Source organism: Halomicrobium urmianum (assembly GCF_020217425.1).
GTDB lineage: Archaea > Halobacteriota > Halobacteria > Halobacteriales > Haloarculaceae > Halomicrobium > Halomicrobium urmianum.
The window spans coordinates 2,667,147-2,722,981 of sequence record NZ_CP084090.1; the positions used below are offsets into that span (position 1 = coordinate 2,667,147).

Below are 55,835 nucleotides of genomic sequence, written 5' to 3' on the forward strand. Positions count from 1 at the left end.
TTTCGTCCTCGTCGACGGCGTCGCGGGCCAGTCGAGTCAGTCGCTCTACCTCGTCGATCACGTCCTCCGGGAGATCAGTCATGGTCCAGCGCCTCGTTCGCGAGTTCGTCGGCGCGGTCGTTTATCTCGCGCGGAACGTGCTCGATGGACCACTCGTCGAACTCGGTCAGCAGCTCCCGGACCCGGACGCGGCGCTCGCGCAGGTCGGGGTCGTTGGCGTTCCACTCGCCACGGACCTGCTTGACGATCAGCTCCGAGTCGCCGCGGAGTCGGACCTCGTCGAACCCGTAGTCGCTGGCCACCTCCAGGACCGTCACCAGCGCCTCGTACTCGGCGCGGTTGTTCGTCGCTCGCCCGATGCGTTCCCCGCCCTCGGCGACGATGCCCTCGTCCGTGACGAGGACGTATCCGACGGCGGCCGGCCCGGGATTTCCGCGGGACGCGCCGTCGAAGTAGGCGTGGACGCGACCGCCCCCCTCCCGCAGCAGCGCCTCCATGCGGCCGGTGTCGCCGCCCTGTACGACCACCTTGTCCTCGTAGGCCACGGCCGTGGCGCCGTCGTAGGACGCGCGCCACTGCTCGTGGTCGGTGTTGCCCGGCTCCACGTCGACGCCGGCGGCCGCCAGTCGCTCGCGGGCCCGCTCGGGGTCGCACTCGATGACCGGCATGAGTGCCTCTCGCCGACCTGATACCAAAGGCGTTCCGGTCGAGCCGGCGACCGCGAACCGGCGATAGAGACGCCACACCGGGCAGTTTTTCCGTCTGACGTGGATAGCTCCAAGCCACAAGGCTTTTCACCGAGGATTTAAGTGTCATCGAGCTACTACTATAAAAGTGCGATGACACGGTCCACCCGCCAGCAGGAGCGCGAGCGAGCAGCTGCGAACGAGCAATCCGAGTCGGAGGGGGTGCAGAACTGTCCCGAGTGCGAGTCCGAGAACCTGGTCAAGGACGCCGACCGCGGCGAACTGGTCTGTGAGGACTGCGGCCTCGTCGTCGAGGAGGACAACATCGATCCCGGTCCGGAGTGGCGCGCGTTCAATCACCAGGAACGCCAGGAGAAATCGCGGGTGGGGGCCCCGACGACGCAGACGATGCACGACAAGGGGCTGACGACGACGATCGACTGGAAGGACAAGGACGCGTACGGCCGCTCTATCTCCTCGAAGAAGCGCTCCCAGATGCACCGCCTGCGCAAGTGGCAGGAGCGCATCCGCACCAAGGACGCCGGCGAGCGCAACCTCCAGTTCGCCCTCTCCGAGATCGACCGCATGGCCTCCGCGATGGGCGTCCCTCGGTCGGTACGCGAGGTCGCCTCGGTCATCTACCGCCGCGCGCTCGACGAGGACCTCATCCGCGGCCGCTCCATCGAGGGCGTCTCCACGTCCGCGCTGTACGCCGCCTGCCGCAAGGAGGGCATCCCGCGCAGCCTCGAGGAGATTTCGGAGGTCTCCCGCGTCGACCGCAAGGAGATCGGTCGCACGTATCGCTACATCTCCCAGGAACTCGGCCTGGAGATGGAGCCCGTCGATCCCAAGAAGTACGTCCCCCGCTTCTGTTCCGAACTCGACCTCTCCGAGGAGGTCCAGTCCAAGGCCAACGAGATCATCGAGACCACCGCCGACGAGGGCCTGCTCTCCGGGAAGTCGCCGACGGGCTACGCCGCCGCCGCCATCTACGCCGCCTCGCTGCTGTGCAACGAGAAGAAGACCCAGCGCGAGGTCGCCGACGTCGCCCAGGTGACCGAAGTCACCATCCGGAACCGCTACCAGGAACAGATCGAAGCCATGGGCATCCACAGCTAGCCCCTTCCAGCCGTTTCGCCCGTCTCGATCGCTCTCCGGCGTTGTCCGGCCGTTTCTCCCCGACGGTCGCACGCGAACGTGGTCGACCTCGGCGGCGAGCGCCGACGGTCAGGCGTCCACGCGAGCGGAGCGAGTGTGGGTTCGGAGGACGAACGGAGTGAGTCCTCAGGCGGGCTCGGGCGATTCGGCGGCTTCCTCGCGCTCAGTCGACAGTCCACCCAGGTTCCGACCCTCGTCCCAGGTGACGGTCGCGACGGCCGCGAGCACTCCGGCCACGGCGACGAGCGCGCCGCCGACCATTGTGATCGTCGTGAAGACCGCGACGAGACCGAAGAGCACCGGAGAGACGGCGAGGATGGCGCCGCAGACGACGCTCGCGACGGCCGACCGGAGCGCTGGGCGCTTCCCGTACGCGACGCGATAAGCGCAGTGACCGATAGCCATCGCTGCGAACTGGCCGACGAGCACGTTCGTGAGCGCCTGCGGGTGGCTCACCGGATACAGCGCAGGGACGAACACCAGCACGGTGGCGACCAGCGTGGCCGCGACCGTCACCGCCTTCGTGACGCGAGCCATAGGTATAACACCTGTAGTTACCACCTACTCCCACGTAACTGTTTGGCATCCTCGCCCGCGAGTCCGCGCGGGACTCGATCCGTCTATCTGTCGGCTGGCTGTCGGTTCCGGTCGGCACCGGTGGGTCACAGTTATACCCTCCAGTCCCCTACGGCCCGTGAATGCGCCTCGACGAGTTCGTGGAGGGGTTCGAGCGGGACGAGGCCGCCGAGCGGCGGCGCCTGGCCGAGGAGAAGTCCTACGAGATCACGAACTACCTGGACGACGTCGAGCGGCAGTTTCAGGAGACCGTCCAGGGCGACTCCCTGTTCGGATCCACCGCGCCGGAGATCTTCGTCGGCCGGTCTGGCTACCCCGACGTCTCGACGGGCGTCCTCTCGCCGATGGCCGAGGACGCCGACGCCGAGGCCTACGCCACCAGCGGCGACTGGTACCACCAGGGGCTGGGCGTCGGCGACGTCCTCCAGCGCCGGACGGGCCTGCTCAACTCCACCCGCTCCGCGAAGGTCGACGTCAACGACGTCTGGGACGGCTTCGTCGGCACCCAGCGCGAGGTCGCCATCGCCGACCACCCCGTCGACGTCGAGGTCGGCCTGGACGACGCCCCCGAGATCGACCTGACGCTGGACGACATCGGGACGCCGACCGGGCCGCGTGCCCGTGCCACCGAAGCGGACCTCGCCGAGAACCCCCACGTCCCCCGCTCCGTCGAGAAGACGCTGGAGGACGACGACTGGCGCGCGGAGGGCGCGATGACCTACCTCTACCGCCGCGGGTTCGACGTCTACGAGGTCAACACCATCCTCTCGGCGGGCGCGCTCGGGCAGAACCGCGAGCGCAAGCTCGTCCCGACGCGCTGGTCGATCACCGCCGTCGACGACACCGTCGGCCAGTACCTCCGCGGCGGCCTCCTGAACCGCAACACCATCGACCAGACCGAGGTCTGGTACAACGAGTACATGGGCAACCGGTACTGGGTCATCCTCTCGCCCGGCCAGTGGGAGTTCGAGCTGGTCGAGATGAAAGCGCCCGAGAGCGTCTGGAACCCCGAGGGCAGCGACTACTACCTCGCCAGCGCCAGCGAGGGCTACGAGGGCCGCACCGGCTACGTCGAGGAGACTGCCGGCGCCTACTACGCCTCGCGGCTGGGCGTCCTCGAGCACCTCCGCGAGCGTGACCGGCAGGCCAAGTGCCTCGTGCTGCGGGAGGTCACCGACGAGTACTGGGCCCCCGTCGGCGTCTGGCAGGTCCGCGAGGGCGTCCGCAACGCCTTCGACGACGACGTGCGCACGGACACGCCGACCGTCCCGGACGGCCAGCCAGCCGTGGCGGAGACGTTCCGGGACGCCGTCAACGGCGTCGTCGGGCAGCTACCCGTCCCGATGAACCTGCTCCGCCGGAAGTCCGACATGGTCGCCGGGATCCAGTCTCAGATCACGGACTTCTGACCGAGACGCGCTCGTTGTGATTCCTGTCAGTCACCCGCCGTCGGAATCTATTCTTGCTTCCGCAACTTACGATCCCGTATGCAAATCGGACTCCCCGGTACGCCGGAGCTGATCATCGTACTGTTCGTCCTCTTTATCTGGGTAGTGATCATCGCTGCGGGCGTCCTCGTCGCCCTCCGTATCAAGCGGTGGTTCTCCGACTCCGACGACCAGTCGGAGCGAATCGAGCAACTCGAAGGCGAGGTCGAAGAACTCCGCGAGGAACTGGACGCCCGCGGGTCCGGCGACGACCGCTAGAGGTTCGCGAACGCCTCGTCGACCATCTCGCCGGTCTCGGCGACGATGTCCGCCCACTCGTCGTCGTCCGGCGCGAGGTTGACCAGGCGGGCGATGCGCATGATCGAGACATGGTAGACGGTCTGGACGCCCGGTTCCTCCTCCCAGACGATGACGTTACACGGGAACAGCGCGCCGATGCGTTTCTCGCTGGCGTCCAGCGCCCGGTCGGCCATCCGCGGGTTGCACGCGCCCAGGACGTAGTAAGGGTCGCGGTCCGCGTCGACCTTCTCGTTGAGCAGTTCCGAGGGCGAGAACTCGACGGGGACGCCGAAGCCAGCGTCGGTGAACACCTCGCGGACGTGCTCGACCGCCTCCTCGTGGTCCATCTCCAGGGTCGCGCGCTTCTCGCCGACGTCGCTGCCGCCGATCTGCGTGGGGTCGATTGGGAGCGCCATGGCTGACGGTAGCACCCTGCGGAACAAAAGGTACCCGAGTGGGCCTGTAGTAGAAATCGAACGCGATCACACACTCGAAGGCACGTGGGGTGCCCTTCGATGCGTGAAGAGTTTCAATTTCTACTAGCTCTCGGTCGGGACCGGACCGTCGCCGATGACGTCGCGGACGGCGCCCGTGAACTCCTGGCGCGACTGGAAGTAGGTCAGGTCGACGTCCGCGAGGACGTCCGCCAGTTCGCGGGGGCCGTCGGGGGTGCGGATCTCGACGTCGCCCTCGCGGTCGACGACGGTGTTCTTCTCGATGCCCCAGGTGAGCCGCGAGGCCACGCGGGCGACGGGGGCGCCCGCGACGGGGTCGCCCTCGCCGAGTTCGACGGCGGGTTCCTCCTCTTCCTCGCTGTCCTCGTCGTCGCTCATGCCCGAGCGTTCCCCGCGGCGGTGATTAGTGCTTTCGGAACGCCGCGGTCGTCGCGCCCGCACGGAGCCGTCTTGCGCGCGTCTGACGGGTAGTTTTGAGCGGTGCCGCGCTACGTGCGACCATGACGAGCCTCACGGACGTCTACGAGGGTCGCGTCGGTCGCGTCGCCAGCCGGCGCCAGCAGCTCCTCGGCGGCGGGCTCTTTCTGGTCGGCACGGGGGCGCTCGTCGCCGCCATCGCCGTGGCGACGACGGGGTTCGGCGTCGAGACCATGGGCAGGTACGGGGGGCGCGAGATCGCGGGCATCCTCGCGGGCCTGGGGTTGCCCGCGGTGTTGCTGGGCGTGTTCGCGGTCCTGCCTGCCGGACGGACCGTCAGCGCCGGCGCCGTCATCGGGGCCGGCGTCGCCGTCCTCGGGGTGGCCCTGTTCCAGCACGCGTATCCCTACCAGTGGGTCCAGGCCGAGCCGCTGTTCGCGCTGGCGACGGCGGTCGTCTACTTCCTCGGCGTCGTCGCCATCTTCTGGAGCCTGTTCGTCGCGCTGGCCACGTTCAAGACGCGCAACGATCCCGGCGGGACGGCCCGGATGGAGATCACCCGCGAGGGCCGGATCCGGCTGGTCGAAGAGGCCCGCTCGCTGGGCCGCTTCGGCGGCGTCGGTCTCTTCGGCTCCGAGCCCGACGGCACCGTCGAGACCCAGACCAACCGCGAGGTGGGCGCCGACGCGGCCGGTCGCCGAGAGCCGAACGCCGACGGCGCAACGGCGGCCGGGGCGGAGTCGGCGGGGGGCGCGCCCGCGGCGACCGACGGCGCGACGGCCGGCACCGGTACCGGATCGACGGGACGTACCGGGCGGGACGACGCTGCGGAGCCGGCCGACGACAGCTGGTCCACGTCGGGCCAGTTCGACGGGGACGACCAGTCCGGTTCCGGTTGGTCCGCGTCGGACCGGGCCGGATCGGCCGGCCGGGAACGACGGGGGCGCGCGGCGACGGCCGACGGCGGCTCAGCTGCCACGAACGGCATCGTCGAGCCGAACGCCGGGCCTTCGACCGGGGACGGGACGGCCGACGCCTCCGCTGAGAGCGGGACGCCGGACGTCTACTGCGGGAACTGCCGGCACTTCGAGTACGTGATGGCCGACGGCGAGCCCGCGCCCTACTGCAGGCTTCACGAGCGCCGGATGGACGACATGGAGGCCTGCTCGGGCTGGGTGAAGCAGTCGCCCGGCGACGCCGTCGACGTGGACTGACAGCGGGCGAAGCGGGCGTCCGACGCCCGCCGCGAGCGCCCGGCGGAATCCAGTGATTTAAATTGCGGGGACGGCTTACGGGGAACAACGATGGAGTTCTGCGACGAATGCGGCTCGATGATGAAAACGGAAGATGGGACCTGGGTCTGCGGGAGCTGCGGCTACGAGAAGGCCCGCGACGACGAGGCGGAGGCCGCGATGGTCACGACCCAGGGCCAGCAGGAGAGCGAGATCGTGGACACCTCCGAGGTCGACGCCGAGGACATGGGCCCGACGACGGAGGCCATCTGTCCCGAGTGCGGCAACGACCGCGCCTTCTGGGAGATGAAGCAGATCCGCTCCGCCGACGAGTCCGAGACGCGCTTCTACACCTGCACCGAGTGCGAGCACAAGTGGCGCGAAGACGACCACTAGCGGCGACCCGGGAGCCTCGCTTCGCAACCGCCAGCTGACGGCGATTCTCCAGCTCACTCGGTATCGCCGAGACGCCCGTACGGCGGTTTGTGTGGCCCGATTTCGGGATGCCATACCTATTTGGCGCGACACTTACCCCCGTGACGCTCGTAACGGCTCCGTGGGCCTTCTGCACACACTCCGGAAATGGTACGCGCTCCGCCTGGGCAGCGGCAGGGAGATGCGCGAGAACGGTGCGACGCTACACCCGTGTCCCCACTGCGAGCGGGAGACGCCGGTCTTCGAGACCGAGTACGATCGCGACGGTCGACCGGTCTCCTTCACCGTCTGCCTCTGGTGTCGGGGACTGATCGAGTACGGCGAACTCTCGGCGGAGCCACACGAGCCGTTTCTCTCGGCGGGCGAGGCACAGACGCACTGACTGCGGCGGGCCGGACGTCCGTCGTCGGACGGACCGGCACACCTCGACGTGGCGGACGTGAACGGGTTTAACACGTCAGGAACCCAACGTTTCTGGCATGGACGCCCGGCCCAACGTGGTCCTCTTGCACTGTCACGACCTCGGCCAGTACCTGGGCTGCTACGGGGTCGACGTCGAGACGCCGAACGTCGACCGTCTGGCGGCGGAGGGCGCCCGGTTCGCGAACCACTTCACTGCCGCGCCGCAGTGCTCGCCGAGCCGCGGGAGCCTCCACACCGGGCTCTACCCCCACCAGCACGGGCTCGTGGGGCTCGCACACACGGACTGGGAACTGGACGTCCGGCGGACGCTCCCGTATCGCCTGTCGAAACTGGGCTACGAGACCCACCAGTTCGGCCTCCAGCACGTCTCAGAGGAACCGGAGCGGCTCGGGTACGACGAGATCCACACCGCTGGGACGCTCTCCCCGGGGGTCTCGCCCGCCGTCCACTCCGCGAACCGGGCCCGCGACGTCGCGGAGACGGTGGCGACCTACCTCACGAACGGGCTCGGGTCGCCCTTCTTTGCCTCCATCGGGTTCTTCGAGGCCCACCGCGTCCTCGAGGACGACGGCGGGGACGACCCGCTGTACGGCTTCGGCGACCGCTACGACTTGCCGGACCCGGAAGCCGTCGAGGTGCCGGGGTACCTGCCCGACGATCCGGGGGTTCGCGAGGATCTGGCGGCGCTGCAGGGCATGGTCCGCGCCCTCGACGATGGCGTGGGGACGGTCCTCGACGCGCTCGCTGCCGCCGGCATCGACGACGAGACGCTCGTCGTCTTCACGACCGAGCACGGCGTCGCGTTCCCGCGGGCGAAGGGCACCTGCTACGATCCCGGCATCGAGGGCGTCCTCCTTGCGCGGTACCCGCCGCTGATCGATCCCGGGACGGTCTACGAGGGCCTGGTGAGCAACGTCGACATCCTGCCGACGATAATCGACGCCGTCGCCGACGAGATCCCGGACTACGTCGAGGGGCGGAGCCTCGTCCCCCTGTTCGACGATCGGCCGTTCGCCGAGCGCGACGCGGCGTTCGCGGAGCTGACCTGGCACGGCACGTACAGCCCGGTCCGGGCGATCAGGACGGACCGGTACAAGTACGTGCGCCACTTCTGGCACGGCTCCCGCGTGTTCATGCCCGACGACGTGTTCGCGAGCCGGGCCGGGAGAGCGGTTCGGGGCCGCTACGGCCTGACATCGGACGTGTCCGAGGAGCTGTACGACCTCGAAGCGGATCCCTGGGAGCAGGAGAACGTCGCCGCGGACGAGGCGTACGACCAGGTCCGCGAGGAACTCGCCAAGCGGCTCGGGGGCTGGCTCCGCGAGACGAGCGACCCGATCCTCGACGGACCGATCCCGCCCGCGGACTACGACGAGCTGTTCGCGGGTCTGGAGTAATCGAGGACGGGCGTTCGCCGCGGCTGCGGCCGTCGCAACCGATCTACGGCCGGCGCGCGAAGGTGAGGTAGCCGGTGTGGCCGACGCCCCGTGTCGAGGGGCGGGTGCCGCGGTCGCCGACGTCGAGTTCGCGCTGGATGGTCTCCAGGGACTCGACGTCTTCGAGGCCGACCTCGCGGGCCGCCTCGACGGCCTCGCGGGACTGCTCGACGAACGGCGAGTAGACGGCGACGAAGCCGCCGGGCACCAGCAGGTCCGGTGCCCGCTCGACGACGGCGGCCGCGTCGCCCGTGTCGAGCGTGATAGCGTCGAACTGCTGGCCCAAGTCGTCGAGTTCGTCGGTCACGTCACCGGTCCGGACCTCGACGGCGTCCGCGACGCCGGCGTCGGCCATGTTCTGGCGGGCGACCTCGGCGAACTCGGGGTCGCGCTCGTAGGTGACCACGGAGGCGCCGATGCGGCCGAGGTAGGCCGCCAGCACGCCCGTTCCGGTGCCCGCGTCGAGGACCCGGTCGCCGGACTGGAGGCCGGTCCGGCCAACCACGAGTCCGACGTCCCGGGGCATCATCGGCGCTCCGGTCCGCTCGAGGTGCTCGAACAGGTCCGGGCCGCGCAGGCCGCGGACCGTGAAGGCCTCGCCGAGGTGCGTCTCGACGACGTCGCCGGGTTCGACATCGTCGGGGACCTCCATGATGCCGAGGTCCGACTCGAGGGTGTCGCCGGGCGACAGCAGGTGCTCGCGGTCCCGTTCTCGATGAACGAAAAGATAGCTCATGGTGACAGTCGAATCGTAGACGGGACGACCGTCACACTCACTCCAGTCGCTCGACGGCCGCCGCGAGGTCGCCGTCGGTCTCGGCCAGCGCCTCCCGGGCGGTGTCCTCGTCGACGTCGGCGCGCATCGCGACGAGTTCGACGTCGTCGTCCGGGATGCCCTCGTCGCCGCTCTCCTCGCCCTCGGCTCCGGCGTCGGCTCCGCCGGAGTCGCCGGCGCCGCGCTCGCGGGATTCGGGATTCCCGACGACCTGGTAGGTCTTCTGGCCCTGGGCCTCCATGAGCTGGACCTCGGCGTCGTCGAAGTACAGCTCCTCGTCGGAGGTCCGGATGATCACTTCCTCGGCATCGATGTCCTCCATGTCGATGCCCATCTGTTCCATCATCTGCTTCATCTTCCGCGGATTCAGACCGCCGCCGCCTCCTCCGAACATACCCGGGACTGCGAGGCCCTGGGCAAAAAGAACACCGACCCGCGGCGCTCGCGGCAGTCGGACCGACTGCCCCCTCTCGTCGCGCTACTCGGCTTCGATCCCGTGGCGGACCTTCACCGCCATCCCCGTCTCGAAGTCGAGCATGGCCTCGCCGGGTAGCTCGGCGCGGCCCACGCCCAGCAGATCGCCGTCCTCGTGGACGACCAGCGCCTCGTCGCCCGGCCGGATGCCGGGGTCGGCCGCCCGCACGAACTTTGCGAATGTATTGCGCCCCTCGCGGACGTAGGGCTCGCTCTCCGATCCCACGACGACGCGGTGGCGCGGCGGCTCGTGGGCCGCCTGCAGGCGTCGCCCGCCAGCGGCGCCGAGCACGAAGCGGCCGTCCGTCGCGTAGGTCGCCAGCCGCCCCTCAGGGGCCGTCACCTGTCGCGGGCGACCCGAACTCGTGTGGCTCACGCTCAGGTCCTCGCCGTCGCCGAACAGCGCCGCCCCGGCGCCGGCGCCGAACTGGTAGTCGGCCGCGCGTCGGAGCAGGCCCAGATCGCGGTCGGTCATCGGCTCGTCGGAGGCGCCCCCCGGCCAAAAGGCCACGCATCCGCGACGCCCTCCGACACTGTTATGCTATGACGTGCCTCTCTCGGTCGATTCCGAGGAATTTTATATTCTCCGGAAATCTACGTTTGTTCGACAATGGCAACGGATTCGCGGAAAGTGATGGTCGGCTCCCTCCTGCTTCTGGTCAGTACGGCGCTCATCATGGGCACCGCACCGCTCGTCGACGCCCTGCCCGTGGTGGTGGCGTCGTTCGCGGCCCTCGGGCTCGCGGCCGGCGCGCTGCTGGTCGGGACCTCCGAGGACGCCCGGCCGGTCTAATACGGACGGCCGTCGCTGTATCCGGGCGGCCGCCCGCAGTCGGCCCGGTCGTGAGGGTAGTGAACGACGAGAGCTCGTACGGCCGCCTTCTCGTTTCGACGTGAACCGACGCGGAGCTACAGCAGGAATCGGTCCGACTCCTCGCTGAGGTCGCGGAAGTCGTCGGCGGCCTCGATCAGCTCCTCGGCGGTCGACTCTGCGAAGCCCATCGTCTCGACGCGGACGCCCTCGTGGCGCAGGTAGCGACACAGGCGGGCGAAGTCGCCGTCGCCGGTACAGAGGACGACGGTGTCGACGTGGGGCGCCAGCGAGACGGCGTCGAGGCTCATCCCGACGTCCCAGTCGGCCTTCTTCGAGCCGTCGCCGAACGTCTTGATGTCCTTGATGCGCGTCTCGAATCCGATGTCGACCAGCGCCTCGAAGAAGGTCTCCTCGTCGTCGGCGTCGGCCCGGATGACGTAGGCGATGGCGCGGGTCAGGTCGCGGTCGTCGACGGCCTCCTCCAGCAGCGCCGAGTAGTCGATGTTGCGCGTGTAGAGGCTCCGGGCGGAGTGATACAGGTTCTGCGCGTCGGCCAGGACGCCCACGCGCTGGCCCGGATGTGTCACGGTCATACGCGAGTCGTGCGCGCGATGCGGCAAAGTCCTTCGGGCTCAGCGGCGACGACCGGCCGACGAGGCTCCGGCCCGGTGGCTTTTTCGTGTCGTGGTGGCAATCACCACCGACATGGAGGAGATCACCACCGACGACGCGCCGGAGAGCATCGGACCGTACTCGCAGGGAATCCGCGACGGCGACCGGATCTACGTCTCCGGGCAGGGGCCGATCGACCCCGACAGCGGCGACGTGGTCAGCCAGGACGTCGGCGAGCAGACCGCGAAGACGCTGGAGAACGTCGCGGCCATCCTGGAGGCCGGCGGCGCCTCGCTGGACGACGTGCTCAAGACGACCGTCTTCGTCTCGGACATGCGGTACTACGACGACGTCAACGAGGTGTACGGCGAGCACATGAGCGACCCCTATCCCGCCCGCAGCGCCGTCGAGGTCGTCAAGCTCCCCGTCGACATCAAGGTCGAGATTGAGGCCATCGCGACGGTCTGATACGGGCCGTCGCAGCCGGCTCCGGTTCGGGCACGCCGTCCGTCGGGAACGCAACGCCTAAGTCCAACCGTCATGATTCCACACGTATGCGACGTGACGCACCGGCTCGCGCCAGCGAGGCCGCGAGCGGTGCGTCCGCGCCGGTGAAACCGAAACGCGCGTTCTGAGACTCGTGGCGGGCGTGGCGCCCCCGTCCCGGGTCGGACCACTTTTGCCGACGCGCACCGGACCGTCGACCAGTAACCGCGACACCCACACCAATGACGGACATCGACTTCACCGGCGTGTACCCCGCGATGTGCACGCCGTTCCACGACGACGCGGACCGCAGCATCGACTTCGAGACGCTCAGAGAGGACGCCCAGCGACTGGAGGCGGCCGGCGTCGACGGCCTCGTGCCCGTGGGCTCGACCGGCGAGTCCGCGACCATGACCCACGACGAGCACGTCGAGGTCGTCGAAGCAGTCGTCGACGCCGTCGACGACGTGCCAGTCGTCGCCGGCACGGGCTCGAACAACACCCGCGAGGCGCTCTCCCTCTCGCGGCGCGCGGTCGAGGCCGGCGCGGACGCGCTCCTGCTGATCTCCCCCTACTACAACAAGCCCGAGCAGCGCGGCCTCGTCGACCACTACGAGACCATCGCCGACGAGGTCGACTGCCCCCAGATCGTCTACAACGTCCCCTCCCGGACGGGCCAGAACATCGAGCCCGACACCGCGGTCGAACTGGCCGCACATCAGAACATCCTGGGGTACAAGGCCGCCAGCGGCGACATGAACCAGATCTCTGAAATCGTCGAGCGCACGCGCGAGGAGGAGTTCGCGGTGCTCTCCGGCGATGACGGAATGACGCTGCCGATGCTCTCGATCGGTGCGGACGGGTGCATCAGCGTCGCGGCCAACGTCGAACCCGAGCGCACCTGCGCGATGGTCGGCGCGGCGCTTTCCGGCGACTTCCAGCGCGCCCGCGAGATTCACCACGAACTTGGCCCACTCTTTCGCGCGCTGTTCGTCGAGACCAACCCCATTCCGGTCAAGGAGGCCATGCGGATCCGCGGCTACGGCCCGGCGCACCTCCGCCAGCCTCTCTCGAGACTCTCCGAGGAGCACGTCGACCACCTCGAGGACGTCCTCGCCGACCTGGCGGACGAGGACCTCGAGGACGAGTACGCGGAGGTGGAGCGATGACCCGCGTCGCGGTCAACGGCGCGACGGGCCGCACTGGCGGCGCCGCCGTCGACGGCGGTCTGGAGCGCGAAGACGTGGACGTGGTCGTCGGCTTCGCCAGCGAGGCCGGCGAACGGAGCGGCGTCCCGATCCGTCCCGCCGGCGAGGCCGGCGAGGCGCTCGCGGAGTTCGACGTCGGCGTCGTGGTCGACTTCGCCGCGCCAGCGGCCACGTTGGCCGTCGCCGAGGACGCCGCAGAGGCCGGCCTCCCCCTCGTCGTCGGCACGACCGGCTTCGACGACGGCGAACTCGACCGCCTGCGCGAGATCAGCCAGACGGTCCCCGTCCTCAAGGCGACCAACTTCTCCCGGGGCATCCAGGCCCTCCTCGGTGCGGTCGAGGCGGCCGTCGCCGCGCTCCCGGAGTACGACCTCGAACTGCTGGAGACCCACCACAACGGCAAGGTCGACGCACCGTCCGGGACCGCCGGAACCATCCTGGAGACGATCCAGCGCCAGCGCGACGTCGAGCCCGTCTACGGCCGCGAGGGCCACGCCCCGCGCGAGGACGACGAGATCGGCGTCTTCGCCCGCCGCGCCGGCGACGTCCGCGGCGAGCACGAGCTCGTCCTGGCCGGCAACGACGAGGTGCTGTCGCTGACCCACCGCGCCGAGGACCGCGGCGTGTTCGCCGCCGGCGCGCTCGACTCGGCGACCTGGATCGAGGGGCGCGACCCCGGCTGGTACGACTTCACCGGCGTCGTCGCCGGGGAGTGACCGGACTCGCGCCGACGGGACGGATCGACCGCCACGCCCGACTTCGGGGACGTTTTGACCTAGCGGGCGCTCGCCTTCCCCATGAGTCTGCAATCCGACGTGGAGGACCTCTGGCAGCGCAAGCAGGACGGGCTGACCGCCGAGGACGCCACCGGCGACCACCTGGCGACGCTCGACGAGTTCCTCGCCGCGCTCGAGGCGGGCGAGGTCCGCGCCGCCGAGAAGTCCGGGGGAGAGTGGGAGGCCAACGAGTGGGTCAAGCAGGGCATCCTGCTGAACTTCGGCCTGCGCGAGACGGAGGCCCGCACCCACGGCGGCGTCGACTACCACGACGTCCTGCCGCTGCGGGAGACGGGCGACCTCGCCGAGCGCGGCACGCGCAACACGCCCGACGGCACCGTGATCCGCCGCGGCGCCTACCTCGGCGAGGACTGCATCATGATGTCGCCGAGCTTCGTCAACGTCGGGGCCCACGTCGGCGACAGCACGCTCGTCGACTCCTGCGACACGGTCGGCTCCTGCGCCCAGATCGGCGAGAACGTCAAGCTGGGCGCCAACACGCTGATCGGCGGCGTGCTGGAACCGGTCGAGGACGCCCCGGTCATCGTCGAGGACGACGTCTCGCTGGGCGCGGGCTGTCGGGTCACCTCCGGCTTCGTCGTCGGCGAGGGCTCGATCGTCGGGGAGAACACGCTGCTGACGCCCCGGATTCCGATCTACGACCTCGTGGAGGAGGAAGTGATCTACGGCCACCTGCCGCCGGAGCGCCGCGCGTTCACCCGCTTCGTGGAGTCCAGCGTCAGCGACCACGACCTCTTCGAGGGCGGCGCGTACAAGCCCGCCGTGGTCGCCACGGACGTCGAAGCGGAGACCCTGGAAGCGACGGAGCGAGAGGACGCGCTTCGGGAGTAGGGAGGTCGCGACTGAAAGGAGCGACCTCGTTACGGGCGAACGGCGATCACATGGAGCCGCAAGCCAGCGAGGTTCCGGCCGCAGGGAGGAACCTCGGATAGCGACCGGGAGCCGAGCGGAGCGAGGCGATACGCGAGCGGCGTCGGTGTGTCGTCGTTTCGCTTACGGCGTCTTTTCTCGCCCCTTCGGGCCGGATAGAGCGCTGATGAGGGCCACTCGATGGACGGTCGATAGCCCATCGCTACCGCTTGGATTTCGATAGTGGCGGCGCTTTTCGTAGTCCGCTGCGTCCCCTGCTACTCGTTGCCACCATGCACGCACCGATCGATGACGAGGCGCGCGGCGCGGGCGGAGGGAGAACATGAATCGGGACGACAGTGGGGCCCTCTCTCGGCGCGACGTACTCCGGGCAGCGGGCGGGACTGTCACGCTCGCCGGTCTCGGTGCGGGGTCGGCGGCGGCCGACGAGGATCACACGCCGACGCCGCACGGGGACTGTCCGGAAGGCACCGTCGAGCCGTCGATGGTCCACTACGACGACTCCATCGAGACCGTCTGCGACGACGACCACCCGAAGACGCAGACGCTCCAGCAGTCCGTCACGGAGGCGTTGCACGAGCAGTACCCGACGGTGGGGTCGCTGATCGACGACGGGTTCGTCCCGTACTTCGACTTCCTCACCGCCGACTACGCGACGGGGTGGTCGCACTGGCTCAGCCCGGAGTACGTGGGGGACGACACCGTCCTCGACCCGGAACGGCCCGAGTCGGTCCTCGTCGACCACCAGTCGTGGCGACCGATCGGGGTGATGTACGTCGCCACCCGCGACGGCGAGCCGGTCGAGCCGCCGCCGACGGTCTACGAGGACGACGGCGCCTGCGTCCCCTGGCACGCCCACGTGGGATTCCCGGGACGGCTCTCGTGGTGGAAGTTCCGTCTCTTCGCCGCGGAGCAGACGGGCGAGGGGCCCGTGTCCGAGTTCCCCTGTCAGACGCCGTGGATGCTGCACGTGTGGGTCCACTCCCACCCGGAGAGCGTCTACGCGCACGACGCGCCGCCGCCGGAGAACCGCGACGTCGAGCCGGCCAACCCCGAGTTCGAGACGGACGCCGACCCCGGCGAGGACGAGTTCGGCCCGGAGCTGTTGCCCGGGGGCTTCCGGGCGGGATACGACCACCTGCCGTGAGAGGGTCCCGCACCGGGTGACCTCGGCGTCCCAGAGCGGAACCCTTGTTAGCCGCGCGCGCCCTCTACGAGGCAATGAGCCACGATTCGCCGCCGGTCCGGCGCGTCTCGGACTGGGACTACGATCGCCTGGCCGCGCTGGCCGAGGAGCACGGGACGCCGCTGTACGTGCTGGACCTCGACCGCGTGCGCGAGAACTACGAGCGGTTCGACGCCGCCGTCGACGCCGAGGTCATGTACGCGGCCAAGGCCCACACCGGCCACGCCGTTCTGGAGACGCTGCTCGACGCGGGCGCCAACATCGAGTGCGCCGCGAAGGGCGAACTGCAGCGAGCGGTCGACGCCGGCGCCGACCCGAGCACGCTCCAGTACACCGCCGTCAACCCGCCGGACAGGGACCTCGACTACGCCGTCGAACTCGCCCAGAACAACCCCGGACTCACCATCACTGCGGGCGCGCAGGACACCTTCGACCGCCTGGAGGAGCGGGGCTACGAGGGCCGCGTCGCCATCCGCATCAATCCCGGCATCGGCACGGGCCACCACGAGAAGGTGGCGACGGGCAAGGACGCGAAGTTCGGCATCCCTTACGAACAGGTGCCCGAGGTCGCCGCGGACGTCCGCGAGCGCTTCGACCTGGTCGGCCTGCACTCCCACGCCGGCAGCGGCGTCCTGCACGACGACCTCGACGACCACTGCCGCGCCATCGGGAAGGTCGCCGACATGGCCCGCGAGGTGGGCGACGAGGACCTGGAGTTCGTCGACTTCGGCGGCGGCTTCGGCGTTCCCTACCGCGAGGACGAGGAGCCGCTCGATATGGACGTCGTCGCCGAGAAGGTCGAGGCCGCCGTCGGCGACCTCGACGCGCGCCCGAAGTTCGAGCCCGGCCGCTACGTCGTCGCCGACGCCGAGGTCATCCTGACGGAGGTCAACACGATCAAGGAGGCGCCCGCGGCGACCGTCGTCGGCGTCGACGCCTCGCTGGCGACGCTGATCCGCCCGGCGATGTTCGGCTCCTACCACCCCATCGACAACGTCACCGCGCCGGAGCGCGACCCCGAGCCCGTCTCCGTCGGCGGACCCTGCTGCACCAGCGCGGACGTGTTCTGCACGAACCGGCCGATCGCCCGACCCGAGCGCGAGGACCTGCTGGCCATCGGCAACGCCGGCGCGTACGGCTACGAGCTGGCCAACCAGTTCCACTCCCAGCCCCGGCCGGCCGAGGTGGCCATCGAGGGCGGCGAGGCGAGCGTCGTCCGCCGGCGCGAGACGCTGGCCGACGTGGTCCGCGTGGAGCAGTGACATGACCGACTTCGACCTCGAGGCGTTCCACCGCGCGGCCGTCGAGACGCCGTCCCACGAGTCCGTCGACGGGATGCGCGAGCTGCTCGTCGAGACGCTGGCCGACCACGGCGTCGCGGCGGACGTCGACGAGCACGGCAACACCGTGGCGTCGCGCGGGGCCGAGGGCGGGGCCGACGAGAGCGGCGAGGACGCGGACGACCCGCACTACGTCCTGAACACGCACGTAGACACCGTCCCGCCCCACGTCGAGTACCGCCGCGAGGGCGACCGCGTCTACGGCCGCGGGAGCTGCGACGCGAAGGGGCCGCTGGCCGCGATGATCGACGCCTTCCTCCGGGCGGACGTGGCCGACGGCGGGCGCGTCACCCTCGCGGTCACGCCCAACGAGGAGACGGTCCAGACCGGCGCGGCGGCGCTGGCCGAGGACCTCTCCGCTGACGGCTATATCGTCGGCGAGCCCACCGGGCTGGACGTCTGTACCGCCGCCAGCGGACAGTGCGAGGGAACCGTGGTCATCGAGGGCGAGAGCGCCCATGCCGCCGACCCCGCGAGCGGGCAGAACGCGATCAGGGCGGCCGCGCCCGTGCTGCAGGCGCTGGAGACCTACGATGAAAAGCGAGGACCCGGCGAGCATGAGCAACTCGGACGGCCGACGCTGACCGCCACGATGATCGAGGGCGGCGAGGCCACGAATCAGGTGCCCGCGGAGTGCCGGCTCACCTTCGACCGCCGGAGCGTCCCCCCGGAGACGGTCGACGAGTTCCGCGCGGACCTGGAGGAGCACCTCTACCAGTGGATGCCCGCGGGGATGGACCTCTCCGTCGAGCTGATCCGGCCCGACACGCCGTTCCCCGAGGCGTTCGCGACCGACGAGGACGACACCCTGGTTCGGGCGCTTCAGGACGCCAGCGGGGGCGAGGTCCGCCCGTTCGGCGCCGCCACGGAGGCCTCCTACTTCGCAGCGGACGCGCCGACAGTCGTGTTCGGGCCGGGCGTCCTCACCGACGACGAGGGCGCCGTGGCCCACTCCGAGCGCGAGTACGTCCCCGTCGAACAGCTCCACGCGGCGGCCGACGCCGTCGCGGCGACCCTGGACGAGCTACTCTGACTCGTCGCCGTCGTCCGCCTCGTTGTCCTCGTCGCCGCCCTCTTCTCCGTCCCCGTCCAGATAGGTCTGCGCCTCCTCGTCGGTGACCTGCGGGAAGTCCTCGTAGTATGCGCCGACGGCGCGGAACGCGGGCGGCGTCTCCACGCTGGCCACGTCGTCGGCGATGTCGAGCAGCGTGTCCAGCGTGTCCGCCGGGCCGACCGGAACGGCGGCGATCAGGTACTCGGGGTCGTCGTCGCGCACGCGCTGGAGGCAGGCCCGCATCGTCGCGCCCGTGGCGACCCCGTCGTCGACGACCAGCACGCGCTCGTCGGTCACGTCCGGGAACTCGCCCTCGCGGTAGGTGGCGGCCTTCTCCTCGGCGACCGCTCGCTCCCGCTCGCGGACGCGGTCGAGGTAGTCGTCGGTGACGCCCAGCTCCGCGATCAGTTCGTCGTTCCGCCAGACCGACCCGTCCTCCGCGACGGCGCCGATGGCCAGTTCCTCGTTGTCGGGCGCGCCCATCTTGCTCGCGACGACGACGTCCAGCGGGACGGCGAAGCGGTCGGCGACCGCGCGCCCGACCGGCAGCCCGCCGCGCGGGATGGTGAGGACGATATCGGGGTCGACGCCGCGGTCGGCGAGGCTCTCGGCCAGCTGCTCCCCGGCGTCGGTGCGGTCAGTGAACATGGGTCACGTTCGGCGTCGAGCACCTTCACCTTGGTCCATCGACAGGTGTGGCGGGTGAGTCAACGCGGAATTCGGGGTGAATCCGCAGGTAGTCGGGAGAGAAGTCGGCATCGAGTGTTACGGAGTGGTGCCCAGTCGTCGACCACAAGACATTTGTCCGACCCCGGAAGTGATCAGTGTACGACAGTGGACGGCGGGTAGGGGTACCTGCACTTTCGTCCACTGATCACCACTGCCCGACGAGCGCCCGCTGTCGCGCTCGCTCGGTTCACGGACAGAACGGCCTCGGCCGCTCGGGAGTGCGCCAGCGGGAACGCGGCTCCGTTAGACCCCGTCGGCCTGCTCGCTCGCGACGCCCGTGTAGCCCGTCGGCGTGATCGCCAGCAGTTCCTCGCGGACGGACTCGTCGACGTCCAGGTCCTCGATCATCCCGTGGAAGTCGTCGATGGTCACCTCGCGGCCGCGGGTCGCCTTCTTGACCTGTTCGTAGGCGTCGTCGTGGCCCTCGCGGCGGAGGATCGTCTGGACGGCCTCGCCGACGATCTCCGGCGTCGACTCGAGGTCCTCGCGCATGACCTGCTCGTTGGGGACGACCTTGTCGAGGCCGTTGCCGCACTTCGCGTAGCCGATCAGGCAGTGGGCGAAGGCGGCCCCGACGTTCCGCTTGACGGTCGAGTCGGAGAGGTCGCGCTGGAGTCGGGACTTCGTGACGTAGTCGCCGAGGAAGGTCAGATCTGAGTTGGCCTTGGTGAGGTTGCCCTCGCTGTTCTCGAAGTCGATCGGGTTGACCTTGTGCGGCATCGTCGAGGAGCCCGTCTCGCCCTCGACGGCCTCCTGGCCGAGGTAGCGGTCGGAGACGTAGAGCCACACGTCCAGGTCGAGGTCCAGCAGGACGTTGTTCGCCCCGCGGAGCGCGTCGAACAGCGCCGCGAGGTCGTCGCAGGGGTTGACCTGCGTCGTGAGCGGTTCGTGCTCCAGCCCCAGGTCGTCGACGAACGACTCGGCGAAGGCCGGCCAGTCGACGTCCGGGTAGGCGGCGTGGTGGGCGGCGTAGGTACCCGAGGCACCGGCGAGCTTGCCGGAGAGGCTCTCGATGGTCCGCTCGACGCGCGCGATCGCCCGGCCCAGCCGCGAGGCGTAGACGGCCATCTCCTTGCCGAAGGTGGTCGGCGTCGCGGGCTGGCCGTGGGTGCGCGCGAGCATGGGAACGTCGCCGTACTCGTGGGCGAACTCGACGAGCACGTCCCGGAGGTCCCGGAGTTCGGGGAGCAGGACCTCCTCGACGGCGGGGCCGACGAGCAGGCGGTGGGCGAGGTTGTTGACGTCCTCGCTCGTGAGCCCGAAGTGGATCCAGTTGGCCGCGTCCAGGCCCGCCGGCAGGCCCATGCGGACGAAGTACTCGACGGCCTTCACGTCGTGGTTGGTCGCGGGGTAGTCACCGTACCCCTCCGTCTCCAGCTGCTTGATCACCTCGGCGTCCTCGCGGTCGAACTCCCCGTAGAGCGCGCGGAGCTGGTCTCGCTGGTCGTCGTCGATCGCCAGCGGCGTCGCGTCGAGGTCGGCCAGCGCGAGCAGGTACTCGACTTCGACCTGCACGCGGGCCCGCATCAGCGCCCGCTCGCTCGCGTAGGGGACGAGTGGTTCCGTGTAGCGCGCGTACCGCCCGTCCAGCGGCGAGACGGCGTCGAGGGCGTCCCTGTCGGTCATGGCCGGAGGTGTGCGAGGCCGGCGAAAAAGCGTGTCGATCAGCCCTCGGTCGTCGCCTCGGCGGCCTCGGTCCGCTCGGTAGCGTCCGTCCGGTCGTAGTAGTCCTGATAGCGCTTGACCTTCCGGTAGAGGGCGTAGCCGACGACGCCGTCGAAGACGAGCACGAAGCCGATCAGGTAGAGGAAGTTCCACGAGGGGAGCAGCTGGGGGAGGTAGCTGACCAGCGAGTTGTACGTCGCGTGAATGGCGGCGGCGATCAGCAGCCCCTTCACGACGATGGGGCCCCAGTCGTCCGGGTTGAACTTCGCTAGACCGAGGTAGTAGCCGGCCCACGCGGAGTAGAGGACGTGGCCCGGGCCGACGAAGGCCCGACCGGTCGCGGTCAGCGCTGCGCGCTGTATCTGCTGGACGCCTTCCATGCCGGCGGCGTTGGTGTATCCCTGAACGATGTAGATGGCGTTCTCGATGAAGGCGAACCCGAGGCCGGCGACGGCACCGTACACCGCGCCGTCGACGACCGTGTTGAACGCGTCGCCCTTGTAGGCGTAGACGCGGATCGCGAGCCACTTGACCGTCTCCTCGATCGGGCCGACGACCAGGAAGAAGAAGAGCACCGTCCCGACGACGGGGATCAGGTTGAACGCGAGCTGGGCGACGCTGTTGATCAGCGCGGCGAAGCTGGCGAACAGCACCGCGAGCACGAACGTGATCGCCAGCGCCGCGAGCGGTTCGCGCCGCGTCGGGTCGCCGTACCAGGCGTAGGCGACGAGCAGGAGCGCCGGGACCGCCGAGGCCAGCGCCAGCGCCCCCAGCCCCGGCCGGTCGGCCACGAGGAGGGCGGCAAACGACAACTGGACGGCGAACAACACGAGCGCCAGGGCGATCAGGAGGACGTGGAACGACGCCCGCAGCCCGCCGTAGATGCCGACGGAGAGGCGGTCGAGCGCCGACCGGGCGTCCCACTCTGCAACGTCGTACAGGTCCTCGTCGCCGCCGAAGGCGGCCTTGACCGGATCGCGCACCATGTCAGGAGAATGGAGTGCTAGACTGTTGTCAGTTTCCCCGCTCTACCGCGAGACGGACGGCGAGCGGGCCTCCGGCGGATTCACTCACCGGGGGACTCGCCGCGTTCGTCGCCCGGATCTGCCGACTCCCTGGTGATCGCGCTGGGTTCGAGGTGGGTCGTCGGCCGCTCCGGGTACCGCGCCAGGTAGGCGCCGGCGGCCAGCAGGGCCAGTCCGAACGGCAGCGCCAGCAGGCTCCGGAGCCCGGCGCCGTCGCCGAAGCCCAGGAACAGCACGGCGCTCAGCGCCAGCGCGACGCCGATCCAGGGCGGGGTGCGGCGGGCGCGCACCATGCCGAACGCGAGCATGCCCGTGCCGCCGACGAGTCCGAGGACGCCCGGCGCGACCAGCCAGTCGATCGGGTCGCCCCCGAGGATGGCGGCGAGCGACTGTCCGACCCCGAACACCAGCGCGCCGAGAGCGCCGATACCCGCGCCCTCGCCGCCCGGGAACTTGTACGTCCACGGGAGGCGGAACACCACGCCGACGAAGCCAAGGGCCGTGAGCAGGCCGGAGAGCCCGACCGCGAGCAGCATCCGCCCCTCGGTCCCCTCGACGACCGTCATCCAGACGGCCCACGCCGCCCACGCGACGCCGGCCGCGGCGAGCGCGCCCTGTGCCCACGGACGCGACGTCTCGGTCATGTCTCGCCGGTGTGCTCGGCTCCGAGGAAAGCGTTCCGGATGGACCGCCGGTCGCATCTCGGTTCGACGGGTCGGACTGTGTCGACTGTGTCATCCGTGACACCGGGACACCGCAATCCATTTGCGCTCGCCGGCCGGCGCTTCCGACATGAAACTCGCGGGCATGGCAAGCAACCGCGGCCGAAACCTGCTGAACATCGCCGACCGGGCGCCCGGCGACGCCGAGTTCTCGGTGATCCTGACCAACGACGCCGACGCACCGGTCCTGGCGGAGGCCGAGGAGCGGGGCATCCCGACGGAAGTCGTCGAGCGCGACGACGACGAGGAGCGCGAGGCCCACGAGCTGCGCGTCCTCGACGCGCTCGACGACTACGACTTCGACCTGGTCTGCCTCGACGGCTACATGCGCGTCCTCACGGAGACGTTCGTCGACGAGGTGCCGACGACGCTGAACGTCCACCCGTCGCTGCTCCCCTCCTTCGGCGGCATGGACGCCCACGAGCAGGTGCTCGACGCGGGCGTCAAGGTGACCGGCTGCACCGTCCACGTCGTCGACGAGACGGTCGACGGCGGCCCCGTCGTCACCCAGGAGCCCGTCCCCGTCCACGAGGGCGACGACGAGGACGACCTGAAGGAGCGCGTCCTCTACGAGGCGGAGTTCGCGGCGTATCCCCGCGCAGTCGAGTGGTTCGCCGAGGACCGCGTGACGGTCAACCCGGACCAGGGCACCGTCAGCGTCGAGGGCGACCAGGCCGGCCCGCTGCCGGCTCGCCGGCTGCTCTCGAACGACCGCGCGGCCGACCTGCGCTACGGCGAGAACCCCCACCAGGACGCCGCCGTCTACGCCGACCGCACGACCGAGGAGGCCAGCGTCGTCCACGCCGACCAGCTCAACGAGGGCGCGAAGGCGCTGTCCTACAACAACTACAACGACGCCGACGGCGCGCTGAACCTGATCAAGGAGTTCGACGAGCCTGCCGCCGCGGTCATCAAGCACACCAACCCCGCGGGCTGTGCCGTCGCCGACACGCTCGCCGACGCCTACGCGGACGCGCTCGCGACCGACCCCAAGAGCGCGTTCGGCGGCATCGTCGCGCTCAACCGCGAGTGCGACGTCGAGACGGCCGAGCAGATTATCGACTCGTTCAAGGAGGTCGTCGTCGCGCCCGGCTACACCGACGACGCGCTCGACGCGCTGTTCGAGAAGGACAATCTGCGGGTCCTCGACGTCTCGGATCAGTACGACGTCAGCGAGCAGTTCACCGAGAAGCCGCTGGTCGGCGGCCGCCTCGTCCAGGAGCGCGACCAGCAGGCGCCCACGGTCGACGACCTGGAGGTCGTCACCGAGCGCGAGCCCACCGAGGCGCAACTGGAGTCGATGCTGTTCGCGTGGCGGACCATCAAGCACGTCAAGTCCAACGCCATCCTGTTCGCGCAGGGCACCGAGACGGTCGGTGTCGGCGCCGGCCAGGTCTCCCGCGTCGACGCGGTCCGCATCGCCGAGATGAAGGCCAACGAGGACGCCCAGGGCAAGGGCCCCGAGGGCGCCGTGATGGCCTCGGACGCCTTCTTCCCGTTCCCGGACGGCATCGAGGTGGCCGCCGACGCCGGCATCGAGGCCGTCATCCAGCCCGGCGGGTCGAAGAACGACGACAAGGTCGTCGCGGCCGCCGACGAGCACGACGTGGCGATGGTGATGACCGGCCAGCGGGCTTTTAGACACGACTGAGCGTCAGCGAAGGAGTCTCGGAAGCTCGCCAGAGCACGCTCTGACGGTGTTTTAGACACGATTGAGCGTCAGCGATTAAGTGTCTAAAGCTCGGAAGACGAGCGGAGCGAGTCTTCCGGTGGTTCCGACACGACTGAGTGGAGCGCCGTCGTCGTTCGGCCTGCAACCAAACGCGACCGTCTGGTAGCCGTCCGGCACGAACGTATCGGCCACCGAACACTTTTTATCGACCGACGGGAGAACGGTAGACGTGTCCTGGGTCACGCGCAACCGTCACTGGCTGCTGTTCGCGGGCGTCGTCCTGACCACGATGGCGGCGGTGGGCGTCTTCACGCTCGCCGCCGCGACGGCGCTGGTCGGCGTCGTCGCGGGCGGGCTCCTGGCCGCCGCCGACGCCGTCGCGACCTACTTCCTGTTCGGGGTGTTGCTGCTCGGCCTGGACGTCGTGCTGGCCGTCGCGCTGGCGGTCACCCTCGCGAGCATGGTCTCGCTGCCGGAGAGCGACCGTCTCGCGGGCGCCGCCGCCGTGGCCGAGCGGGCCGCCGGCCGCGAGCCCCGCCTCGCACGGAAGTTCGAGCCGTCAGTCGAGACGCGGCACGAGCGGCTCCGGGAGCGGTACGTCGCCGGCGAGATCTCCGAACTGGAGCTAGAGCGCCGGCTGGACGATCTGCTGGCGGCCGATTTCGAGGGGTCTACCGGGACCGTCCGCGGGAAGGCGGTCGGACGCGACGAGCGGGACCGGACCGCTGAACTCGAATAGTGAACCCGCGCCGTCGCTGCGGGCACGGGCGCTTTTATTGGTCCTCGCGCCGTCGTTACGGACATGTCACGCGACCTGACCCTCGTCCGCCTCGACCTGCACTGGGTGCCGGCCGAGCGGATCGCCCGTGCCGTCCCGGGCGTCTCGCCCGACGACCTGCCGGCGGAGCTTCGCCGATCCGGACCGACCGACGCTGCGACGAGTCCCTTCCCGACGGAGACGTGGACCGGCGGGCCCGAGGGGCGGTCGCGCCGGCGTCCCGGCGAACGCGCGGCGCGGCTGGGCGAGCCGACCGGGTCCGATCCGACGACCGAGCGTCGCCCGGGAACGGCGGCTGCCACTCGAAACCGGCAGGACAGCACGCCCGACGAGCGACGGGGAAGCACGTCCGACGACCGGCGCCACCGCCGGCACAGTGGCGAGACGCCGCCGCCGGGCGTCCCCAGTCCCAGGGACGAGTCGGACTCGGGCGGGAAGAGCAAACTGCTGGTTCTGGGCGGCGCCGCCGTGGCGGTTCTGGGCGTGCTCGCGGCCGCGGCCGGCTTCCTCTGGAAGAAGAAGAGCGGCGGCGACAGTGACGGCGGCGACGGCGCGGACGCGTCCGGGTCAGGTATCACGGAGAAGATTCCCGTCGTCGGCGGGGACGGCGAGGGCGATGACGACCAGCGCGAGGAGCGGGAGCCGCGGACCGAGCGGGGGCACACGAGCGCCGCCCCCATCGTCGGGATGACCGCGCTGGCGGTGATGGCGGCGTTCGTCCGGCGCTTCCTGGTGTGGCCCCGGGGTCGCTATCGTAGAAACTAGTTACACATCGAAGGGCATCTCGGGTGCTCCTCGAGTGTGTCAGTGCGTTCAGTTCCTCCGATAGTGTGTCGACACTGCCGCGACTGTGACGTCCGTGAGCGGCGGGGACCGCCAGTCTAAAGCGCTCGGCAGGGCTGCCTACGGGCATGGAATTCCACGACGCGGCGAACTTTCTCCTCGACCTGCGGCGGTTCGCCCTGCGTCCCGGGACCGACGCCACCCGGGAGCTCCTCGCCGAGCTGGGCGACCCCCAGGAGGGGCTGGACTGCGTCCAGATCGCCGGCTCGAACGGGAAGGGCTCGACCGCCCGCATGGTCGAGCGGACGCTCCGCGAGGCCGGGCTGGACGTCGGTCTCTACACGTCGCCCCACCTCGACGACGTCCGCGAGCGGATTCAGGTCAACGGCCGGAAGATCCCCGAGGCCGACCTCGTCGAGTTCGTCGAGTCGATCGAGGCCTACGTCACCGACCGCGGGGCCGAGGGCTCGTCGCCGACCCTCTTCGAGACGCTGACGGCGATGGCCTTCTGGGAGTTCGACCGCCACGACGTCGACGTCGCGGTGATCGAGGTCGGCATCGGCGGCAAGCTCGACGCCACGAGCGTGATCGATCCCGTCGCGAGCGCGGTCACCGCGGTGACGCTGGAGCACACGGGCATCCTCGGCGACACGACCGAGGAGATCGCCCGGGACATGGCTCACGTCGCGCCGGCCGACCGGCCGCTGGTCACGGGTGCGGAGGGCGACGCGCTGGCAGCAGCCGAGGAAGTGGCCGGCGACGTGGTCAGGGTAACAGGCGCATACGCCGACGGCGGCGGGACAGACGACGCCGACGTGTCCGTCGAGTACCGCGGCCGCGAGGGGCTGGAGGGCGCGGTGACGCTCGCCGGACCGGACTGGCGCGTCGAGACGCGCCTGCCCCTGCTGGGCGCTCACCAGGCCGCCAACGCCGGCGTCGCCGCGGCGCTGTGCCGACAGGTGGCCGACGTCGACGAGGCGACGCTGGCTCGCGGCCTGCGCAACGCCCACTGGCCGGGCCGGTTCGAGGTGATGGGCCGCGACCCGCTGATCGTGCTCGACGGGGCGCACAACCCCGGCGGGATCGAGCGCGTCGCCGAGACGCTCGACGAGTTCGACTACGACGAGTTGCACGTCGTCGCCGGCGCCATGGTCGACAAGGATCTCCGCGAGATGGCCGGGCACCTCCCGGCGGACCACGTGGTCGCCTGTCAGCCAGACGTCGACCGCGCCGAGGCCGACGACGTCGTGGCGCGGGCGTTCGCGGACGCGACCGACGCCGAGGTCGAGACCCGGGCCGACGCCGCGGGCGCGTTCGACGTCGCCCGCGAGGCGGCCGACGAGAACGACTGCGTGCTGGTGACCGGATCGCTGTACGCCGTCGCCGAGGTGCGCCGCCGCTGGGTCCGCCCGCTGATCGAGAAGCGCCTCGACGACGTCGACGAGGCCCGGGAAGCGATAACGGACGCCCACGTCACCGACGCCGGTGCCTGGCGGATGGGCGGGAAGGCCGTCCACCGCGTCGTCCGGACCCGCGTCCAGCCTCGGCAGGCCAGCTACCTCAAGGAGGAACTGCTCTCGCTGGGCGGGGAGTGCGCCGTCTCCGGGCTGAACGAGCAGGACCGCGAGCCGGTCGACGTCCTCCTGATGGGGACCATGGCGCAGTACAAGCGCCTGGCCGAGAAGCTCGACGGCCAGCCCTACGGGCTCTCCGCGTTCGCCGACGAGTTACGGGCGGCGCTTTCCATCCAGCAGCCCGACGCCTCGCGGGGCTATCCCTGGGAAGACGGCACCGCCGTCATGGGCATCCTCAACGTGACGCCCGACTCGTTCCACGACGGCGGCCGGTACGACGCCCGCGAGGACGCCGTCGATCGCGCCGAGGAGATGGTCGCGGCCGGTGCGGCGATCATCGACGTGGGCGGGGAGTCGACCCGCCCCGGCGCGGACCCGGTCCCCGTCGAGGAGGAGATCGACCGCGTCGTCCCGGTGATCGAGGAGGTTTCCGACCTCGACGCGATGGTCTCGATCGACACGCGGAAGGCCGAGGTCGCCCGGGCGGCGCTTTCCGCCGGCGCAGACGTCCTCAACGACGTCTCCGGGCTCGAGGATCCCGAGATGCGGCTGGTCGCGGCCGAGTACGACGCGCCCGTGGTCGTGATGCACAGCATCGAGGCGCCGGTCGACCCGGACACGGACGTCCACTACGACGACGTGGTTGGGGACGTGATCGACCAGCTCCGGGAGCGGGTCCTCCTGGCCGAGAAGGCCGGCCTCGACCGCGATCAGATCATCGTCGATCCGGGGATCGGATTCGGCAAGTCCGCCGCCGAGAACTTCGAGCTACTGGGGCGGACCCACGAGTTCGCGTCGCTTGGCTGTCCGGTGTTGATCGGCCACTCCCACAAGTCCTTCCTCGAACCGGCCGGCGGCGAACCTGGCGACGCGCCCGACGCCACGGTGGCGGCGACGGCGCTGGCGGCCGAACGCGGCGCCGACATCGTTCGCGTCCACGACGTCGAGCGGAACGCGGCGGCCGTGAACGTCGTCGACGCGGCCGACGACCCGGGGTCGGTCGACGGCTGACGATCGCCCGACGACGACGGTCCGGGAGCCGTCAGCCAGACGAAGAATTATCGAAGGTTACTCAACCCAGCAACACGTCGACCGTCTCGATGGCAACCGAGTGCGCGGGGGGTCAGTGGCCGTTCGCGACTGCCGATCGATCGGCGTCTCACCGGTCCGTCGGCGCCGACGGCGCCATGGCAGTCCTGAACGCGGCCGCAGACGCGCTGGACACCGACGCCCTCGAGCTTCCGACGCTCAACGACCGAGTCGATCCGGACTACCTCGCCCGCATTCTCGACGCGACGACGGCCGACGCCGGCGTCCGCGTCGCGATCGAAGTCTCCTTTCACGACGTCCGGGTCCTGCTCACCGACGACGGGTGCGTCGCCGTCTATCCGGACGACGAGGCCGACGATCTCCGGCCGACGGCGACCGCCGACCACGACTGGACCGCCTCGGGGTCGCTCCTCGACACGGTGGCCGACGCCGTCGCGACCGCCGACGGGGCGGACGCCGTCTCGACGGAGGACCTGCTCCGACGAGTCGATCCCGAGGCGATCGACCGCGTCGTCCGACCGATGGCCGGCGGCACCGAGCGCGCCGACAGCCGCCTCCTGCTCTCGGTCGACGGCTACGAGGTGACCGTGACGCCCGACGGCCGGGTCGCCGTCGAGCCGTCGCTGTCGGCGCTCGAACGGGCCGGCGCGGCCCTGCTCGTCGTCGGCTCGGTCCCCGAGCGGGAGTTCGACCGGGCCGCCGCGGCGCTGCTCGGCGGGCCGGACGAGGAGCGGTGGCCTGTGTTCGTCCTGCACGGCCGCGGCGTCGAGACGGCGAACCGCCGGCTCTCGATGGCCGACGCGTCGCCCGGGACCGCGACGGTGCTCGATCACCGCGCCCGGGCGCGCAGCGGGGCGACGGCGGCGACGGGCAACGGCGGATCGAGCGACCCGCTGCCGAGCGTGATCCCGGTCGCCGAGGAGATGGACGCGCTCCCGGACGCGGTCAGGGAGACCGTCGGCGGGCCCGAGACGACTACCCCCGGCGAGCTCCGGCTCTGCGTCGACTCCCTGGGGTCGATGATCGAGGCGAGCGGTGCCGACGCCGTCCGGGACGCGCTGGAACCGGTCTGTCGAACCGTTCGCGAGCACCGCGGCGTCGGCCAGTTCCTGCTGCCGGTCGGCGCCGACGACGACGCGGTTCGACGGCTCGCTCCGTCGTTCGACGCCGTCGTGACGCTGCGGACCGGCGACGACGGCGCCGAGCAGCGCTGGCGGCTGACGGGGACGGGCCACGAGACGTCGTGGTTCCCCGTCCGATGAGCGTCGAACTGCTCGCCGCCGAGGACCGACCCGGACTCACCGTCGTCGACCGCATCGAGGGCCGACGCTTCCCCTTCACGACGCGGCGACCGGTCGACCCCGACCCGGGCGACGACGGGCAGTTCCGAGACCCGGTCGACGCCGCGGTACGCTGCCGCGTCGGCGAACTTGAACTGCCCTACGTCGTCGCGGCGTACGTCCGCGACGCCGACGGCGAGATGATCGGCGAGTGCCACGAGTTCGCCGACCGGGCGTTCCCCGACGGCGAGTACGAGGTGGAACTGGCCGCGCCGGTCAAGGTCTACCTGCGGGTCGCCGGTCCGCTGGCGATCGAATCGACCAGCGACGAGATGCGAATCTCCTTCGGGGAGCGCCGGCGGATCGACGTCGGCGCGCGCTCCTTCCACGAACACCCGGCGGCGACGGTCACGGCCACGGCCGCCCCCGAGGACCTGATGGCGACCGTCTCGACGTTCGGCTCCGCGCTGAAGACGACGAGTCCGGAGCGGTCCTTCCCCTCGCTTCGGGGCCACCCGCCGACGGTCGAACTCGGGGACGCGCTCTCGGTCCCGGACGGGGTCGCGCCCCCGGAGACCGGACTGTGCGTCGAGGTGCCGCGCGAGCGGGCGGCCGTCTACGCCGTCGCGACGCTCGCCCACTACCTCGGCGCTCGCGTCCGTCCGGGCCCCGAACCGCGCCTGCTGGCGGACGGTGAGGTCCTGCGGGTCCTCGACGGTCCGAGCGGCCTGGAGAGAGCCGTCACGGAGACGCTCAGGCACCTCTTCCTGCTCGACTGCGTCGTCCGGACCGAGGGCCGGTACCGGCTCGACCTCCACGAACGGCGTCGGCTCGAAGAGCGGGTCGATCTGCCGCTCCGGGACCTCTATCACGCTCCGATCGCCGAGCGGACGCGGCGATACCTGGACGTCGGCGCCGAAGCCGTCGACGATCTCGTGCCGCGGTGGACGCTCGCGACGCACCTCTCGCCGTCGCCCGACGCGGCGGAACTGCTCCCCTACGCGGCGAACGCCCTCTCGCTGATCGCCGTCGAGCGCCCGGGATCCGACGGCGACCGATCGGCGCCGCCGCCCGGGTACGACGCGTTCGTCGAAGCCGGCGAGCCTGTCGCGACCGGCGACGGGGCCGACGGGGAGCGCTACGTCCACGTGTCGGGTCCCGACGCCATCGAGCGGGCCTGGTTCGGCGACGGACGCGCCGTGAACGCCAACGACCTGCACCCGGCCGGCGCCAGGAACAGGCTCGCCGGCGAGTCGAGCGACGGACCGGTCGAGATCGCGCTGGTCTGCAACGACGAGCGGATGGCCGAAGAGGTCGGCGACGGCGACCTGTACGGCGACCGCGAGGAACTCCCCTTCGAGGTCGACGTCCACCGCGAGGTCACGCGCGAGCGACTGCGGTCGCTGCTCGCCGAGGACCTGGACTTCCTCCACTACGTCGGCCACGTGGAGCGGTCGGGACTGATCTGTCCCGACGGTGCGCTCGACGCCGCCGGCCTGGACGCGGTCGGCGTCGACACCTTCCTCCTGAACGGCTGCCGCTCCTACGATCAGGGACGGCTCCTCGTCGAGGAGGGCGCCGTCGGCGGCATCGTCACTCACGGGGCCGTCGACGACGCGAACGCGACGGCCGTCGGTCGCCTCGTCGCCAGCCTCCTCAACGCCGGCTACTCGCTGCGGTCGGCGCTGGCCGTCGTCGGCCGCCGCTACGCCGTCGAGGGTCGCTACGACGTGGTCGGCGACGGCGCCGTCCAGATCGCCCAGTCGGAGAGCGGGACGCCGAACCTCATCTCGGTCTCCTCGGCGGAGGACGGCTACGAGGTGCAGATTACGACCTACCCCGCGCTCGGGACGGCGATGGGCGCCTGCTACACGCCCCACACCCCCAGCGTGGACCGGCACTTCCTCGTCGGCGGCGAGCTACCGCCGTTCGAGCTGTCGCTGCCGGAGGTGGTCAACCTGCTCTCGCTGGAACGGGTGCCGGCGACGATCGACGGAGAACTGCGCTGGTCGACGGACGTTTCGCCTGCCGATCTGCCCTAGCCCGTCGTCGAGCCGTTGGCGGCGATGGCGGAACCGGCCTGAGTCAGCAAGATGCAGGCCGTCAGGAGGGCGCCCATCAGTCGCGGGTGGTCGGCGAGGAACTCGGTCAGAGCGTTTCGTTCGGACATTGCACCTAAGTGTGAAATTTGTAACAATATCTGTTTTGTGGCTCGTTTATAATAACTAATTGGTGAGTACTCGATCACAACGTTTCTCCGAGTCAGTCCAGTTCTCGCTCGACGACGCGGCCCCACGTCTCCAGCCCCTCTCCCTCGTAGAAGGCAAGGGCCTCGTCGTTGCCCGCGACGCAGGCCAGCGCCACGTACTGGCAGTCCCGGTCGCGAGCCCAGTCCTCGATCCACGCCAGCAGCTCGGCGCCGTGGCCCCGGTTCCGGTGGCTCTCGTCGACGACCAGGTCGTGGATCCAGGCGTGTCGACGGTGGTGGAGTACCCGCTGGATCGAGAGGCCCGCGACGGCGACGAGTCGCGCGTTCGGGCCGGGCGTCCCCTCCTCGACGGCGTCGGACTCGCCCGGTCCCTCCGATAGCTCGTCACTCACCGCGTAGTAGCCGTACAGCTCGTACTCGCCCTCCTCGCGCCACGAGCGGACGAACGACTCGTCCTCGTGGGACCAGAGCTGCCGGAGGATCGGAACCGCCTCGTCCCACTCCGCGTCGGTGGTCAACTGCGTGACCGTCGGCATGGGTGCCACGTCGCCGCGCGCGGTCAAAAGCGCTCTCTGGCCGTGCCAGCCGCTGCCGGACCACCACAAGGTACTTTCTGGCCCGGCGAGAGGGCCGCCCATGGACCAGCGATCGGTCGTCCGCGAGGGGTACGACGACATCGCAGAGACGTACGACGAGCAGCGCCGCGCCGAGGGACCGGAGCGCGATCTCGCCGAGGCGTTCGCCGCCGACCTCTCGGACGGCAATCGCGTCCTCGACGCCGGCTGCGGCGCGGGGCGTCCGGTACTGGAGACGCTCGCCAGCGAGCACGACGTCGTCGGGCTCGACATCTCGACGGGCCAGCTCCGGATCGCCCGCGAGCGCGCGCCCGGCGGGTGCTTCGCGCAGGGCGACCTCGCGAACCTGCCCTTCCAAAACGGCACCTTCGACGGCGTCGCCTCGTTCCACGCGGTCATCCACGTCCCGAAGGACGAGCACGCCGACGCCCTCTCCGAGTTCCACCGGGTGCTCCGCCCCGGCGGCGACCTGCTGGTCGTGATGGGCGACGACGCCTGGGAGGGGCGCAACGAGGACTGGCTCGACGCCGGCGCCGCGATGGAGTGGGGCTTCTTCGGCCGCGACCGGAACCGGGACCTGCTCGCAGACGCCGGCTTCGAGGTCGTCGACGAGCGCGTCCTCGACGACGAGCTCGGCGGTCAGTTCGCGTTCTTCCGCGCGCGGGCGTGACGGGGACCGCCCGGATCAGTCGTCGCCGTCGTCGACGTCAACCGGCTCGCCCTCAGCTGGTTCGTCCCCGCCCCCGCTCTCGCCGGCCGGCTCGACTTCGCTCTCGCTCTCGGAGACGCGGATGCCCTTCGAGGCGAGGTGGCGCATCTGCCGGCGGACGAAGTCCTCCTCCTCGGTCCCGCGGGTCGCCAGCAGGTAGAGGAGGGCGTCGCCGACGGGGCGCATCGTCCGGCCGGCCCGTTGCGCGCCCTGGCGGCGGCTGCCACCGAGGCCGGAGGCGACGACGGCGAGTTCGGCGTCGGGCAGGTCGATCCCCTCGTCGCCGACGCGGGAGACGACCAGGACGTCCTGCTCGCCCAGGCGGAACTCGTCGAAGAGCTTCTCGCGGCGGGCGTGAGGGGTCTCGCCGCTGATGAACGGGGCGGAAAGCGCCGCGGCGAGGTCCTCGCCCTGCTCGAGGTACTCGACGAACACCAGCGCCTTCGCGGCGGGGTGGTCCCGGAGGACGTACCGCACCTCCTCGACCTTCGCGGGGTTGGTGGCGGCGGTCTGGCGGCGGCCGTGGCCCACGGCGGAGACGTACTCGTTTGCGATCTCGTCGCTCTCCCAGGGGACCAGGCGGATCTCGACCTCCGGCTCCTGGACGAAGCCGGCGTCGAACAGCGCCGACCAGTCGGTGCCGATGGGCGGACCGACGAGCGTGAAGATCTCCTCCTCGTCGTCGGACTCGCGGGTGGGCGTGGCCGTCAGGCCCAGGCGGTGCTTGCTCTGGAGGTCCGTACTCCGTCGGTAGACCGGACTCGGGACGTGGTGCACCTCGTCATAGATAATGAGGCCCCACTTGCGCTGGTCGAACAGCTTCCGGTGGCGGTCCATTCCGGCCGTCCGGTAGGTGGCGATGGTGACCGGCCGGATCTGCTTCTCGCCGCCGTGGTACTCGCCGATCTGGTCCTCCTCGAGGTCCGTCTGTCGAAGTAGCTCCTCGCGCCACTGAGTGGCCAGTTCCCTGGAGGGCACCAGGATCAGCGTCTCGCCGCCGATGGCCTCCACGACGCCCATCGCGGCGACGGTCTTGCCCGAGCCCGGCGGCCCGACGAACACGCCCGAGCCCTGCTCGGTGAACCGTTGTACCCAGTCGGCCTGGTAGTCCCGCAGGCGCAGCCGTAGCGAGACGTCGAGGTGCGCGCCCTCCTCCAGGTCGCGCTCGTCGCGGACGGGGTAGCCCGCCTCGTAGAGCGTCCGCTTGAGCTGGGCCGTCTTCTCCTCGTTGACCCACGCCTCGGAGTCGGAGATGGGCGCGCGCAGCACGTCGTCGTCGAGCTTCTGGCGCGCGACGTTGCCCATCAGGTCGTCGCTCTCCGCGGCGAGGACGTCGTAGCCGTCCTCGTGGGTGTACAGCCGGAACTTCCGGGCCCGCTCCCACTGGCTGGTGACCCACTCGTCGAGGTGCGGCGAGCGCTCCCCGAGGACGTCGTGCATCGTCGCCAGCAGGTCCGAAAGCGAGTCGTAGGGCGCCTGCCAGACGTCCTCCTCGCGGATCTCGTAGATGGCCCCGCCGGAGCGGTTGGTATCGACCAGTCGGGCGAACTGTGAGAGCTGCGCCCGCGTGAACTGGTCCGCGTGCTGGACGACGACCTCGCGCCGGTCCGGGAAGAGGACGACGCGCTCGCGGTCGGTCACCGCGTCGAGGTCCGGCGGGAAGTAGACGGCGTCGGCCCCGGTCACGTCCTGGCGTTCGAGGTCGTTCTCCTCGGCCAGCCGCTCCAGGGCCTCGCGGGCGTGGTCCGGCGAGAGGTCGGTCTTTCGGGCCAGTTCCGCCGGCGTGAGGTGCGGCTTGCCGACCGCGTCGATGGCGTCGTAGACGTCGCCGACCGTCACGTCCCCGTGGGTAGCCGCGCCGTCGGTCCCGGCGGCGGACGCGTCGCCGCCGTCGGTCCCGCCTCGCGGCTCCGCCTCGGCGTCGCCCGTCGCGTCAGCCTCTGCTGTCGGGTCGTCAGTCACTGTTCCTCCGTACCCGCGCGACGGCTTTACGCCTTACCGTCCGGAAGCGTACGGGCAGCTAGCGGGGCCGCAGAACCGCAGCTGGGTGTGGACGAGGGCGTCCGCGTCGCGGCAGCGGAGCCACCTTTATAGGCTGAACAGGCGCAATACCACGGCCTTCAGGCCGTGGATACGCGCCGTCACTTGTGGTAACGAACCCTCGTTCAAACACTGCCCCGAGTTTCCCACGCTGATGTTTAAGTGACAGGCCGCTGTACCGAGGAGTAGGAATCGGTCGGAACGGAGCAGATTCCGAACCGTCCTACGGAGGCGGCCCGTCCGCCCGCGTAACGAGGCAGTATCCGAAAGACCAGTCGGTGAACGTACATTCCAGAAGAGTGTGTCTGTGCCGACTGCTCGAAGCGAGCATCACGATACCCCCAACTCTGCTGACGCCTGCTGGCGTCCCTGTGGCCAAAACAACACCGGGACGCCAAACAGTGGTCGAAGATAGGGGTAACGGCGGTTTGGCACCGCCAGCAGTCCACCAGTCCGATGCTGTGGGACGACCCGTGCCCGAAAGGACTGGTAGTCCGATGATTGGACTGCACACCTGAAACTCCCACCGCTCGGGATTCCTCCGCGTTTACGCGGAGGAGGATGTCAAGCCGCGGCCGCCGTGAGTTCTGGACGGACTATGAGTCTGAAAAATTGACCCACCGGCGGGACCGGTGCGAGCCCGCTCTCGCCGATTACGTCGGCGCTGGAGCGTGCGGTCGAACTGCTGCGGGCTCACGTCCGGACGTGGCCGGCCCGGTACGTCGAGATGCGCGTCGACGCGCGGACCGGCGACCGGGACCGTCCGCGGTAACGCCGCGCCGTTTTTAGCGAGCCGTGATCGGCGGTCGCGACCGTCGGCTGTCTTCGGAAAGCGGCGTCGCCACTCGGCGCTATAAGCCCCCGCCGGCCATCAGGAACAGCGCGACCGAGATGACCGAGAAGAGACCGGCGACGCCCAGCGTGATCGTGTCCGTGTCCAGTGCGTTGGACACGTAGGGCGCGATCTGCCCCCCCAGCGTCGTTGCGGGGACGGTGAACACGACCATGTTCCACGGCGTGGAGGCGAGCGACAGCGAGTGGAGGCCGGGGATGAAGTCGCCGGCGAATACGTGGACGGTCGAGGCGAGGATCGCCGTGCTGGCGACGACGACGTGGTTGGTGCCGATAGCGACCCGAATCGGGACTTTCGTCCGGAGCAGCGAGATGATGCCCAGTTCGCCGATCCCGAAGCCGGCCAGCCCCTGGAACACGCCGCCCACGCTGTAGTTGGCGAAGCGCTCGAGGTAGCCAGACCACGTGTAGTTGTAGGAGTCGCCGGAACGATCGACGCGCGTGACGGTCCCGTCCTCGTCGACGCCGACGCCCGCCGGACCCAGTTTGCCGGCGTCGTCGGGCAGGTCCGCGTCCCGACCGCCGTCGGTCGAGACGCCGGCGTCGGATTCGGCGGCCTCGTCGTGGGCGAGGTCGGCGCTGAACAGGAGGTACGCGGCAGCCAGTAGCGCAATTCCCAGCGCCGCGTGGAACAGCGGCTCGGGGATGAAAAACGAGAGGATCGCTCCGCCGACCACAAACGGGATTCCGCCGCCGACCAGCGTCAGGGCCAAGCGTCGATCGACCAGGCCGTACTGGATGAACGCGACGGCGGAACTCGACAGGCCGAACGACTCGCTGATGAGGCCGATCTTCACGAGCGTCGGCGGATCGAGCGAGTAGCCGGCCAGCAGCGGGAAGAGGAAGATCAGGAACGGCACGAACATGGCCGATCCGCTGATCCCGACCGTGTTGACGATGGTGGCACCCAGCAGGAAGAACGGGAACAGCCACCAGTACTCCAGCCAGTAGCCCGACCCGGCGTCGGACGGCGTCGGGGCCGCGGTGAACACGCCGACGACGAACACGGCCGGCGCGGCGAAGACGAAGAAGTGCTGGTAGGTCAGGAACCACTTCTGGAGCCGCGTGGTGGGGCTCGCGGTCACGAGCGATCACCACTCGCGGGTCGGGAATCCGAGCACCGGGGCGTCATTCAGGTCAACCCCCCGATTTCGGGGTGGGAGCTGGATCGACAGCGATCGCCGTCGTGAACGCGGCCGAACATGATCTGGCCCGCGGATAGCGGAAGGGGTCACTAAAAAGCTGTGGCAGATATCGCGCTTGTGAGGCGCTCACACCCCGTTTCACGGGCAATGTTGCCGTCGTCACCGTGGCGGTTCGACGGGTCCGTCAGAACAGCCCGCGCTCGTCGATCAGCCGCCCGTAGAGGTCCTCGTACTCGCCGCGGACGGCGTCGTGGTCGAACTCGGCGAACTCCTCGTCGATCGTCAGGCGCTCGAAGCCGCCGGCGTCGACGATGGCCTCGGCCATCTGCTGCGTGCTCGTCACCCGGAAGCTCCGGTCGCGCTGCTCGATCAGTTCGTGGGCGCTGGAGCGGGCCTGGTACTCCACGATGCCGACGCAGCCACAGGCCAGCGCCCACAACAGCTCCGTGGCGAACTGCTCGCGGTAGGCCGTCTGGACGAACACGTGGGCGCCGCGGTAGACGGCCGCGCGCTCCGGGCGGTCGCAGGCGCCGGCGAAGGTCACGCGGTCGTCGATTCGCAGGTCCCGGGCCTGCCGCTCGTAGTCCTCGCGGTACGGGCCGTCGCCGATGATCGTCGCCGACCAGTCCCGCTCCCGTAGCTCGGCAAGCCCCAGCATGAGGCTCTGGACGTTGGCGCTCTCGTCCAGCGGGTGCGCGAAGGCCACGTCGACCTCCTCGGCCGGCGTCGTCTCCCGGATCAGGTCCACGTCGATGCTCTCGGGGATGACGGTCGTCGCGTCGCCGTCGGCTCCCTGCTCTCGCGCGTTCGTCCGGACCATCTCCGAGGGCGTCACGATCCGATCGGGCGCGCGGGCGGCCCACTCCGTCCGCCGACCGCCGGGCAGGTCCTCGTCGCCGAACCAGTCGACGAGCAGCGGGGCGCGGGCCAGCACGCCGCCGAGCTTCGCCGCCGGGACGCTCTCCGGCGGAGCCGGGTGCGCGTGGATCACGTCAGCGCCGTTGCGGGCGATCCGGACGGACAGGCGCGCCGCGAAGGCGACCGGGTTCGGCTCGGCGGTCACCGCGCGGTAGCTGACGTCGTCGGGCTCGAAGCGGCGCTCGTCCCCGTCCCACCACCGGGCACAGTAGACGGTCACGTCGTGGCCCGCGTCGGCCATCTGCCGGGCGACCCGCTCCAGCCGACGTGCCCCCTTCGCGTCCCGGTGGTGGGAAGTCTCCATCGAGACGAACGCCACGCGCATACGCTGCCGGTCCACGTGCCCGGTCAAAAATCCCCGCCTTTCCACGTTGACGGGCGCGGACAGTGGTGCTGGTTCCGGTCGTCGCCACGCCTTTGGCCGTCCCCACCGACGGTGTGCCCGTGCCTAGCTACGACCTCGAACGGTACCTGAACGTCCGGTACGCCACGGGCGCCTCCCTGGGACCCGACGGCACGCTCGCGTTCCGCTCCGACGTCACCGGGACCGCGCAGGTGTGGACGCTGGACGAGCCCGGGGCCTGGCCGGCCCAGCGGACCTTCTACGAGGACTCCATCTCGTTCGTCTCGTACTCGCCCGAGCGGCCGGAGCTGATCTTCGGCAAGGACGAGGGCGGCGACGAGCGAATGCAACTCCACCGCCTCGACCCCGACGGGACCGTCACCGACCTGACGCGGGACTCCGACGCAAAGCACAGGTGGGGCGGCTGGAGTGCCGACGGCGAGCGCTTCGCGTTCGCCGCCAACCGCCGGGACGAGCGCGTCTTCGACGTCTACGTCCAGAGGCGGGACGAAGTCGGCGAGGAGGCGACGCTGCTACGCGAAGGCGACGGCTGGCTGACCGTGTCCGGCTGGTCGCCCGACGACGAGCGCCTGCTCGTCACCGAGGCCCACTCCAACTTCGACCAGGACGTGTACGTCTGCGACGTCGAGACGGGCGACCTGACCCATCTCACCCCTCACGACGGCGACGTCCGGTACCAGAGCGCCGAGTGGGGGCCGGACGGCGACGCCGTCTACCTCGTCACCGACGAGGGCAGCGACACGCTCTACCTCGCCAGGCTCGGCCTCGACGGCGGCCTGGAGCCGGTCCGCGACGGCGACGACTGGAACGTCGACGGCGTCTCCCTCGACCACGAGTCCGGCCGGCTCGCGTACTCGCGCAACGTCGAGGGGTACACCGAGCTGACCGTCGGCGAGCTGACCGGGCCGACGACGGTCGAGGAGTTCCCCGAGCCCGACCTGCCGGGCGGGCTCGCCGGCGGCGTCTCCTGGGGGCCGGACGGCGACCGCTTCGCCGTCTCCGTTTCGGGCCGGGCGGTCAACACCAACGTCTTCGTCGTGGAGACGGCCACCGGCGAGAGCGAGCGCTGGACGTACGCCTCGACGGCGGGTATCCCCGAGGAGACGTTCGTCGAACCCGAACTCGTCCGCTACGAGTCCTTCGACGGGGTCGAGGTACCGGCGTTCTTCTCGCTCCCGCGGAACGCAGCGACACCGAGCGCTGGGGCGGAGGGCGACGCCCGGGAGGACCACGACGGCGACGGCGTCCCCGTCGTGGTGGACATCCACGGCGGTCCCGAGAGCCAGCGCCGACCCTCTTTCTCGGGACTGACCCAGTACTTCCTCTCGCGAGGCTACGCCGTCTTCGAGCCCAACGTCCGCGGCTCCACGGGCTACGGCACGGAGTATACGAGATTGGACGACGTAGACAATCGGATGGACAGCGTCCGGGACCTGAAGGCCGGCGCGGAGTGGCTCCGTGACCACCCCGCCGTCGACGCCGACCGCATCGTCGCCATGGGCGGCTCCTACGGCGGGTTCATGGTCCTCGCGGGGATGACGGAGTACCCCGACCTCTGGGCGGCCGGCGTCGACGTCGTCGGCATCGCCAACTTCGTCACGTTCCTGGAGAACACCGGCTCCTGGCGGCGCTCGCTGCGGGAAGCCGAGTACGGCTCGCTGGCGGAGGACCGCGAGTTCCTCGAGTCGATCAGCCCGATCAACAGCGTCGACCGCATCGCAGCGCCGCTGTTCGTCGTCCACGGCGCGAACGACCCCCGCGTCCCGGTCGGCGAGGCAGAGCAGATCGTCGACGAGGTCGAGCAGCGGGACGTCCCCGTCGAGAAGCTGATCTTCGAGGACGAGGGCCACGGGATCAGCAAGCGCGAGAACCGCATCGCGGCCTACTCGCGCGTCGTCGACTTTCTCGACGAGCACGTCTGAGGGCTCGCGGCGCGGTATAGTAGAAATTGAACGCACTGACACACTCGAGGGGCACCCGCGATGCCCTTCGATGTGTAAATAGTTTCAATTTCTACTATAGTCACGGACGCCGCCGGGCGTTCGCCGCCGGCTCCTTCGCGCGTCGAAAACCGCCGAACTCATTTACGACGAGGGAAGACGCTGGTACGAACATGGCAACAGGGGTGGCGCGGGACCTGATCGGCGAGAGCATCCGGGAGCTCGAGGAGCGCTTCGGGTCCTTCCCGGTCAACCAGACGACGCTGCGGCTCTCGTCCGAGGCGTACGCGGACGCCCTGGATCGGGCAGAGGCGGGCGTCGCCGACCTGTACGTCCGCGTCAAGAACGCCCAGGGCGAGGTGCTTCACGTCCGGGACGACGAGCGGCCCCGCGTCCCCCGCTGCGTCGGGACGCTCCGCGACGAACCGGCCGAGCGGGCCCGTCAGGCGGTCCGGGAGGCGACCGGCGTGGCCTGTACCGTCGACGACGTGGCGCGAGTGACCATCGCCGGCGTCCGGAACGGCGAAGACGACGACGCGCCCCCGGCCTATCGCCTGCTCGTGCTCTTCGAGGGGTCGCCCGCCGACGGGATTCCCGAGAACGGAGTCTGGCGGGCCGAGTCGGCCACCCCGGAGTTCGTCTAAGTCACGCCGGAGGCCTCCCGGAGTTCGTCTAGATCACGCCGGTGACCGTCGCGGCCTCGCGGGCGGCCGGTTCGCTCATGCCGTCACCGAGGACGGTGTAGCGGTCGCGGATCTCGTGGGCCGTCGTCAGCGCCTCGATCACCGTCGCCTCGTCGATGCCGAGTTCCGCTGCCGTCGTCGGCGCGCCGATGGCCGCCAGCGCGTCGCGGACGTCCGACCACTGGCCGTTCGCTCCGGTGTGGAGGTACTCGGTCATGATCGCGCCGACGCCGACCTGATGACCGTGCAGGCCCGGGTCCGGTGCGATGCGGTCCAGCTGGTGAGAGAAGAGGTGCTCGGCGCCGGACGCGGGGCGCGAGGAGCCTGCGATGGACATCGCGACGCCCGAGGAGACCAGCGCCTTCACCACGATCCAGGCAGATTCCTCCAGGCCCCGCTTGATCGAGCCGGCGCTCTCGACGAGCATCTCGGCGGTCATCTGCGAGAGCGCGCCGGCGTACTCGGAGTAGGTGACGTTCTTCAGCCGGTGGGCCAGCTGCCAGTCGCGGACGGCGGTGTAGTTGGAGATGATGTCCGCACACCCCGCCGTCGTGAGCCGCCAGGGGGACTCCGCGATGACCTCCGTGTCGGCGATGACGGCCAGCGGCGGCTCCGAGGCGACGCTGTGGCGGGTATCGCCTTCCGGGACCGAACCCCGGCCCGAGACGATGCCGTCGTGGCTCGCCGCCGTCGGCACCGAGACGAACCCCAGGTTCAGGTCGTCGGCGGCCATCTTCGCGACGTCGATGGCCTTGCCGCCGCCGACGCCGAGGAGAAAGCCCGCGTCGGCCTCCTCGGCGGCCTCGATGACCCGCTCGACGGCCCCGAACGTGGCCTCCTCGATCACCACCTCGGCCGGATCCGCGCCCCGCTCTTCGAACTCGGCGACGACGCGCCGGCCGGCCACCTCGTAGGGGGTCGGGCTGGCCACCACCAGCGGCCGCCCGGAGAGGTGGACGTCCTCGACGGCGTCGACCGCCTGATCGAGCGCGCCGTGGCCCACGACCACGTTACGCGGCAGGCGGATCCAGGTGTGTTTGTCGAACATGCGGGACCCTGCGGGGCGGGGGGGCAAAACCCTTGCCGTGAGGGACGTGGTCACGGACGGGCCTCCGCGTCCGGTCCGCATAGTCGCCCGCCCGTTTCGGAGTGAAAACCGAGAAGTAAACACCGGCTAACTAACTGATTACCACCGCTTCGGTCGACCATGAGCTGCGTCAACTGCGACACGGACGGCACGGCGTACACCCTGCTGGCCCACGTGGAGGGGTCGGACTCGAAGGTGGACCTGTCGTTCTGCTCCACGGATTGCCTGGAGGAGTGGGTATAGGCCGGCGTCTGCCGAGGCCCCGACCGCTCCCCAGCCGTCCGCGAGCGTGTCGACAAGGCTTATTCACTCGGCCGTTCCGCGTAGTGCCATGTCCACCCCCGCTCGCAGTTCGCTGGCCGACCTCGCCGCCCCGCTGGAGCGGTACCCGCTGGCGCGGGAGGCGGCCCTGGCCGCGCTCGCGTTCGGCGTGCTCCAGGTGGCCGTTGCCGTCTCGTCCGCCGTCGGCGCGCCGCTCGCAGGCGCGATGCGCGATGTCGCGTCACCACTTGCCGACACGGGACCGGAGCATCTGGTCGTCTCCGCCCTCGCCTCCACCGTCGTCGTGGCGGGTGGGCTGACGGTTGCGGCCGTGGCGTACGTCCGCGTCCGGGACCTGTCCGTCCCGCTCGCGCTTCCCGGTCGGGGGGACCTGCCGCTCGTCGCCGCGGCGCTCGCCGGCCCCGCACTCGCACTGGTGGTCGCGGCTCTGGTCGGTGACCTGACCGGTACGCCGTTCTACGAGCTGAGTGGATCACGATCTACGCCCGGTGCCGCCGTCCACGTCTCGGCGGTGATAACCCTGCTGGGGCTGGCACTCGGTCTCCCGGCGTACCTGCTCCTCGCACACGTAATCGTCCAGCCCACCCTGCGGACCGCGAGCGACGGCGTTACGGCGGCCGGGCTGACGACGCTGTTCGTCGCGCTGATCGGACCGACGTCGCTCGTGCGGCCGGGACCGCTGCGGGCGTTCGCCGTCCCGGTCCTGCTCGCGCTCGCGATCGCCCTCCCCGCGTGTGCGGCCCACTGGTACGACCACCGGTGGCTCACCGCGGTCGCCGCGGTCCCCCTCGCGCTGGTGCTCGCCGGCGGCGTCCACGACCGGGTCGTCGGCGTCGCCGGCCCGGCCGGCGCGCTGTACGCGGGCGGCGAGGTGCTCGTCGTCGCGCTCGGCTCGGTGGGCGTCGCCAGGACCGACTCGGTGGTGCCGGCCGCCGTCGCGTTCACCAGCTGCTCGGCGACCAGCGCGGCGCTGTCCTACGTCACCTCGGCGGGCCTGCCGTCCTGATTGCCCGTCAGCGACCGTCGAGCCCCACCGACGGACGAGATCGCGGTAACAGCTGCCGGGACCGCGAGGGAAACGAGAAAGACGAGCGGTTCTGAGCCGTCGGCAGCCGGCAGACGGACCGATCAGTCGTCGGTCGAGGCCGCGAAGTCGGTGCTGGCACCGTCCGTGCCCGCGGTGGCCGAGGCGGGCGGTTCGGTGCGCACGTCGTCGCCTTCGCGCTCCTGAATGACCTCGGCGTACGCGTCGGGCATCACCGTCACGAAGTCGTCGAGCGCGGCCTCCCAGTCGTCTAGCAGCGCCTTCGCGCGCTCGGAGCCGGTGTAAGTAGCGTGGTTCTCGACGAGGCGAGTGACCATCTGGCGGTCCTTCTCCTCGAGCGTCCGGGACAGCGAGACCATGCCGGTGTTGGCCTGCTCCTCGAAGTCGCCCTCGGGGTCGTAGACGTAGGCGACGCCGCCGGACATGCCGGCCGCGAAGTTCTTCCCAGTGTCGCCCAGCACGACGACGGCGCCGCCGGTCATGTACTCGCAACCGTGGTCGCCGACGCCCTCGACGACGCCTTTCACGCCGGAGTTGCGGACGGCGAAGCGCTCGCCGGCCACGCCGTTGACGTAGGCCTCGCCCTGGGTCGCGCCGTACAGCGCGACGTTGCCGATCAGGACGTTCTCGGCCGGGTCGTAGGCGGCCTCCTCGGGCGTGCGGACGATCAGTTTGCCGCCTGAGAGCCCCTTGCCGACGTAGTCGTTGGCGGTGCCGACCAGGTTCATCGTGACGCCGCCCTGGAGGAAGGCGCCGAACGACTGGCCGGCGGTGCCGTCGAAGTCGATCTGGATCGTGTCGTCGGGGAGGCCGTCGCCGCCGTACTCGCGGGAGATGCGGTTTGACAGGGTCGCGCCGACCGCGCGGTCCACGTTGTCGACGGCGGCGTCGATAGTGACGGGCTCGCCGTCCTCGAGGGCCGGTTCGGCCTGGTCGAGCAGATCCCAGTCGAGCTGCTCGTCGATATCGTGGGTCTGCTCGCGGGTCTTGATCGAGTCGTCGTCGCCCTCGGGCTCGGCCAGCACCGCGGACAGGTCGAGCTTCCGGGCCTTGGGGTCCTTGAGATCGTCGCGCTGGTCGAGCAGGTCGGCCCGCCCGATCATCTCGTCGAGGGTCTCGAAGCCGAGTTCGGCCATGATCTCTCGCAGCTCCTGCGCGATGAAGGTCATGTAGTTGACGACGTGCTGGGGCTCGCCGGGGAACCGGTCGCGCAGGTCCTCGTCCTGCGTGGCGACGCCGACCGGGCAGGTGTTCTCGTGGCACTGGCGGGCCATGACGCAGCCCGATGTGACCAGCGAGGCCGTGCCGAAGACGTACCCCTCGGCGCCCAGCAGGGCGGCGACGGCCACGTCGCGACCGGTCTTCATGCCGCCGTCGGTGGTCACGCGGATGCGCGAGCGCAGGCCGGTCGCCCGGAGCATCTGGTTGGCCTCGGCGAGGCCCAGTTCCCAGGGCAGGCCGGCGTTCTTGATCGAGGTCTTCGGCGAGGCGCCGGTGCCGCCGGAGTGACCGGAGATGTGTACCACGTCGGCGTTGGCCTTGGCGACGCCGGCCGCGATGGTGCCGATGCCGTCCTCCGAGACGAGCTTGACGTTGACGTCCGCCTCCGGATTCGCCGCTTTCAGGTCGTGGATCAGCTGCTTGAGGTCCTCGATGGAGTAGATGTCGTGCAGCGGCGGCGGCGAGATGAGCCCGACCCCGGGCGTCGCGTACCGGACGTGGGCGATCATCTCGTTGACCTTCTTGCCGGGCAGGTGGCCGCCCTCGCCGGGCTTGGAGCCCTGGGCCATCTTGATCTGTAGCTCCTCGGCCGAGGAGAGGTACTCGCTGGTGACGCCGAAGCGGCCGGACGCCACCTGCTTGACGCCGCACTCCTTCTCGGTGCCGAACCGTTCGGGGGGCTCGCCGCCCTCGCCGGTGTTGGCGTTGGAACCGAGCCGGTTCATCGCGATGGCGTTGTTCTCGTGCATCTCCGGCGAGAGCGACCCGAGGCTCATCGCCGCCGTCTCGAAGCGCTGGGCGACGTCCTCGACGGGCTCGACATCCTCGACCGGGATGGGCTCGCGCTCCTCGCCGTCGAACTCCAGTAGCCCCCGCAGGGTCTGGAGGTTCTGCTGCTGGTCGTTGATCTGCTCGGCGAACTCCTCGTAGGTCCCGTAGTCGCCGGTCCGAACGGCCTGCTGGAGCTTGCCGACCGTGTCCGGGTTCCACTGGTGGTGGATGCCGTCGGAGCGGAACTCGTACTCGCCGGTCCGATTCATCTCGGGCTCCTCGTCTCTCCAGGCGACCTCGTGGCGCTGCAGGAGGTCGTCCTCGATCTCCTCGATGCCGATGCCCTCGGTGCGGCAGGTGGTCCCCTCGAAGTACTCGGCGACGAAGTCCGAGGAGAGGCCGACGGCCTCGAAGATCTGGGCGCCCTGGTAGCTCTCGACCGTGGAGATGCCCATCTTGGCCATCGTCTTCAGGAGGCCGTCCTCGACGGCGGTGACGTACGCGGCGATGGCCTGCTCCAGTTCGGCGCCGTCGGGGCCGGCCACGAGGTCCTCGATGGTCTGGTAGGCGAGGTAGGGGTTGACCGCGCCCGCGCCGTAGCCGATCAGCGTCGCGAAGTGGTGAACGGTCCGCGGGTCGCCCGATTCGACGACGAGGCCGACGTGGTTTCGCAGGCCGTTGCGGACGAGGTGGTGGTGGACCCCGCCGACGGCCAGCAGGCTCGGGATCGGCACCCGATCGGGACCGGTCGCCCGGTCCGAGAGGACGACGACGTCGTGCTCGCGGGCGGCCTCGGTGGCCTCATCGCGGACGGTCTCTACGGCCTCGCGGAGGTCGGTGCCCGCCTCGTAGGTGACGTCGACGACCGCCGTCGACATGCCGTTCTCGTCGAGGTCACCAGAACTCTGCGAGTTCTGGTTTGCGGGGGCATCCTCAGATGACCCAAGCTCCTTGACGGCCGCCGTCTCCTCGTCGGTGAGGATGGGCGAGTCCAGCACGAGCTGTCGGGCGTGCTCCTCGCTCTCGTCCAGCAGGTTGCGCTGGTAGCCCAGCCGCGACTCCAGCGACGTGACCAGTTCCTCGCGGATGTAGTCGAGCGGCGGGTTGGTGACCTGAGCGAACAGCTGCTTGAAGTAGGTGAACAGCGGCCGGTTGAACTGCGAGAGGACGGAGAGTGGCGTGTCGTCGCCCATCGACCCGACGGGGTCCTTGCCCTGCTGGGCCATCGGCTGGATGAGGTGGTCGACCTCGTCGTAGGTGTAGCCGTAGGTGGCCTGATAGGAGCGCAGGGAGTCGACCTCGTCGAGGGGCGCGTCGGTCTCGCGGTCGACGACGTCGTCGAGGGCGACCTGTTGCTCGTCGACCCACTCGCTGTACCTGTCGTCGGTGATGTCCTCGAAGACTTCCTCGTCGGGGATGACCCGGCCCTCCTCGGGGTCGGCGAGGAAGCACTGGCCCGGCTTGAGGCGGCCGCGCTCGCTGATCTCCTCGGGCGCGTTGTCCAGCGCGCCGGCCTCGGAAGCCATCACGAGCGTGTCGTCCTCCAGCACGTCGTACCGGCAGGGGCGCAGGCCGTTGCGGTCGAGAACGGCGCCGATGCGGTCGCCGTCGGTCGCCGCCACCAGCGCGGGGCCGTCCCAGGGCTCGACCAGCGAGGCGTGGTAGTCGTAGAAGTCCCGGCGGTCGCCGGTGACGTCGTTCATCTCGCCGCGCCAGGCCTCTGGGACGAGCATCCGCAGGGCGTGGGGTAGGTTGCGCCCCCCACGGAGGAGCAGTTCCAGCGCGTTGTCGACGCTGGCGGTGTCGGACTGCTCGGGGTCGTCGATGATCGGCTTGATCTTCTCGACCTCGTCGTCAAACTGCTCGTGGGCGATGTCCGTCTCGCGGGCCCGCATCCAGTTGATGTTGCCCTGGATGGTGTTGAACTCGCCGTTGTGGACGACGTTGCGGTACGGGTGGGCGAGGTGCCACGCGCCGAGCGTGTTCGTCGAGAAGCGCGCGTGGACGAGGGCGAAGGTAGAGCGCAGCCGCTCGTCGGTCAGTTCCGGGAAGTATCGGGGGAGCTGTTCGGCCTTGAGCAGGCCCTTGTAGACGACAGTCTCGCTGTCCAGCGAGCAGACGTAGAAGCGCTCGTGGCCGGCGGGCCGCTCGTCCTCGACGGCGTTCTCGAGGACGCGGCGGCCGACGTACAGCTGGCGGTCGAACTCGTCGCCGGACGCGCCGGTGGCGGACTCGACGAACACCTGAACCACGTCGGGCTCGGACTCCAGAGCCGTCGCTCCGAGGTCCGAGTTGTCCGTGGGAACCGACCGCCACGCGAGCACGCCCAGTCCTTCCTCGGCCAGCTTGTCCTCGACGAACGCCTTCAGGCCGGCCTTCGCGTCCGCGTCGTCCTTCGGGAGAAAGAGCGTGCCGACGGCGTAGTCGCCGGGCGCGGGGAGGTCGACGTCCAGTTCGTCCCGGAAGAACTCGTGGGGAATCTGGAGCATGATCCCGGCGCCGTCGCCGGTGTTCTCCTCGGCGCCGGTCGTCCCGCGGTGTTCGAGGTTCTCGAGGAGCTCGATCCCGTCCTGTACGACCCAGTTGTGGGACCCGCCGTCGAGGTCCATGATGGCACCGACCCCGCAGTTCGACCGGGCGTCGGTCGGATCCGCGAGCCCGGGGCCGCCGCCGGACTCGCCGCTGTCGTGTCGCTCAACCATTGTGAGCGGTACCTCCGTCTCCGACCATAAGTGGTTAATCCTGATACAATAAGGGGTCCTTATACCCATACCCATGGATATAATTAATAAATGAACTTTCGTGTAAGACCGGCCTCAGCGACCGATCACGCCTCGGCGGCCGATCGTGCTACAGGTGCGGTTCAGGTCGTGTTCGCTCGGTAGAGTGATCGACGGCGAACGAAGTCAATTGCCCTCAGTGCAGGTCGGCGGGCGCGCTGCGGCAAAGTGGTGTCTTCGACGACTCGTACCGCGTCTCAGGTTAGTATTTCCGGTGGCGTTAACTGAAACCGGACTCGCGGATTCTGATTATATTCCTTATACAGTGGCCGTCGAGGTATCGGGCAATTGCTCCAGACGTTCGCCGGTCTCGCCGTGAGAGAACGCCAGCGGCGTACCCGTCGGTCTCGCTGTCGATCGTCGAAGGGAAAGAGAGAGCGTCCGCAGTCGAAGTCTCGCCGTCGGCGGCGCTAGGGCCAGACGCCGGACTGCTCGGCCGACTCGACGACGCGCTGGATCGCGACGACGTACGCGGCGACGCGCATGCTCGGCAGGTCGTGTTCCTCGTAGGCGTCGGTCAGGGTGTCGAACTGGTTGACGATGATGTCCTCCAGGCGCTCGTTGACCGTCTCCTCGTCCCAGTAGAAGCGCTGGCGGTTCTGGACCCACTCGAAGTAGGAGACGGTGACGCCGCCGGCGTTGGCCAGGATGTCCGGGACGACGAGGACGTCCTTGTCCTCCAGCACGTCGTCGCCCTCGGGCGTGATCGGGCCGTTGGCGGCCTCGGAGATGACGTCGGCCTGGACGCCCTCGGCGACCTCGGCGTCGATGGCGTTCTCCAGCGCGGCGGGCACGAGCAGGTCGACGTCGAGCTGGAGGAGCTCCTCGTTGCTGATCTCCTCCTGTGCGCCCTCGAAGCCAACGACGCTTCCCGTCTCGCGCTTGTGCTCCTTGGCGGCGACCGCGTCGAAGCCGTGCTCGTTGTAGATGCCGCCGCTGGAGTCGGAGGCGGCGACGACGGTCGCGCCCATCTCCTCGATGAGCTTCGCGGTGATCCAGCCGGCGTTCCCGTAGCCCTGGACGGCGACGGTGGCCTGGTGGATGTCCTTGTCGAGGTACTCGAAGGCCTCGCGGGCGGCGATGACGGTCGAGCGACCGGTCGCCTCGACGCGACCCTCGCTCCCGCCGCTGGAGAGGTTTTTGCCGGTGATGACGCCGGGCTCGGTCGTGTTCTCGATCGTCTCGTAGGTGTCCTTGATCCAGTTCATCTCCCGCTGGCCCGTGTTGACGTCGGGCGCGGGAACGTCCTTGTCTACCCCGATCAGCGGAGTCAGTTCCTTCGCGAAGGCGCGCGTGATGCGCTCGAGTTCGCTCTCGGAGTACTCGTCGGGGTCGATGATGATGCCGCCCTTGCCGCCGCCGAGCGGGATGCCGACGGTCGCCGTCTTGTACACCATCCAGCCGGACAGCGCCTTGACCTCGTCGCGGCTGACCTGCGGGTGGTAGCGGATACCGCCCTTGTAGGGGCCGCGGTCGCCGTTGAACTGCGAGCGGAACGCGCGGAACACCTCGATGGACCCGTCGTCCATCTCCACGGAGAGGTTAGTTTCCAGGATGCGCTCGGGGTTCTTCAGGCGCTCCAGCATCCCCTCGTCGACGTCCAGGTACTGTGCCGCCTCGTCGATTTGTTCCTGTAGGCTCTCGAACGGGTTGGCCTCTTCTGCCATATCTGGACGATTGTAGAGTTTCGGTAAATATTCACCGGAATCGTATTTGTCCCTTCGGTCTCACATGGATGTTACTCAAGATATTGTAAGTATAATATGGCCTCTACCCAAGGTAGGGGTATGATATAAACAATATAAGGACGTTGCGAGCGCGATCAATAGCAATGTGAACTACCCTCCGTCTGCCGATCGTCACACGGTAGTCTGACGCCCCTTTATGTGAGACCACTCGTCAGGGATACCCGGGGGCATCGGAGAACGTCACACGCTCCCGCATCCCCATTCCTCGTTCCGATCGTCGACCGAGAGCGACCGAGTCGCCGACTGCCAGTACCAGTGGTCGCTTCGTCAGTCGTTGATCTTCTCGACGATCTCCCTGGCCTGATCGCGCGCGCGGTCCTCGCCCTGGTTCTTCGGGATCAGGACGCTCTGGACGAGCCACTCGTCGCTGTCCTCCGCCTGGCCGGTCCGCACCTCCGACCCCTCGACGACTGAGTCGCCGACCTCGTCCGCCCAGTCCGGCGTTCGGATCTCGTCGAACTGGTCGGGGTCGCGAAAGCGGACGTGGTAGTAGTCGTCGCCCTCCTCCGTGGCCTGGATCTGTGGCGCCGAAGACATATCGAGTCGTAGACGGCGGCGGCTCAAAGGCGGCGGCGACCGTTCGAGTGAAACGTCTCGTTAACGGGGCGGATACCTGAAACTACTCCGCGCGCCGGTAGGCGAGGAACCGCAGAGTGTGCGCGAGTCACGTCCGCCGTAAACGGCGGGACCCTCTCGCTGGTGAGAGGTAGTCGGTCAGCACCCGTGCGGCCGCCACGAGGTCGCCCGACTCCTCGTCGCGCACCGCGACGGCCTCGTCGGTCGCCGCGAGCGCCCGGCGGAGTTCAGTCTCCCCGCAGTCGGCCCACCAGTCGTACGTCCCGTAGCGGTCGACCAGTTGCGGGGCGTCTTCCGGACCGAGCGACCGCTCGATCGTGACGGGCGTGTGAGTCGAGAGCACGGGAAAGCGGAAAAAGGCCGACAGTGGTGTGCGAAACGCCCTCACTATCCGGGCGGCGCGCTCCGTCAGTACGTCTTCGCGAAGTAGGCCGTCTCCTCGGCTTCCTCGCCGCAGATGGCGCAGTCGTCGTGGATCGGCTCCTCGTCGGGGTCGAGCGGCACCATCACGATCTCGGCGGCGATGGCCTCCTTGATGGGCTCCTCGCAGTCCTCGTCGCCGCACCAGCCGGCCTTCACGTAGCCGCCGTGCTGGCCGATGGTGCCGAGGATCTCCTCGCGGGACTCGGCCTCGCGGATCTCGCCCTCAAGCGTCTCCTCGGCGCTTGCGTAGAGCTTGGCGTGGACGGTGTCGAGGTGGTCGCGGACGGTCTCGGCCAGGTCCGAGCGGCTCTCGGTCTGCGTCTCGCCGTCGGGGCGGTGGGCGAGGGTGATCTCCTCGTCTGCGACCTCGTTGGGCCCGATCTCGATGCGCAGCGGGACCCCCTTGAGCTCCCAGTCGTTGTACTTGAACCCGGGGTTGCGGTGGTCGCGGTCGTCCAGTTCGACGCGGACGCCGGCCTCGTCGAGTTCGGCCGCGACGTCGGCTGAATACTCCAGAACCTCCTCCTTGTTGTCCTCCTGCCAGATGGGGACGATGACGACCTGCTCGGGCGCGAGCGCGGGCGGGAGGACCAGGCCCTGCTCGTCGGAGTGGGTCATGATGAGCGCGCCCATCGCGCGCCACGAGAGGCCCCAGGAGGTGGTGTGCGCGGTGGTCTCCTCCTCGTCCTCGTCGACGTAGGTGATGTCGAACGCCTCGGCGAAGGAGGTGCCGAGGTAGTGGGAGGTCGCGGCCTGGACGGACTTGCCGTCCGGCATCAGCGCCTCGACGGTCGTCGTCGTGTCCGCGCCGGGGAACTTGTCGTGCTCGGGCTTGCGGCCCTTCAGCGGCGGCAGCGCCATCACGTCCTCGTAGAGGCGCGCGTACTGGTCTAGGCGCGTCATCGTCTCGTCCCAGGCGTCGTCCTCGTCGTGGTGGGCGGTGTGGCCCTCCTGCCAGAGGAACTCCTTGGTGCGGAAGAACGGCTTGGTCTCAGTGGCCTCCCAGCGGACGACGCTACACCACTGGTTCAGCCGCATCGGGAGGTCACGATGCGAGCGGATCCACTGGGCCATGAACGGCGCGATGATGGACTCGCTGGTGGGGCGCACGGCGAGGCGCTCCTCCAGTTCCTCGTGGCCGCCGTGGGTGACCCACGCCACCTCGGGGTCGAACCCCTCGACGATGTCCTTCTCCCGTTCGAGGTAGCTCTCGGGGATGAAGAGGGGGAAGTACGCGTTGTCGACGCCGGTGTCCTTGAACCAGCCGTCGAGGTGGTCCTGGATCCGCTCCCAGACGGCGTAGCCACGAGGTCGAGTGACGATGAACCCGCCCATCGGGGCGTAGTCGGCCATGCCGGCCTTCTGGACGACCTCGGCGTACCACTCGCCGGTCTCGTGTTCCTTCGAGGTGGTGATGCCGAGTTCCTGTTCCTGCTGATCGCTCATGTCTCGCCTCTCGGCGACGAGGGCCATAAACGACCCGAGTTGGGTCCGAGGCCGGGCGCGGGTTTATACCGGACGACGGGACCAGAACCGTTCGCCCGGCGGTCGTTCCCCCTGGCCGCCGGGCCCGTTGGCTTCCGGCGGTTCTCCCCGACAGCCGGGCTCTCCCCCTCTCGGTCGTTGGCGGACTGTGATGTCCGCCCACACCCAGTGTCGCGTACGGGTCGCACTGCCATCCACATTCCGCGCCGCCAGCCGTCAGGCGCCGATGGTCGTCAGCGACGCCATTGAGTCGGCCACGTGACGGTCCATCCCCGCCCCGACGAAGGAGGGTGCCGCGTCGACGTCGACGGCGTAGGCGTCGTCCCCGTCCTCGACGAACTCGACGGCGAGCGCTCGCGCACCGAAACGGTCGAGTAGCTCCCGGACCCGCGTCGCCCGCTGGACGGCGACGTCGGCCTCACAGATCACCGAGTCGTCGCCGATCAGTTCCGACTTGACCTGCACGGCGGTGACGTGGGTCTCGACGCCGTCGTCGACGGCGTAGTACTTCTGGTGGACGGCGTCGTCACCGACCCGCTCCCGGTAGAGCAGGCGGTCGGCGCCGGCGGGCGGGTCCCAGTCGTAGAGCCCGCGCGCGACGTAGCGTCCGTCGGAGGCGGCGCCACTGTCCCCGTCGCCCGCCGCCACGCGCACGTCGGGGACGTCGCAGCCCACGGCCTCGAGGGCCCGATGCGCGACGAGGCGAGAGGACAGCGCCGTCGACGGGAGGAAGCCGTTCCAGGTCTCGACCCCCCGCCGGTCCGCCGTCCGCAGCGCCGCCAGCGAGCGCCGCCGCAGCCGGCCGTTGACGAGCGCCGCGAGCCCGGCGACCGTCCCGTCGTCGATGGGCTCGCCCGGTTCGAAGAACCTGACCTCGAACCCGCGCGCCGCGAGGCGCTCTGCCACCCGACCGAACACGGCGTGGTCGGGCTCCGCGATGACCCCGATGGTGTCCATGGTCGGGCTCACGTCCGGGGGTTTCAAAAGGGTGTCCACTACCTGTCATACTGGCCGTCGTAGCCGTGTTTCGGTCCGGCCGCCTGTAGCTGGGCGGCCGAACCCGAGGCTAGCTACGACAGTCCGTATCAGGCGCGGTCGACCGCGAACGGGCTCGCGCCCTCGCGCCAGGACCAGCCCGGGAGCCGGGTCTGGAACCCCGCCGCCAGCGCCGCGTCGAGGTCGTCCGCGCCCGCGGCGTCGGCCTCGTCGCCGTGCGTGTGTACGTCCGCGTAGTGGAAGGTCGCCTCCGCCAGCAGCCGCAGCGGCTGGTCGCCCGCGACGGTCGCCGCCAGCTCCCGGCCGAGCAGTTCGTCGACGACGAAGCCGGGGTAGTCGCCCTCGACGTCGAGGTCGCGGAGCAGGCCGACCAGGGCGGCAACGTTGACCGCTCGGTCGCCGTCGGCGAAGACGGCGTCGACCTCGGCCTCGTAATCCGCCGCCGTCACCGGATCGACGTCGGCTCCGAATTCCCCGGCGAGGCGTTCGCGCGTGTCGTTGATCAGCGCCACAACCTCGGCGCGCTCCCGCACCCAGTCCGCCTCCTGCCGCACGCGAGCGGGCGTGACGTCCATGCCCTCCCGTTCGCGGCAGTCGTACTACTCGGTGTCGCTCGCGCCGTCGGGACGTCCGGTATCGCAAGCGACGCCGGAACTGCGCAGGCGTCTAACTTCAGGTATTGCGAAGGCTTTTATAATCCTCGCCAAATACCCTGAGGTATACGTCGGTTTTCCGGGCCGCGGGGTTCGGAGTGAACGTCGACGCCGAGCAGTCTACGTAACTATGTCCTCACACAGCGTCCGTTCCAGCACTCGCCGGTCGGCCCGACCGACCGCGGCAGGGGCGGGCATCACTTCTCAGTCATGAGCACGGTCGACAAGCAACTCGAGACGGTCAGGGCAGAGATCGCGGACGAGGTACCGCCGGACATCTCCATCTCGGACGTGAAATACGAGGGGCCGGAGCTGGTGATCTACACCCGGAATCCCAAGAAGTTCGCCCGGAACGGCGATCTCATCCGCCGGCTGGCGAGCAAGCTCCGCAAGCGGATTACCGTCCGCCCCGACCCGGACGTCCTCGCCCGACCGGAAGACGCCGAGGAGCGCATCCTCGAGGTGATCCCCGAGGAGGCCGGCGTGACCGACCTCGAGTTCCACCCGGAGACGGGCGAGGTCGTCATCCAGGCCAGGAAGCCCGGCGTCGTCATCGGTCGCCACGGCAAGACGCTCCGGGAGATCACCCAGGAGGTCGGCTGGACGCCCGAGGTCGTCCGGACGCCGCCGATCGAGTCCACGGCAGTCGAGAACGTCCGGAACTTCCTCAAGCAGGAGCGCGAGGACCGCCGGGACATCCTCGAACGGGTCGGCCGCCAGATCCACCGCGAGCCGATGTCCGACGACGAGTACGTCCGCGTCACCACACTGGGCTGCTGCCGCGAGGTCGGCCGGGCCGCGTTTATCCTCTCGACGCCCGACACCCGCATTCTGATCGACTGCGGGGCGAAACCCGGTGCGGCAGAAGAGCAGCCGTACCTCCAGCTTCCCGAAGCGCTGGGCTCGGGTGCCAGCACCATCGACGCCGTCGTGCTGACCCACGCCCACCTCGACCACGCCGCGCTGATCCCGCTGCTCTACGAGTACGGCTACGACGGCCCCATCTACTGCACCGAGCCGACCCGCGACCTGACGGGCCTGCTGACGCTGGACTACCTCGACCGCGCCGGCGACGAGGGGCGATCCCCGCCGTACGACTCCGAGATGGTCCGCGAGGCGATCAAACACGCCATCCCGCTCGAGTACGGCGACGTCACGGACATCGCGCCGGACGTCAAGCTCACCCTGCACGATGCCGGCCACGCCCTCGGCTCCGCCATCTCGCACTTCCACATCGGCGACGGCCTGTACAACGTCGCCTTCTCCGGGGACGTCCAGTACGACGACACGCGCCTGTTCGACGGCGCGGTCAACGACTTCCCGCGCGTCGAGACGCTCGTGCTCGAATCCACCTACGGCGGCCGCAACGACCACCAGACCGACCAGGAGGACGCCGAGCGGAAGCTCACGGACCTGGTCACCGAGACCCACGACCGCGACGGCTCCGTCCTGATCCCCGCCTCCGCCGTCGGTCGCGCCCAGGAGGTGATGGTCGTCCTCGAGGAGGCCATGCGCGAGGGCGACGTCCCCGAGATGCCCGTCTACCTCGACGGCATGATCTGGGAGGCCACCGCCGTCCACTCGACCTACCCCGAGTACCTCCGCGACGACCTCCGCGACCGCATCTTCGACGAGGAGGACAACCCCTTCCTCGCCGACGCGTTCGAGCGCGTCGAGGGCGGCGACGACGAGCGCCGGTCGATCTCCGACGGCGAGCCCTGCATCGTCCTCTCGACGACGGGCATGCTCGAGGGCGGCCCCGTCAGGTCCTGGCTCGAATACCTCGGCGACGATCCCGACTCGACGCTCGCCTTCGTCGACTACCAGGCGACGGGCACGCTCGGCCGGCGCATCCAGAACGGCTGGAACGAGATTCCCGTCGGCGACGGCACGG

Annotated in this window: 53 protein-coding genes (2 of these 53 cut by a window edge); 27 read left to right on the plus strand and 26 right to left on the minus strand. The window is 69.7% G+C overall.

The genetic code is table 11. The features are described from left to right. Positions 1-82 carry the 5' portion of a DUF7108 domain-containing protein gene (locus LCY71_RS13210; RefSeq protein ID WP_225333614.1) on the minus strand. 467 nt of this gene lie to the left of the window's left edge, so the window shows 82 of its 549 coding nt (coding positions 1-82); the start codon lies at positions 80-82; its stop codon lies beyond the left edge, outside the window. Then, the gene (gene rnhA, locus LCY71_RS13215) at positions 75-668 is read right to left on the minus strand and encodes a ribonuclease HI (RefSeq protein ID WP_225333615.1); all 594 of its coding nucleotides are present in this window, start codon (positions 666-668) and stop codon (positions 75-77) included. Before rnhA ends, LCY71_RS13210 begins: the two co-directional genes overlap by 8 nt. 171 nt (positions 669-839) lie before the next feature. On the opposite strand from rnhA, the gene LCY71_RS13220 reads away from it, so the two are divergent. Next, positions 840-1,805: a transcription initiation factor IIB gene (locus LCY71_RS13220; protein WP_225333616.1), complete on the plus strand. Its 966-nt coding sequence runs from the start codon at positions 840-842 to the stop codon at positions 1,803-1,805. A gap of 165 nt (positions 1,806-1,970) precedes the next feature. Here LCY71_RS13220 and LCY71_RS13225 read toward each other — a convergent pair whose 3' ends face one another. Continuing rightward, complete coding sequence (locus LCY71_RS13225; RefSeq protein WP_225333617.1) at positions 1,971-2,381, minus strand: hypothetical protein; 411 nt, start codon at positions 2,379-2,381, stop codon at positions 1,971-1,973. A 161-nt stretch (positions 2,382-2,542) separates the two neighbouring features. On the opposite strand from LCY71_RS13225, the gene nreA reads away from it, so the two are divergent. Together nreA and LCY71_RS13235 are read left to right on the plus strand one after the other, a co-directional pair. Then, the gene (nreA, locus tag LCY71_RS13230) at positions 2,543-3,829 is read left to right on the plus strand and encodes a DNA repair protein NreA (RefSeq protein WP_225333618.1); all 1,287 of its coding nucleotides are present in this window, start codon (positions 2,543-2,545) and stop codon (positions 3,827-3,829) included. A 78-nt stretch (positions 3,830-3,907) separates the two neighbouring features. Further along, complete coding sequence (locus LCY71_RS13235) at positions 3,908-4,126, plus strand: preprotein translocase subunit TatA (protein ID WP_225333619.1); 219 nt, start codon at positions 3,908-3,910, stop codon at positions 4,124-4,126. On the opposite strand, the gene LCY71_RS13240 is transcribed toward LCY71_RS13235, so the two are convergent. Together LCY71_RS13240 and LCY71_RS13245 are read right to left on the minus strand one after the other, a co-directional pair. Continuing rightward, the gene (locus tag LCY71_RS13240) at positions 4,123-4,563 is read right to left on the minus strand and encodes a DUF302 domain-containing protein (protein WP_225333620.1); all 441 of its coding nucleotides are present in this window, start codon (positions 4,561-4,563) and stop codon (positions 4,123-4,125) included. The genes LCY71_RS13235 and LCY71_RS13240 overlap by 4 nt on opposite strands. A 123-nt stretch (positions 4,564-4,686) precedes the next feature. Continuing rightward, entirely contained in the window at positions 4,687-4,980 is a 294-nt protein-coding gene (locus LCY71_RS13245; protein WP_225333621.1) for a DUF5789 family protein, read from the minus strand. A gap of 122 nt (positions 4,981-5,102) precedes the next feature. On the opposite strand from LCY71_RS13245, the gene LCY71_RS13250 reads away from it, so the two are divergent. From LCY71_RS13250 to LCY71_RS13265, 4 genes are all read left to right on the plus strand, one after another. After that, positions 5,103-6,233: a cell division protein CdpA domain-containing protein gene (locus LCY71_RS13250; protein ID WP_225333622.1), complete on the plus strand. Its 1,131-nt coding sequence runs from the start codon at positions 5,103-5,105 to the stop codon at positions 6,231-6,233. Positions 6,234-6,323: 90 nt separating this feature from the next. Continuing rightward, entirely contained in the window at positions 6,324-6,647 is a 324-nt protein-coding gene (locus tag LCY71_RS13255; RefSeq protein WP_225333623.1) for a transcription factor S, read from the plus strand. Between the two features lie 160 nt (positions 6,648-6,807). Next, positions 6,808-7,068 (plus strand): hypothetical protein, encoded by a 261-nt coding sequence (locus tag LCY71_RS13260; RefSeq protein WP_225333624.1) that lies wholly within the window; start codon positions 6,808-6,810, stop codon positions 7,066-7,068. Between the two features lie 97 nt (positions 7,069-7,165). Beyond that, positions 7,166-8,506: a sulfatase family protein gene (locus LCY71_RS13265; RefSeq protein WP_225333625.1), complete on the plus strand. Its 1,341-nt coding sequence runs from the start codon at positions 7,166-7,168 to the stop codon at positions 8,504-8,506. 43 nt (positions 8,507-8,549) lie between these two features. Here the strand turns inward: LCY71_RS13265 and LCY71_RS13270 are convergent, their stop codons facing one another. From LCY71_RS13270 to LCY71_RS13280, 3 genes are all read right to left on the minus strand, one after another. Further along, entirely contained in the window at positions 8,550-9,281 is a 732-nt protein-coding gene (locus LCY71_RS13270; RefSeq protein WP_225333626.1) for a tRNA (adenine-N1)-methyltransferase, read from the minus strand. A gap of 37 nt (positions 9,282-9,318) precedes the next feature. After that, positions 9,319-9,714 (minus strand): nascent polypeptide-associated complex protein, encoded by a 396-nt coding sequence (locus LCY71_RS13275; RefSeq protein WP_225333627.1) that lies wholly within the window; start codon positions 9,712-9,714, stop codon positions 9,319-9,321. An 84-nt stretch (positions 9,715-9,798) separates the two neighbouring features. Beyond that, a complete protein-coding gene (locus tag LCY71_RS13280) occupies positions 9,799-10,269 on the minus strand; it encodes a PUA domain-containing protein (RefSeq protein ID WP_225333628.1) in 471 nt (156 codons plus the stop codon). 135 nt (positions 10,270-10,404) lie between these two features. Here LCY71_RS13280 and LCY71_RS13285 point away from each other — a divergent pair, with 135 nt between their 5' ends. Then, on the plus strand, positions 10,405-10,587 hold the full coding sequence (locus tag LCY71_RS13285; RefSeq protein ID WP_225333629.1) for a DUF8178 family membrane protein: 183 nt from the start codon (positions 10,405-10,407) through the stop codon (positions 10,585-10,587). A 116-nt stretch (positions 10,588-10,703) separates the two neighbouring features. On the opposite strand, the gene LCY71_RS13290 is transcribed toward LCY71_RS13285, so the two are convergent. Next, positions 10,704-11,201 carry a LabA-like NYN domain-containing protein gene (locus tag LCY71_RS13290; protein WP_225333630.1) on the minus strand — a complete coding sequence of 166 codons (498 nt, stop codon included), beginning with the start codon at positions 11,199-11,201 and terminating at the stop codon, positions 10,704-10,706. Positions 11,202-11,313: 112 nt separating this feature from the next. Here LCY71_RS13290 and LCY71_RS13295 point away from each other — a divergent pair, with 112 nt between their 5' ends. The 7 genes from LCY71_RS13295 (at position 11,314) to LCY71_RS13325 (ending at position 18,140) form a co-directional block, all read left to right on the plus strand. Then, complete coding sequence (locus LCY71_RS13295) at positions 11,314-11,688, plus strand: Rid family detoxifying hydrolase (protein ID WP_225333631.1); 375 nt, start codon at positions 11,314-11,316, stop codon at positions 11,686-11,688. A gap of 260 nt (positions 11,689-11,948) precedes the next feature. Next, the gene (gene dapA, locus LCY71_RS13300; RefSeq protein ID WP_225333632.1) at positions 11,949-12,875 is read left to right on the plus strand and encodes a 4-hydroxy-tetrahydrodipicolinate synthase; all 927 of its coding nucleotides are present in this window, start codon (positions 11,949-11,951) and stop codon (positions 12,873-12,875) included. Beyond that, positions 12,872-13,630 carry a 4-hydroxy-tetrahydrodipicolinate reductase gene (dapB, locus tag LCY71_RS13305; RefSeq protein WP_225333633.1) on the plus strand — a complete coding sequence of 253 codons (759 nt, stop codon included), beginning with the start codon at positions 12,872-12,874 and terminating at the stop codon, positions 13,628-13,630. Before dapA ends, dapB begins: the two co-directional genes overlap by 4 nt. An 81-nt stretch (positions 13,631-13,711) precedes the next feature. Next, the gene (locus LCY71_RS13310) at positions 13,712-14,542 is read left to right on the plus strand and encodes a 2,3,4,5-tetrahydropyridine-2,6-dicarboxylate N-succinyltransferase (protein WP_225333634.1); all 831 of its coding nucleotides are present in this window, start codon (positions 13,712-13,714) and stop codon (positions 14,540-14,542) included. 361 nt (positions 14,543-14,903) lie between these two features. Further along, the gene (locus tag LCY71_RS13315; protein WP_225333635.1) at positions 14,904-15,728 is read left to right on the plus strand and encodes a hypothetical protein; all 825 of its coding nucleotides are present in this window, start codon (positions 14,904-14,906) and stop codon (positions 15,726-15,728) included. A gap of 74 nt (positions 15,729-15,802) precedes the next feature. Continuing rightward, positions 15,803-17,029, plus strand: coding sequence for a diaminopimelate decarboxylase (gene lysA / locus LCY71_RS13320; protein ID WP_225333636.1), 1,227 nt, complete (start codon positions 15,803-15,805; stop codon positions 17,027-17,029). A 1-nt stretch (position 17,030) separates the two neighbouring features. After that, the gene (locus LCY71_RS13325) at positions 17,031-18,140 is read left to right on the plus strand and encodes a M20 family metallopeptidase (protein WP_225333637.1); all 1,110 of its coding nucleotides are present in this window, start codon (positions 17,031-17,033) and stop codon (positions 18,138-18,140) included. On the opposite strand, the gene LCY71_RS13330 is transcribed toward LCY71_RS13325, so the two are convergent. The 4 genes from LCY71_RS13330 to LCY71_RS13345 form a co-directional block, all read right to left on the minus strand. After that, positions 18,132-18,809, minus strand: a complete 678-nt coding sequence (locus tag LCY71_RS13330) for a phosphoribosyltransferase (RefSeq protein WP_225333638.1) — start codon at positions 18,807-18,809, stop codon at positions 18,132-18,134. The two genes, LCY71_RS13325 and LCY71_RS13330, sit on opposite strands and share 9 nt — an antisense overlap. Before the next feature lie 324 nt (positions 18,810-19,133). Continuing rightward, a complete protein-coding gene (gene purB / locus LCY71_RS13335) occupies positions 19,134-20,516 on the minus strand; it encodes an adenylosuccinate lyase (protein WP_225333639.1) in 1,383 nt (460 codons plus the stop codon). Positions 20,517-20,554: 38 nt separating this feature from the next. After that, positions 20,555-21,541, minus strand: a complete 987-nt coding sequence (locus LCY71_RS13340; RefSeq protein WP_225333640.1) for a PrsW family intramembrane metalloprotease — start codon at positions 21,539-21,541, stop codon at positions 20,555-20,557. Between the two features lie 80 nt (positions 21,542-21,621). Continuing rightward, positions 21,622-22,224 carry a hypothetical protein gene (locus tag LCY71_RS13345; RefSeq protein ID WP_225333641.1) on the minus strand — a complete coding sequence of 201 codons (603 nt, stop codon included), beginning with the start codon at positions 22,222-22,224 and terminating at the stop codon, positions 21,622-21,624. A gap of 148 nt (positions 22,225-22,372) precedes the next feature. Between LCY71_RS13345 and purH the strand changes: the two genes are divergently transcribed. From purH to LCY71_RS13375, 6 genes are all read left to right on the plus strand, one after another. Then, a complete protein-coding gene (purH, locus tag LCY71_RS13350; RefSeq protein WP_225333642.1) occupies positions 22,373-23,953 on the plus strand; it encodes a bifunctional phosphoribosylaminoimidazolecarboxamide formyltransferase/IMP cyclohydrolase in 1,581 nt (526 codons plus the stop codon). A 250-nt stretch (positions 23,954-24,203) separates the two neighbouring features. Then, positions 24,204-24,713, plus strand: a complete 510-nt coding sequence (locus LCY71_RS13355; RefSeq protein ID WP_225333643.1) for an SHOCT domain-containing protein — start codon at positions 24,204-24,206, stop codon at positions 24,711-24,713. Between the two features lie 63 nt (positions 24,714-24,776). After that, complete coding sequence (locus LCY71_RS13360) at positions 24,777-25,517, plus strand: hypothetical protein (protein ID WP_225333644.1); 741 nt, start codon at positions 24,777-24,779, stop codon at positions 25,515-25,517. Positions 25,518-25,663: 146 nt separating this feature from the next. Then, positions 25,664-28,120, plus strand: coding sequence for a dihydropteroate synthase (folP, locus tag LCY71_RS13365; RefSeq protein WP_225333645.1), 2,457 nt, complete (start codon positions 25,664-25,666; stop codon positions 28,118-28,120). 176 nt (positions 28,121-28,296) lie between these two features. Further along, on the plus strand, positions 28,297-29,421 hold the full coding sequence (locus LCY71_RS13370) for a DUF7504 family protein (RefSeq protein WP_225333646.1): 1,125 nt from the start codon (positions 28,297-28,299) through the stop codon (positions 29,419-29,421). After that, positions 29,418-31,481, plus strand: a complete 2,064-nt coding sequence (locus LCY71_RS13375; protein WP_225333647.1) for a hypothetical protein — start codon at positions 29,418-29,420, stop codon at positions 31,479-31,481. The genes LCY71_RS13370 and LCY71_RS13375 overlap by 4 nt, the downstream gene beginning before the upstream one ends. On the opposite strand, the gene LCY71_RS21470 is transcribed toward LCY71_RS13375, so the two are convergent. Both LCY71_RS21470 and LCY71_RS13380 read right to left on the minus strand, forming a co-directional pair. Further along, a complete protein-coding gene (locus LCY71_RS21470) occupies positions 31,478-31,609 on the minus strand; it encodes a DUF7503 family protein (RefSeq protein WP_263654119.1) in 132 nt (43 codons plus the stop codon). The two genes, LCY71_RS13375 and LCY71_RS21470, sit on opposite strands and share 4 nt — an antisense overlap. 92 nt (positions 31,610-31,701) lie before the next feature. Continuing rightward, a complete protein-coding gene (locus tag LCY71_RS13380) occupies positions 31,702-32,184 on the minus strand; it encodes a GNAT family N-acetyltransferase (RefSeq protein WP_225333648.1) in 483 nt (160 codons plus the stop codon). 100 nt (positions 32,185-32,284) lie between these two features. Between LCY71_RS13380 and LCY71_RS13385 the strand changes: the two genes are divergently transcribed. Next, a complete protein-coding gene (locus LCY71_RS13385) occupies positions 32,285-32,893 on the plus strand; it encodes a class I SAM-dependent methyltransferase (protein WP_225333649.1) in 609 nt (202 codons plus the stop codon). Between the two features lie 15 nt (positions 32,894-32,908). Here the strand turns inward: LCY71_RS13385 and LCY71_RS13390 are convergent, their stop codons facing one another. From LCY71_RS13390 to LCY71_RS13400, 3 genes are all read right to left on the minus strand, one after another. Further along, a complete protein-coding gene (locus tag LCY71_RS13390; RefSeq protein WP_225335917.1) occupies positions 32,909-34,771 on the minus strand; it encodes a DEAD/DEAH box helicase in 1,863 nt (620 codons plus the stop codon). A 1,052-nt stretch (positions 34,772-35,823) separates the two neighbouring features. Then, on the minus strand, positions 35,824-36,909 hold the full coding sequence (locus LCY71_RS13395) for a sulfite exporter TauE/SafE family protein (RefSeq protein ID WP_225333650.1): 1,086 nt from the start codon (positions 36,907-36,909) through the stop codon (positions 35,824-35,826). Between the two features lie 244 nt (positions 36,910-37,153). Next, positions 37,154-38,212, minus strand: coding sequence for a glycosyltransferase family 4 protein (locus LCY71_RS13400; protein ID WP_225333651.1), 1,059 nt, complete (start codon positions 38,210-38,212; stop codon positions 37,154-37,156). 119 nt (positions 38,213-38,331) lie between these two features. On the opposite strand from LCY71_RS13400, the gene LCY71_RS13405 reads away from it, so the two are divergent. Continuing rightward, on the plus strand, positions 38,332-40,173 hold the full coding sequence (locus LCY71_RS13405) for a S9 family peptidase (protein ID WP_225333652.1): 1,842 nt from the start codon (positions 38,332-38,334) through the stop codon (positions 40,171-40,173). A 191-nt stretch (positions 40,174-40,364) separates the two neighbouring features. Beyond that, complete coding sequence (locus LCY71_RS13410) at positions 40,365-40,835, plus strand: hypothetical protein (RefSeq protein ID WP_225333653.1); 471 nt, start codon at positions 40,365-40,367, stop codon at positions 40,833-40,835. Positions 40,836-40,863: 28 nt separating this feature from the next. Here LCY71_RS13410 and LCY71_RS13415 read toward each other — a convergent pair whose 3' ends face one another. After that, positions 40,864-41,922 carry an NAD(P)-dependent glycerol-1-phosphate dehydrogenase gene (locus tag LCY71_RS13415; protein WP_225333654.1) on the minus strand — a complete coding sequence of 353 codons (1,059 nt, stop codon included), beginning with the start codon at positions 41,920-41,922 and terminating at the stop codon, positions 40,864-40,866. 159 nt (positions 41,923-42,081) lie between these two features. On the opposite strand from LCY71_RS13415, the gene LCY71_RS21475 reads away from it, so the two are divergent. Next, positions 42,082-42,204 (plus strand): hypothetical protein, encoded by a 123-nt coding sequence (locus tag LCY71_RS21475; protein WP_263654124.1) that lies wholly within the window; start codon positions 42,082-42,084, stop codon positions 42,202-42,204. 88 nt (positions 42,205-42,292) lie between these two features. Then, complete coding sequence (locus LCY71_RS13420; RefSeq protein ID WP_225333655.1) at positions 42,293-43,249, plus strand: hypothetical protein; 957 nt, start codon at positions 42,293-42,295, stop codon at positions 43,247-43,249. 122 nt (positions 43,250-43,371) lie between these two features. On the opposite strand, the gene gltB is transcribed toward LCY71_RS13420, so the two are convergent. From gltB to LCY71_RS13455, 7 genes are all read right to left on the minus strand, one after another. Next, a complete protein-coding gene (gene gltB, locus LCY71_RS13425; RefSeq protein WP_225333656.1) occupies positions 43,372-47,982 on the minus strand; it encodes a glutamate synthase large subunit in 4,611 nt (1,536 codons plus the stop codon). A gap of 488 nt (positions 47,983-48,470) precedes the next feature. Then, positions 48,471-49,727: a Glu/Leu/Phe/Val family dehydrogenase gene (locus LCY71_RS13430; protein ID WP_225333657.1), complete on the minus strand. Its 1,257-nt coding sequence runs from the start codon at positions 49,725-49,727 to the stop codon at positions 48,471-48,473. 348 nt (positions 49,728-50,075) lie between these two features. Next, positions 50,076-50,345: a hypothetical protein gene (locus LCY71_RS13435; protein ID WP_225333658.1), complete on the minus strand. Its 270-nt coding sequence runs from the start codon at positions 50,343-50,345 to the stop codon at positions 50,076-50,078. A 127-nt stretch (positions 50,346-50,472) separates the two neighbouring features. Further along, a complete protein-coding gene (locus LCY71_RS13440) occupies positions 50,473-50,727 on the minus strand; it encodes a hypothetical protein (RefSeq protein WP_225333659.1) in 255 nt (84 codons plus the stop codon). Between the two features lie 65 nt (positions 50,728-50,792). Next, positions 50,793-52,253, minus strand: a complete 1,461-nt coding sequence (gene proS, locus LCY71_RS13445) for a proline--tRNA ligase (protein WP_225333660.1) — start codon at positions 52,251-52,253, stop codon at positions 50,793-50,795. A gap of 255 nt (positions 52,254-52,508) precedes the next feature. After that, on the minus strand, positions 52,509-53,249 hold the full coding sequence (locus LCY71_RS13450; protein ID WP_225333661.1) for a hypothetical protein: 741 nt from the start codon (positions 53,247-53,249) through the stop codon (positions 52,509-52,511). Positions 53,250-53,377: 128 nt separating this feature from the next. After that, the gene (locus LCY71_RS13455; RefSeq protein WP_225333662.1) at positions 53,378-53,863 is read right to left on the minus strand and encodes a DUF7984 family protein; all 486 of its coding nucleotides are present in this window, start codon (positions 53,861-53,863) and stop codon (positions 53,378-53,380) included. 288 nt (positions 53,864-54,151) lie between these two features. On the opposite strand from LCY71_RS13455, the gene LCY71_RS13460 reads away from it, so the two are divergent. After that, positions 54,152-55,835 carry the 5' portion of a beta-CASP ribonuclease aCPSF1 gene (locus LCY71_RS13460; protein ID WP_225333663.1) on the plus strand. Its footprint extends 221 nt past the window's final position, so only the first 1,684 of its 1,905 coding nucleotides appear in the window; it begins with the start codon at positions 54,152-54,154; the stop codon falls past the right edge of the window.

What these genes read in the sequence shown, in the direction of transcription:
- LCY71_RS13420 (WP_225333655.1), top strand. Translation starts at nt 42,293, where the DNA reads ATGTCCACCCCCGCTCGCAGTTCGCTGGCCGACCTCGCCGCCCCGCTG.
- LCY71_RS13280 (WP_225333628.1), bottom strand. Translation starts at nt 10,269, where the DNA reads ATGACCGACCGCGATCTGGGCCTGCTCCGACGCGCGGCCGACTACCAG.
- LCY71_RS13315 (WP_225333635.1), top strand. Translation starts at nt 14,904, where the DNA reads ATGAATCGGGACGACAGTGGGGCCCTCTCTCGGCGCGACGTACTCCGG.
- LCY71_RS13415 (WP_225333654.1), bottom strand. Translation starts at nt 41,922, where the DNA reads ATGTTCGACAAACACACCTGGATCCGCCTGCCGCGTAACGTGGTCGTG.
- LCY71_RS13285 (WP_225333629.1), top strand. Translation starts at nt 10,405, where the DNA reads ATGGCAACGGATTCGCGGAAAGTGATGGTCGGCTCCCTCCTGCTTCTG.
- dapA (WP_225333632.1), top strand. Translation starts at nt 11,949, where the DNA reads ATGACGGACATCGACTTCACCGGCGTGTACCCCGCGATGTGCACGCCG.
- LCY71_RS13295 (WP_225333631.1), top strand. Translation starts at nt 11,314, where the DNA reads ATGGAGGAGATCACCACCGACGACGCGCCGGAGAGCATCGGACCGTAC.
- LCY71_RS13235 (WP_225333619.1), top strand. Translation starts at nt 3,908, where the DNA reads ATGCAAATCGGACTCCCCGGTACGCCGGAGCTGATCATCGTACTGTTC.
- LCY71_RS13400 (WP_225333651.1), bottom strand. Translation starts at nt 38,212, where the DNA reads ATGCGCGTGGCGTTCGTCTCGATGGAGACTTCCCACCACCGGGACGCG.
- LCY71_RS13290 (WP_225333630.1), bottom strand. Translation starts at nt 11,201, where the DNA reads ATGACCGTGACACATCCGGGCCAGCGCGTGGGCGTCCTGGCCGACGCG.
- proS (WP_225333660.1), bottom strand. Translation starts at nt 52,253, where the DNA reads ATGAGCGATCAGCAGGAACAGGAACTCGGCATCACCACCTCGAAGGAA.
- purB (WP_225333639.1), bottom strand. Translation starts at nt 20,516, where the DNA reads ATGACCGACAGGGACGCCCTCGACGCCGTCTCGCCGCTGGACGGGCGG.
- LCY71_RS13325 (WP_225333637.1), top strand. Translation starts at nt 17,031, where the DNA reads ATGACCGACTTCGACCTCGAGGCGTTCCACCGCGCGGCCGTCGAGACG.
- LCY71_RS13380 (WP_225333648.1), bottom strand. Translation starts at nt 32,184, where the DNA reads ATGCCGACGGTCACGCAGTTGACCACCGACGCGGAGTGGGACGAGGCG.
- LCY71_RS13430 (WP_225333657.1), bottom strand. Translation starts at nt 49,727, where the DNA reads ATGGCAGAAGAGGCCAACCCGTTCGAGAGCCTACAGGAACAAATCGAC.
- LCY71_RS13410 (WP_225333653.1), top strand. Translation starts at nt 40,365, where the DNA reads ATGGCAACAGGGGTGGCGCGGGACCTGATCGGCGAGAGCATCCGGGAG.
- LCY71_RS21470 (WP_263654119.1), bottom strand. Translation starts at nt 31,609, where the DNA reads ATGTCCGAACGAAACGCTCTGACCGAGTTCCTCGCCGACCACCCGCGA.
- LCY71_RS13330 (WP_225333638.1), bottom strand. Translation starts at nt 18,809, where the DNA reads ATGTTCACTGACCGCACCGACGCCGGGGAGCAGCTGGCCGAGAGCCTC.
- dapB (WP_225333633.1), top strand. Translation starts at nt 12,872, where the DNA reads ATGACCCGCGTCGCGGTCAACGGCGCGACGGGCCGCACTGGCGGCGCC.
- nreA (WP_225333618.1), top strand. Translation starts at nt 2,543, where the DNA reads ATGCGCCTCGACGAGTTCGTGGAGGGGTTCGAGCGGGACGAGGCCGCC.
- LCY71_RS13340 (WP_225333640.1), bottom strand. Translation starts at nt 21,541, where the DNA reads ATGGTGCGCGATCCGGTCAAGGCCGCCTTCGGCGGCGACGAGGACCTG.
- LCY71_RS13455 (WP_225333662.1), bottom strand. Translation starts at nt 53,863, where the DNA reads ATGGACGTCACGCCCGCTCGCGTGCGGCAGGAGGCGGACTGGGTGCGG.
- LCY71_RS13240 (WP_225333620.1), bottom strand. Translation starts at nt 4,563, where the DNA reads ATGGCGCTCCCAATCGACCCCACGCAGATCGGCGGCAGCGACGTCGGC.
- LCY71_RS13370 (WP_225333646.1), top strand. Translation starts at nt 28,297, where the DNA reads ATGGCAGTCCTGAACGCGGCCGCAGACGCGCTGGACACCGACGCCCTC.
- LCY71_RS13450 (WP_225333661.1), bottom strand. Translation starts at nt 53,249, where the DNA reads ATGGACACCATCGGGGTCATCGCGGAGCCCGACCACGCCGTGTTCGGT.
- folP (WP_225333645.1), top strand. Translation starts at nt 25,664, where the DNA reads ATGGAATTCCACGACGCGGCGAACTTTCTCCTCGACCTGCGGCGGTTC.
- LCY71_RS13275 (WP_225333627.1), bottom strand. Translation starts at nt 9,714, where the DNA reads ATGTTCGGAGGAGGCGGCGGCGGTCTGAATCCGCGGAAGATGAAGCAG.
- LCY71_RS13265 (WP_225333625.1), top strand. Translation starts at nt 7,166, where the DNA reads ATGGACGCCCGGCCCAACGTGGTCCTCTTGCACTGTCACGACCTCGGC.
- lysA (WP_225333636.1), top strand. Translation starts at nt 15,803, where the DNA reads ATGAGCCACGATTCGCCGCCGGTCCGGCGCGTCTCGGACTGGGACTAC.
- LCY71_RS13220 (WP_225333616.1), top strand. Translation starts at nt 840, where the DNA reads ATGACACGGTCCACCCGCCAGCAGGAGCGCGAGCGAGCAGCTGCGAAC.
- LCY71_RS13310 (WP_225333634.1), top strand. Translation starts at nt 13,712, where the DNA reads ATGAGTCTGCAATCCGACGTGGAGGACCTCTGGCAGCGCAAGCAGGAC.
- LCY71_RS13345 (WP_225333641.1), bottom strand. Translation starts at nt 22,224, where the DNA reads ATGACCGAGACGTCGCGTCCGTGGGCACAGGGCGCGCTCGCCGCGGCC.
- LCY71_RS13385 (WP_225333649.1), top strand. Translation starts at nt 32,285, where the DNA reads ATGGACCAGCGATCGGTCGTCCGCGAGGGGTACGACGACATCGCAGAG.
- LCY71_RS13375 (WP_225333647.1), top strand. Translation starts at nt 29,418, where the DNA reads ATGAGCGTCGAACTGCTCGCCGCCGAGGACCGACCCGGACTCACCGTC.
- rnhA (WP_225333615.1), bottom strand. Translation starts at nt 668, where the DNA reads ATGCCGGTCATCGAGTGCGACCCCGAGCGGGCCCGCGAGCGACTGGCG.
- LCY71_RS13225 (WP_225333617.1), bottom strand. Translation starts at nt 2,381, where the DNA reads ATGGCTCGCGTCACGAAGGCGGTGACGGTCGCGGCCACGCTGGTCGCC.
- LCY71_RS13255 (WP_225333623.1), top strand. Translation starts at nt 6,324, where the DNA reads ATGGAGTTCTGCGACGAATGCGGCTCGATGATGAAAACGGAAGATGGG.
- LCY71_RS13270 (WP_225333626.1), bottom strand. Translation starts at nt 9,281, where the DNA reads ATGAGCTATCTTTTCGTTCATCGAGAACGGGACCGCGAGCACCTGCTG.
- purH (WP_225333642.1), top strand. Translation starts at nt 22,373, where the DNA reads ATGAAACTCGCGGGCATGGCAAGCAACCGCGGCCGAAACCTGCTGAAC.
- gltB (WP_225333656.1), bottom strand. Translation starts at nt 47,982, where the DNA reads ATGGTTGAGCGACACGACAGCGGCGAGTCCGGCGGCGGCCCCGGGCTC.
- LCY71_RS13245 (WP_225333621.1), bottom strand. Translation starts at nt 4,980, where the DNA reads ATGAGCGACGACGAGGACAGCGAGGAAGAGGAGGAACCCGCCGTCGAA.
- LCY71_RS21475 (WP_263654124.1), top strand. Translation starts at nt 42,082, where the DNA reads ATGAGCTGCGTCAACTGCGACACGGACGGCACGGCGTACACCCTGCTG.
- LCY71_RS13250 (WP_225333622.1), top strand. Translation starts at nt 5,103, where the DNA reads ATGACGAGCCTCACGGACGTCTACGAGGGTCGCGTCGGTCGCGTCGCC.
- LCY71_RS13435 (WP_225333658.1), bottom strand. Translation starts at nt 50,345, where the DNA reads ATGTCTTCGGCGCCACAGATCCAGGCCACGGAGGAGGGCGACGACTAC.
- LCY71_RS13360 (WP_225333644.1), top strand. Translation starts at nt 24,777, where the DNA reads ATGTCACGCGACCTGACCCTCGTCCGCCTCGACCTGCACTGGGTGCCG.